Annotated in this window: 56 protein-coding genes and 1 pseudogene (2 of these 57 cut by a window edge); 28 read left to right on the top strand and 29 right to left on the bottom strand. The window is 64.8% G+C overall.

The window, feature by feature from the left end:
- Window positions 1-189, bottom strand: the start of a protein-coding gene (locus NKH95_RS18900; RefSeq protein ID WP_352793250.1) for a Gfo/Idh/MocA family protein. It extends 870 nt beyond the left edge of the window; 189 of the gene's 1,059 nt are visible here — the first part of the coding sequence; the start codon lies at window positions 187-189; the stop codon falls past the left edge of the window.
- A gap of 50 nt (window positions 190-239) precedes the next feature.
- On the bottom strand, window positions 240-944 hold the full coding sequence (locus NKH95_RS18895; RefSeq protein WP_352892460.1) for an SDR family oxidoreductase: 705 nt from the start codon (window positions 942-944) through the stop codon (window positions 240-242).
- A gap of 127 nt (window positions 945-1,071) precedes the next feature.
- Between NKH95_RS18895 and NKH95_RS18890 the strand changes: the two genes are divergently transcribed.
- Entirely contained in the window at window positions 1,072-1,971 is a 900-nt protein-coding gene (locus tag NKH95_RS18890; protein ID WP_352892459.1) for a LysR substrate-binding domain-containing protein, read from the top strand.
- Here NKH95_RS18890 and NKH95_RS18885 read toward each other — a convergent pair.
- Window positions 1,968-2,429 carry an Lrp/AsnC ligand binding domain-containing protein gene (locus NKH95_RS18885; protein ID WP_023813853.1) on the bottom strand — a complete coding sequence of 154 codons (462 nt, stop codon included), beginning with the start codon at window positions 2,427-2,429 and terminating at the stop codon, window positions 1,968-1,970. The two genes, NKH95_RS18890 and NKH95_RS18885, sit on opposite strands and share 4 nt — an antisense overlap.
- Window positions 2,430-2,556: 127 nt before the next feature.
- Between NKH95_RS18885 and NKH95_RS18880 the strand changes: the two genes are divergently transcribed.
- Window positions 2,557-3,552 (top strand): ornithine cyclodeaminase family protein, encoded by a 996-nt coding sequence (locus NKH95_RS18880; protein ID WP_023813854.1) that lies wholly within the window; start codon window positions 2,557-2,559, stop codon window positions 3,550-3,552.
- Window positions 3,553-3,906: 354 nt separating this feature from the next.
- Here NKH95_RS18880 and NKH95_RS18875 read toward each other — a convergent pair whose 3' ends face one another.
- Entirely contained in the window at window positions 3,907-4,524 is a 618-nt protein-coding gene (locus tag NKH95_RS18875; RefSeq protein ID WP_128306018.1) for a helix-turn-helix domain-containing protein, read from the bottom strand.
- A 137-nt stretch (window positions 4,525-4,661) separates the two neighbouring features.
- Between NKH95_RS18875 and NKH95_RS18870 the strand changes: the two genes are divergently transcribed.
- Genes NKH95_RS18870 through NKH95_RS18860 form a run of 3 tightly spaced genes read left to right on the top strand, consistent with a single transcriptional unit; the run spans window position 4,662 to window position 8,640 of the window.
- Entirely contained in the window at window positions 4,662-5,795 is a 1,134-nt protein-coding gene (locus tag NKH95_RS18870) for an NAD(P)/FAD-dependent oxidoreductase (RefSeq protein WP_128306019.1), read from the top strand.
- 55 nt (window positions 5,796-5,850) lie between these two features.
- A complete protein-coding gene (locus NKH95_RS18865) occupies window positions 5,851-7,452 on the top strand; it encodes an ABC transporter substrate-binding protein (protein ID WP_352774082.1) in 1,602 nt (533 codons plus the stop codon).
- A 3-nt stretch (window positions 7,453-7,455) separates the two neighbouring features.
- Window positions 7,456-8,640 (top strand): serine hydrolase domain-containing protein, encoded by a 1,185-nt coding sequence (locus NKH95_RS18860; RefSeq protein ID WP_352441260.1) that lies wholly within the window; start codon window positions 7,456-7,458, stop codon window positions 8,638-8,640.
- Here NKH95_RS18860 and NKH95_RS18855 read toward each other — a convergent pair.
- Window positions 8,637-9,350, bottom strand: a complete 714-nt coding sequence (locus NKH95_RS18855) for a 3-keto-5-aminohexanoate cleavage protein (RefSeq protein ID WP_352892456.1) — start codon at window positions 9,348-9,350, stop codon at window positions 8,637-8,639. The genes NKH95_RS18860 and NKH95_RS18855 overlap by 4 nt on opposite strands.
- 197 nt (window positions 9,351-9,547) lie before the next feature.
- On the opposite strand from NKH95_RS18855, the gene NKH95_RS18850 reads away from it, so the two are divergent.
- Complete coding sequence (locus tag NKH95_RS18850; RefSeq protein WP_023813860.1) at window positions 9,548-9,742, top strand: hypothetical protein; 195 nt, start codon at window positions 9,548-9,550, stop codon at window positions 9,740-9,742.
- 54 nt (window positions 9,743-9,796) lie between these two features.
- Here the strand turns inward: NKH95_RS18850 and NKH95_RS18845 are convergent, their stop codons facing one another.
- The gene (locus NKH95_RS18845; RefSeq protein WP_023813861.1) at window positions 9,797-11,914 is read right to left on the bottom strand and encodes an EAL domain-containing protein; all 2,118 of its coding nucleotides are present in this window, start codon (window positions 11,912-11,914) and stop codon (window positions 9,797-9,799) included.
- A 399-nt stretch (window positions 11,915-12,313) separates the two neighbouring features.
- On the opposite strand from NKH95_RS18845, the gene NKH95_RS18840 reads away from it, so the two are divergent.
- Entirely contained in the window at window positions 12,314-13,381 is a 1,068-nt protein-coding gene (locus NKH95_RS18840) for a phosphatase PAP2 family protein (protein ID WP_023813862.1), read from the top strand.
- A 143-nt stretch (window positions 13,382-13,524) separates the two neighbouring features.
- Here the strand turns inward: NKH95_RS18840 and NKH95_RS18835 are convergent, their stop codons facing one another.
- Window positions 13,525-14,025, bottom strand: coding sequence for a hypothetical protein (locus NKH95_RS18835; protein WP_023813863.1), 501 nt, complete (start codon window positions 14,023-14,025; stop codon window positions 13,525-13,527).
- A gap of 166 nt (window positions 14,026-14,191) precedes the next feature.
- Entirely contained in the window at window positions 14,192-14,518 is a 327-nt protein-coding gene (locus tag NKH95_RS18830; protein ID WP_352892455.1) for a DUF1330 domain-containing protein, read from the bottom strand.
- A gap of 177 nt (window positions 14,519-14,695) precedes the next feature.
- Between NKH95_RS18830 and NKH95_RS18825 the strand changes: the two genes are divergently transcribed.
- From NKH95_RS18825 to NKH95_RS18805, 5 genes are all read left to right on the top strand, one after another.
- The gene (locus tag NKH95_RS18825) at window positions 14,696-15,388 is read left to right on the top strand and encodes a winged helix-turn-helix transcriptional regulator (RefSeq protein ID WP_352554541.1); all 693 of its coding nucleotides are present in this window, start codon (window positions 14,696-14,698) and stop codon (window positions 15,386-15,388) included.
- 63 nt (window positions 15,389-15,451) lie between these two features.
- Window positions 15,452-16,564: a bifunctional DNA-binding transcriptional regulator/O6-methylguanine-DNA methyltransferase Ada gene (gene ada / locus NKH95_RS18820; protein WP_352892476.1), complete on the top strand. Its 1,113-nt coding sequence runs from the start codon at window positions 15,452-15,454 to the stop codon at window positions 16,562-16,564.
- Window positions 16,565-16,576: 12 nt separating this feature from the next.
- Window positions 16,577-16,804 (top strand): hypothetical protein, encoded by a 228-nt coding sequence (locus NKH95_RS18815; RefSeq protein ID WP_352892453.1) that lies wholly within the window; start codon window positions 16,577-16,579, stop codon window positions 16,802-16,804.
- A gap of 103 nt (window positions 16,805-16,907) precedes the next feature.
- Window positions 16,908-17,462 carry a methylated-DNA--[protein]-cysteine S-methyltransferase gene (locus NKH95_RS18810; RefSeq protein WP_352892316.1) on the top strand — a complete coding sequence of 185 codons (555 nt, stop codon included), beginning with the start codon at window positions 16,908-16,910 and terminating at the stop codon, window positions 17,460-17,462.
- Window positions 17,459-18,202, top strand: a complete 744-nt coding sequence (locus NKH95_RS18805) for a 2OG-Fe(II) oxygenase (protein ID WP_352892449.1) — start codon at window positions 17,459-17,461, stop codon at window positions 18,200-18,202. Before NKH95_RS18810 ends, NKH95_RS18805 begins: the two co-directional genes overlap by 4 nt.
- A 24-nt stretch (window positions 18,203-18,226) precedes the next feature.
- Here NKH95_RS18805 and NKH95_RS18800 read toward each other — a convergent pair whose 3' ends face one another.
- Window positions 18,227-18,826, bottom strand: coding sequence for a dihydrofolate reductase family protein (locus NKH95_RS18800; RefSeq protein ID WP_352892447.1), 600 nt, complete (start codon window positions 18,824-18,826; stop codon window positions 18,227-18,229).
- A gap of 103 nt (window positions 18,827-18,929) precedes the next feature.
- Between NKH95_RS18800 and NKH95_RS18795 the strand changes: the two genes are divergently transcribed.
- Window positions 18,930-19,346, top strand: a complete 417-nt coding sequence (locus NKH95_RS18795) for a winged helix-turn-helix transcriptional regulator (RefSeq protein ID WP_352892311.1) — start codon at window positions 18,930-18,932, stop codon at window positions 19,344-19,346.
- 110 nt (window positions 19,347-19,456) lie between these two features.
- On the top strand, window positions 19,457-20,704 hold the full coding sequence (gene dinB / locus NKH95_RS18790) for a DNA polymerase IV (RefSeq protein ID WP_352892443.1): 1,248 nt from the start codon (window positions 19,457-19,459) through the stop codon (window positions 20,702-20,704).
- 18 nt (window positions 20,705-20,722) lie between these two features.
- Here the strand turns inward: dinB and NKH95_RS18785 are convergent, their stop codons facing one another.
- The 11 genes and pseudogenes from NKH95_RS18785 to groES form a co-directional block, all read right to left on the bottom strand.
- Entirely contained in the window at window positions 20,723-21,751 is a 1,029-nt protein-coding gene (locus NKH95_RS18785) for a cupin domain-containing protein (protein ID WP_352892438.1), read from the bottom strand.
- A gap of 139 nt (window positions 21,752-21,890) precedes the next feature.
- On the bottom strand, window positions 21,891-23,492 hold the full coding sequence (locus tag NKH95_RS18780) for an FGGY-family carbohydrate kinase (RefSeq protein WP_352798483.1): 1,602 nt from the start codon (window positions 23,490-23,492) through the stop codon (window positions 21,891-21,893).
- 167 nt (window positions 23,493-23,659) lie between these two features.
- Window positions 23,660-24,388, bottom strand: a complete 729-nt coding sequence (locus NKH95_RS18775; RefSeq protein WP_031214035.1) for an SDR family oxidoreductase — start codon at window positions 24,386-24,388, stop codon at window positions 23,660-23,662.
- 22 nt (window positions 24,389-24,410) lie between these two features.
- Complete coding sequence (locus tag NKH95_RS18770; RefSeq protein WP_352892436.1) at window positions 24,411-25,670, bottom strand: sugar ABC transporter permease; 1,260 nt, start codon at window positions 25,668-25,670, stop codon at window positions 24,411-24,413.
- On the bottom strand, window positions 25,667-26,488 hold the full coding sequence (locus NKH95_RS18765) for an ATP-binding cassette domain-containing protein (protein ID WP_023814428.1): 822 nt from the start codon (window positions 26,486-26,488) through the stop codon (window positions 25,667-25,669). Before NKH95_RS18765 ends, NKH95_RS18770 begins: the two co-directional genes overlap by 4 nt.
- Window positions 26,489-26,578: 90 nt before the next feature.
- On the bottom strand, window positions 26,579-27,667 hold the full coding sequence (locus NKH95_RS18760) for an ABC transporter substrate-binding protein (protein ID WP_127270010.1): 1,089 nt from the start codon (window positions 27,665-27,667) through the stop codon (window positions 26,579-26,581).
- Between the two features lie 245 nt (window positions 27,668-27,912).
- Window positions 27,913-28,799: pseudogene (locus tag NKH95_RS18755) on the bottom strand (helix-turn-helix domain-containing protein).
- A 332-nt stretch (window positions 28,800-29,131) separates the two neighbouring features.
- The gene (locus tag NKH95_RS18750) at window positions 29,132-29,428 is read right to left on the bottom strand and encodes a DUF982 domain-containing protein (protein WP_031214038.1); all 297 of its coding nucleotides are present in this window, start codon (window positions 29,426-29,428) and stop codon (window positions 29,132-29,134) included.
- Between the two features lie 98 nt (window positions 29,429-29,526).
- Entirely contained in the window at window positions 29,527-29,745 is a 219-nt protein-coding gene (locus NKH95_RS18745; protein ID WP_023814433.1) for a hypothetical protein, read from the bottom strand.
- Window positions 29,746-29,822: 77 nt separating this feature from the next.
- Window positions 29,823-31,454 (bottom strand): chaperonin GroEL, encoded by a 1,632-nt coding sequence (gene groL / locus NKH95_RS18740; protein WP_023814434.1) that lies wholly within the window; start codon window positions 31,452-31,454, stop codon window positions 29,823-29,825.
- Between the two features lie 57 nt (window positions 31,455-31,511).
- Complete coding sequence (groES, locus tag NKH95_RS18735; protein ID WP_352441792.1) at window positions 31,512-31,826, bottom strand: co-chaperone GroES; 315 nt, start codon at window positions 31,824-31,826, stop codon at window positions 31,512-31,514.
- A 340-nt stretch (window positions 31,827-32,166) separates the two neighbouring features.
- Between groES and NKH95_RS18730 the strand changes: the two genes are divergently transcribed.
- Window positions 32,167-32,445 (top strand): usg protein, encoded by a 279-nt coding sequence (locus tag NKH95_RS18730; protein WP_127809820.1) that lies wholly within the window; start codon window positions 32,167-32,169, stop codon window positions 32,443-32,445.
- 174 nt (window positions 32,446-32,619) lie between these two features.
- Complete coding sequence (locus NKH95_RS18725) at window positions 32,620-33,402, top strand: SDR family oxidoreductase (protein WP_128305760.1); 783 nt, start codon at window positions 32,620-32,622, stop codon at window positions 33,400-33,402.
- Window positions 33,403-33,534: 132 nt separating this feature from the next.
- Here NKH95_RS18725 and NKH95_RS18720 read toward each other — a convergent pair whose 3' ends face one another.
- Window positions 33,535-35,037, bottom strand: coding sequence for a helicase HerA domain-containing protein (locus tag NKH95_RS18720; RefSeq protein WP_127297074.1), 1,503 nt, complete (start codon window positions 35,035-35,037; stop codon window positions 33,535-33,537).
- 206 nt (window positions 35,038-35,243) lie between these two features.
- Between NKH95_RS18720 and NKH95_RS18715 the strand changes: the two genes are divergently transcribed.
- Window positions 35,244-35,549 carry a hypothetical protein gene (locus NKH95_RS18715; protein WP_013530714.1) on the top strand — a complete coding sequence of 102 codons (306 nt, stop codon included), beginning with the start codon at window positions 35,244-35,246 and terminating at the stop codon, window positions 35,547-35,549.
- A gap of 58 nt (window positions 35,550-35,607) precedes the next feature.
- On the opposite strand, the gene NKH95_RS18710 is transcribed toward NKH95_RS18715, so the two are convergent.
- The 3 genes from NKH95_RS18710 to NKH95_RS18700 form a co-directional block, all read right to left on the bottom strand.
- Window positions 35,608-36,438 carry an aldo/keto reductase gene (locus NKH95_RS18710; protein WP_127297075.1) on the bottom strand — a complete coding sequence of 277 codons (831 nt, stop codon included), beginning with the start codon at window positions 36,436-36,438 and terminating at the stop codon, window positions 35,608-35,610.
- Window positions 36,439-36,582: 144 nt separating this feature from the next.
- Window positions 36,583-37,215 carry a Vgb family protein gene (locus tag NKH95_RS18705; protein ID WP_352441793.1) on the bottom strand — a complete coding sequence of 211 codons (633 nt, stop codon included), beginning with the start codon at window positions 37,213-37,215 and terminating at the stop codon, window positions 36,583-36,585.
- 35 nt (window positions 37,216-37,250) lie between these two features.
- Window positions 37,251-38,471 carry a helix-turn-helix domain-containing protein gene (locus tag NKH95_RS18700; RefSeq protein WP_352441794.1) on the bottom strand — a complete coding sequence of 407 codons (1,221 nt, stop codon included), beginning with the start codon at window positions 38,469-38,471 and terminating at the stop codon, window positions 37,251-37,253.
- Between the two features lie 293 nt (window positions 38,472-38,764).
- On the opposite strand from NKH95_RS18700, the gene NKH95_RS18695 reads away from it, so the two are divergent.
- The 3 genes from NKH95_RS18695 (at window position 38,765) to NKH95_RS18685 (ending at window position 40,915) form a co-directional block, all read left to right on the top strand.
- Entirely contained in the window at window positions 38,765-39,517 is a 753-nt protein-coding gene (locus tag NKH95_RS18695) for a DUF899 domain-containing protein (protein ID WP_352892430.1), read from the top strand.
- Window positions 39,518-39,600: 83 nt separating this feature from the next.
- Window positions 39,601-39,861: a hypothetical protein gene (locus tag NKH95_RS18690; protein ID WP_128305764.1), complete on the top strand. Its 261-nt coding sequence runs from the start codon at window positions 39,601-39,603 to the stop codon at window positions 39,859-39,861.
- Window positions 39,862-39,910: 49 nt separating this feature from the next.
- The gene (locus NKH95_RS18685; RefSeq protein WP_352892427.1) at window positions 39,911-40,915 is read left to right on the top strand and encodes a zinc-dependent alcohol dehydrogenase family protein; all 1,005 of its coding nucleotides are present in this window, start codon (window positions 39,911-39,913) and stop codon (window positions 40,913-40,915) included.
- A 63-nt stretch (window positions 40,916-40,978) separates the two neighbouring features.
- Here NKH95_RS18685 and NKH95_RS18680 read toward each other — a convergent pair whose 3' ends face one another.
- Both NKH95_RS18680 and NKH95_RS18675 read right to left on the bottom strand, forming a co-directional pair.
- Window positions 40,979-41,248 carry a bestrophin family protein gene (locus NKH95_RS18680; RefSeq protein WP_352441797.1) on the bottom strand — a complete coding sequence of 90 codons (270 nt, stop codon included), beginning with the start codon at window positions 41,246-41,248 and terminating at the stop codon, window positions 40,979-40,981.
- Window positions 41,249-41,266: 18 nt separating this feature from the next.
- On the bottom strand, window positions 41,267-41,887 hold the full coding sequence (locus tag NKH95_RS18675; RefSeq protein ID WP_127327753.1) for a TetR/AcrR family transcriptional regulator: 621 nt from the start codon (window positions 41,885-41,887) through the stop codon (window positions 41,267-41,269).
- A 291-nt stretch (window positions 41,888-42,178) separates the two neighbouring features.
- Here NKH95_RS18675 and NKH95_RS18670 point away from each other — a divergent pair, with 291 nt between their 5' ends.
- The 6 genes from NKH95_RS18670 to NKH95_RS18645 all read left to right on the top strand — a co-directional run bounded on the left by NKH95_RS18670 (window position 42,179) and on the right by NKH95_RS18645 (window position 49,977).
- Window positions 42,179-42,676, top strand: coding sequence for a (2Fe-2S)-binding protein (locus NKH95_RS18670; RefSeq protein WP_352441798.1), 498 nt, complete (start codon window positions 42,179-42,181; stop codon window positions 42,674-42,676).
- The gene (locus NKH95_RS18665; RefSeq protein ID WP_352441799.1) at window positions 42,673-43,731 is read left to right on the top strand and encodes an FAD binding domain-containing protein; all 1,059 of its coding nucleotides are present in this window, start codon (window positions 42,673-42,675) and stop codon (window positions 43,729-43,731) included. Before NKH95_RS18670 ends, NKH95_RS18665 begins: the two co-directional genes overlap by 4 nt.
- Window positions 43,721-45,979, top strand: a complete 2,259-nt coding sequence (locus NKH95_RS18660) for a xanthine dehydrogenase family protein molybdopterin-binding subunit (RefSeq protein WP_352441800.1) — start codon at window positions 43,721-43,723, stop codon at window positions 45,977-45,979. Before NKH95_RS18665 ends, NKH95_RS18660 begins: the two co-directional genes overlap by 11 nt.
- A gap of 226 nt (window positions 45,980-46,205) precedes the next feature.
- The gene (locus NKH95_RS18655) at window positions 46,206-46,685 is read left to right on the top strand and encodes a (2Fe-2S)-binding protein (protein ID WP_023814336.1); all 480 of its coding nucleotides are present in this window, start codon (window positions 46,206-46,208) and stop codon (window positions 46,683-46,685) included.
- Window positions 46,682-47,665, top strand: coding sequence for an FAD binding domain-containing protein (locus tag NKH95_RS18650; RefSeq protein WP_023814335.1), 984 nt, complete (start codon window positions 46,682-46,684; stop codon window positions 47,663-47,665). Before NKH95_RS18655 ends, NKH95_RS18650 begins: the two co-directional genes overlap by 4 nt.
- Entirely contained in the window at window positions 47,662-49,977 is a 2,316-nt protein-coding gene (locus NKH95_RS18645; RefSeq protein WP_023814334.1) for a xanthine dehydrogenase family protein molybdopterin-binding subunit, read from the top strand. Before NKH95_RS18650 ends, NKH95_RS18645 begins: the two co-directional genes overlap by 4 nt.
- 156 nt (window positions 49,978-50,133) lie before the next feature.
- Here NKH95_RS18645 and NKH95_RS18640 read toward each other — a convergent pair whose 3' ends face one another.
- Window positions 50,134-50,844, bottom strand: coding sequence for an outer membrane protein (locus tag NKH95_RS18640; RefSeq protein ID WP_128305772.1), 711 nt, complete (start codon window positions 50,842-50,844; stop codon window positions 50,134-50,136).
- A 302-nt stretch (window positions 50,845-51,146) separates the two neighbouring features.
- On the bottom strand, window positions 51,147-52,289 hold the full coding sequence (locus NKH95_RS18635) for a helix-turn-helix transcriptional regulator (RefSeq protein WP_023814332.1): 1,143 nt from the start codon (window positions 52,287-52,289) through the stop codon (window positions 51,147-51,149).
- Between the two features lie 234 nt (window positions 52,290-52,523).
- On the opposite strand from NKH95_RS18635, the gene NKH95_RS18630 reads away from it, so the two are divergent.
- Window positions 52,524-53,486, top strand: a complete 963-nt coding sequence (locus NKH95_RS18630) for an AraC family transcriptional regulator (protein WP_352892423.1) — start codon at window positions 52,524-52,526, stop codon at window positions 53,484-53,486.
- A 74-nt stretch (window positions 53,487-53,560) separates the two neighbouring features.
- On the opposite strand, the gene NKH95_RS18625 is transcribed toward NKH95_RS18630, so the two are convergent.
- Window positions 53,561-54,073 carry a hypothetical protein gene (locus tag NKH95_RS18625; protein ID WP_155930641.1) on the bottom strand — a complete coding sequence of 171 codons (513 nt, stop codon included), beginning with the start codon at window positions 54,071-54,073 and terminating at the stop codon, window positions 53,561-53,563.
- A gap of 398 nt (window positions 54,074-54,471) precedes the next feature.
- Between NKH95_RS18625 and NKH95_RS18620 the strand changes: the two genes are divergently transcribed.
- Window positions 54,472-55,917: the 5' portion of an autotransporter domain-containing protein gene (locus NKH95_RS18620; RefSeq protein WP_352892419.1), read on the top strand. It continues 2,121 nt past the right edge of the window; 1,446 of the gene's 3,567 nt are visible here — the first part of the coding sequence; the start codon lies at window positions 54,472-54,474; its stop codon lies beyond the right edge, outside the window.

Raw genomic sequence — 55,917 nt, 5'->3', positions numbered from 1 at the left:
GAACTCGCCCCATGCCAGCGCCTCATCCAGCGCGGTAAAGCGGTTGGGAATGTCAAAGCTGTCGGCGAACTCGCCGACCCGTGCCGGATCGACATCGACCGCGCCGACAATGTCGACGCCCTCGATGGCGCTGAACCGCCTTGCATGTTCCTGCGCCATCCAGCCGGTGCCGAGTATCAAAAGCCGCATTCTTTGCTCCTTGGGGTGAGATGCCGGAATCCCCCTCCCGGTCGACGCCCTCAAATAGCGCGGATAATGCCGCCGTCGACCCGGATGTTCTGGCCGGTGATATAGCCGGCGCCTTCCGAAGCCAGGAAGGCGATGGTCGCGGCGATCTCTTCCGAGGTGCCGTAGCGCTGCATCGGCACGCTGTCGCGGCGCTCCTCGGTGGCCGGCAGGCTGTCGATCCAGCCGGGCAGCACATTGTTCATGCGCACATTGTCGGCTGCATAAGTGTTGGCGAAGATCTTGGTGTAGGCGGCAAGCCCGGCGCGGAACACGGCGGACGTCGGGAAGATCGGGCTCGGCTCGACCACCCAGGCGGTCGAGATGTTGATGATGGCGCCGCCCTTCTGCTTGACCATCTGCGGCGCCACGATGCGCACCGGACGGATGACGTTCAGCAGATAGACATCCATGCCGGTGTGCCATTGCTCGTCGGTGATTTCGAGGATCGGCGCGCGCGGCCCGTGGCCGCCGCTGTTGACCAGCACGTCGATGCGGCCAAAGCGCTCCAGCGTCAGGTCGACGAGGCGCTGTAAATCTTCATTGGATTGGTTGGAGCCGGTGACGCCGAGCCCGCCCAATTCCCCAGCCAGCGCCTCGCCTTTTCCGGAAGACGAAAGGATGGCGACCTTGAAGCCGTCCGCCGCCAGCCGCTTGGCCGCCGCCGCACCCATGCCGCTGCCGCCGGCCACCACCACAGCTACTTTTTCTACACTCATCGGATTTTCCTCTCAGGGTTGGCGGGCACCGCAAACGGTGTTTTCGGGAGTTGAACGTCGATATAGCTGGTTTTCCACACCGGTTCGAACCAGAATGCTTGAAATCAACCTGTAGAAAAACTCCTGCATGCCCGAAGCCTTCCTCAGCCTGCCGCCATTGAATGCGCTGCGCGCCTTCGAAGCCTCGGCGCGTCATCTCAACTTCCGCATCGCGGCCGAGGAGCTGAACGTCACTCAAGGGGCGGTCGCCCAGCACATTCGCGGGTTGGAAGCCGATCTCGGCACAAAGCTGTTCGAGCGGCTGCCGCGCGGCCTGGCGCTGACCGATGAGGGCCGCGCCTATGTGCCCAACATCCGCCGCGCCTTCGACCTGATCTCCGAGGCGACGCTGCTGTTGCGTCCCGAACCGGCGCGGCTGACGGTCAGCGTGACGCCAAGCTTCGCCACCAAATGGCTGATCCCGAGGCTGCACGACTTCGTCGCGCACAACCCGCTTGTCGACCTGCGCGTTCTGGCCAGCGAGAGCCTGTCGAGCTTCCAGGCCGATGGCGTCGACATCGCGGTCAGGCAAGGCCGCCCGCCCTTCGGCGCTGGGCTGATCGTCGACCTGTTGTTTCCCCAGCAGATCATCGCCGTCTGCAGCCCTGCCTTGCTGCCGGCCGGCACGGTCCAGATCGCGGCCACCGAAATCCAGCACCACGTCCTGCTGCACGATGCGCACAATCTGTGGCCGGAATTCATGGAAAAGGCGGTCGGCCTGAAGATGACGACCGAACTGAAACGCATGCGCTTCAACCAGACCAGCCTCGCCATCGATGCAGCCATCGCCGGCCAGGGCATAGCGCTGGCCAGCCGCTTTCTCGTCGCCGCCGACCTCGCCGCCCACCGGTTGGTTCAGCCCGTCAGCGGTGAAATGCGCGGCACGCAGGATTTTTATGTCGTGATGCCGAGAAAGCAGCGGCGCCCGGAGCCGACGCAAGCGGTGCGGCAATGGCTGCTGGATGCGGGGGAACGGCCGCCGGTCTAGATCGGCAGCAGGGCGTCGGGCTTCACATTGGCGATCGAAGCGTAGGTGTGTGTCTCCCGCACCCCGGGCAGCGGCAGGATGACCCGCTGCAAAAAATCCTGGAACATCGCCATGTCGGCGATGCGCGCCTTGACCAGATAGTCGAAGCCGCCGACCACCATGTGGCATTCGATGATCTCGGGCGCCCGCAGAACCGCCTCGGCGAAGCGGTCGAAGACATGCGGCGCCGTGTGGTCGAGCCGCACCTCGATGAAGACGAGCTGCGCCTGCCCGATCCGAGCAGGATCGAGCACCGCGCGCACGGCGCGGATGAAGCCTTCGGCGAACAGCCGCTTGACGCGCTGCGTCGCCCCGGTCGGCGACAGGCCGACCCGCCGCGCCAGATCGAGCGTCGTGCGGCGGCCGTCCTCCTGCAACAAACGCAGCAGCGAGCGGTCGATACGGTCGAGATCGTCCATTTCAGGATTCACGCTTTGTGAGCCGGGCACGCGTGATAGTCACGCCAAAATAACGAAAACAGCATATTTCATCACGCTGATAGATCGCAATACCGTTGTCGTGCAACCCATAACGAAAGCGGATTCCATGACATCAGCGATATCGACCTCCCGCAGCGCCCAGGCCAAGGGTGACACGCCCGTACTCATCCTGAGCGAGGCCGAGGTGAAAACCTGCATCGACCTGCGCCAGCTTCTCGACGTGCTCGCCGGCGGCTTCAAGGCCTTGTCCGGCGGCAAGGTGGTCAATCCGGCACGGCCGCAGCTCGACATTCCGCAGGTCGGCTATTCGCTGGCGATGTCGGCATGGATGGCAGGCATGCATCTGACGGTGAAGATCGTCAACGTCTTCGAGGGCAACGTCGCCAGAGGCATCCCCAGCCACCTCGCCACCATCCATCTGTTCGATCCGCAGACCGGCATGCCGGTCTGCGTCATGGACGGCACCTACATCACCGCCGTGCGCACCTCCGGCTCCGCCGTGCTCTCGGTGCGTGAACTCGCCCGCCGCGACGCCAAGGTCGCGACGGTGGTCGGCGCCGGTGTGCAGGCCGGCCAGCATCTCAATCTTCTGCCGCTGGTGCGCGACTTCACCGAGATCCGCGTCGTCTCGAAGGAATTCGCCGATGCGCAGGCGCTTGCCGCGCAGCATCCCGGCGTCGTCGCCGTCGCCGATATCGAGGCCGCGGTGCGTTCGTCCGACGTCGTCTGCCTGGCAACGCATTCCTATGCGCCGGTGATCTCGGCCGACTGGGTGCGGCCCGGCACTCACATCTCATCGGTCGGCGTCGCCCCGCCCGGCGGCGAACTGCCGGTCGAGCTTATCGGCAGGGCCAGCCTGTTCGTCGAGACCAGGGAGGCCTTTGCCCCGACGCCGGTCGGCTCCTGCGAACTCGCTGACCTCGATCCGCAAACCGGAACCGAGCTCGGCGACATGCTGCTCGGGCGGCGGCCGGGACGGGTTAGCGCCGATCAGGTCACCGTCTACAAGGCCATGGGCGTTGCTATGGAGGACATGGTGGCGGCCGATCTCGCCTATCGCGAGGCGGTTCGGCGGGGAATGGGGCGTGTGGTTGCGATGTAGTGGGGGCTCAATTGTCGAAGCCAGCGCCGCCCGTCAATAGGATCGTCCTTCTCCCCGTTTACAGCAGGGCTATCGCATATGGATTCTTGCGAGGAAGAACCCCCACCCTAACCCTCCCACAACGGGGAGGGAACGCTGCCGCGTGCCTTCCATTCTTCTTGGCGCCGAAAGACAGGCGATTCTCCTGGGTCAGCGCCAACGGAAGTCTCCCTCCCCCTTGTGGGGAGGGGTTAGGGGTGGGGGTCCGTGCCGGGCAGACATCTCAGGAATTCCATGTGCGATAGCCCTGCCCTTGCGGGGAGAAGATGGCGGCAGCCAGATGAGGGGCGGCGCAGCCATCGAGAATGTTAGTCCCTACCCCTCCACCGTCTCCAGCACGCTCAGCAGCGTGCCTTCCATATCAGGCTCGTCGCCGGAGCAGACGCACAGCATCTCGGCGTCGCCCTCGCCGACCGAGAGGTAGGCATGACCCATGGTGGAATCGATGTAGACGCTGTCGCCCTGTTTCAGCCGCACCGGCGCGTACTGGTCGGTGTGCAGTTCGATCTCGCCCTTAAGCACGATCAAAAATTCCTCGCCGGCATGCCTGGTCAGCGGGCCGAATTCCTGCGGCGTGCGGGCGCGTGCATAGGCGTGGATCGGCACCATGCGCTTGCGCACCAGATCGGTGGCCAGATAGCGGTAGTCGTAGTTGCGGGTCAGCTGGCGCAGCGTGTTGGACTGCGAAGTCACCGAACGACGGGTGCGCGCGGCCGGCTGCTTGCGGTCGCCGCTGAGCAGCTCGGTGACATGGATGTTCAGCCCCTCGCAGATCTGCAGCAGCTTGTCGTAGCTCAGCGACATCTGGTCGTTCTCGACTTTGGACAGCGTCGACACCGCGACGCCGGTCAGCGTGCTGACCTCCTGCAAGGTCCAGCCATGCGTTTTCCTCAAGCCGCGCAGACAATCACCGAGGTTCGGTTGCTCCGACATCGTCAGCTCCGTTGCGCGGCCCATCGAGCCGCCAGTCCACCCTAGGTAGTCCAACTCTCTGCCGCCATCAACAACACCAACAATTTTCTTATACGCTAAATATTGACTGGATACGAAATTATTTCTACCCCTAGGGCATGCAATCCAAGTCTATCCAAAAAATCGTCGTCATCGGCGGCGGCATTGCCGGCCTTTCGCTGGCGGCTGCCGTGCAGCCCTGGGCCGAGGTCACAGTGCTCGAGCGCGAGCCGCATCTCGGCTATCACGCCAGCGGCCGCTCGGCCGCGCTGTTTTCAGAAACCTATGGCAATGCACTGGTGCGGGCGCTGTCGCTGGCCAGCCGACAGGCGATCATCGATGGCGGCTTCGCCGCCCACCGGCGCGGCGCGCTGCACGTCGGCGGTGTCGAAGACAGTGCAGCCGTCGACCGCATGGCGGCCGAGATGCAGGCGCTGGTGCCGAGCGTGCGCCGCCTGTCAGCAGCAGAAGTCACCGCGCTGGTGCCGGTCATCGCCACGGCAACCACCTGCGGCGGCGTGCATGAACCCGGCGCGCTCGATGTCGACACGGGAAAGATGCTTGCGGCTTCAGCCTCCGCGCTCAAGGCCGGCGGCGGCGTGATCCGCACCGGCGAGGAAGTGCTGGAGATTTCCCGCGTCGCAAACGGCTTCAGCGTCACCACCAGTGCCGGCGCCTACCAGGCCGACATCGTCGTCGACGCCGCTGGCGCCTGGGTCGATGTCGTCGCCGGGCTGGCCGGTCTCTCCGGTCTCGGCTTCCGGCCGAAGCGCCGCACCGCCTTCCTGTTCGATCCGCCCGCCGGCATGGACATCAGCGCCTGGCCGCTGGTGGTCGATTTGCATGAACAATTCTACTTCAAGCCCGATGCCGGCAGGCTGATCGGCTCGCTGGCCGACGAGACCGATTCCGAACCCTGCGACACCTATCCGGAAGACATCGACGTCGCCATCGCCGTCGACCGCATCGAACAGGCGACGTCGCTGCGCATCGGCCGTCCGTCGACGCCCTGGGCGGGCCTGCGCACCTTTTCGCCTGACCGCACGCCGGTCATCGGTTTCGACCCTCGCCTGCCCGGCTTCTTCTGGCTTGGCGGCCAGGGCGGCTACGGTTTCCAGGTGTCGCTGACGCTGGCGCGGCTGGGCTCAGTGCTGCTGCGCGGCCAGCCGCTGCCGGACGATCTCACGGCACGCGGTATCACGTCCGCCGCGCTTGCGCCCAACCGTTTCATCACCCCGGCGGCGACGCCATGAACTTCACCGGCCTGCCCTTCCCCCAACCCGTAAAGTGTCATCAGGAGCGTTTGCGATGAAATCCGTTCTGCGCGCAGTCCTTACCTCGTCCTTGCTGGCCTCGTCCGTCCTTCTTGGCGGACAGGCCTACGCCAAAACCTTGGTCTATTGCTCGGAAGCCAATCCCGAGACCTTCAACCCGGCGATCGGCACGGCGGACTCCACCATGGATGCCGCCGCCAAGACGATCTTCAACCGGCTGGTCGAGTTCAAGCCTGGCACGACCGAAGTCGGGCCGGCGCTGGCCGAAAGCTGGGAGGTCTCAGCCGAAGGCAAGATCTACACCTTCCACCTACGCCACGGCGTGAAATTCCAGTCGAACGACCACTTTACACCGTCGCGCGAGTTCAATGCCGACGACGTGCTGTACACCTTCAACCGCCAGCGCGACGCCAGCAATCCCTACCACAAGCTCGGCGGCGGCGCTTACGAGTATTTCAACGCACTGGGCATGGGCACGCTGATCGACAAGATCGACAAGGTCGACGACCACACCGTGCGCTTCACGCTGACGGCTGCCAATGTCACCTTCCTGCCCGGCATTGCGCTCGACTATCTCTCCATCCTGTCCCTGGAGCAGACCGAAAAGATGGTCGCCGCCGGCACGCCGGAACTGATCGATAGCGAGCCCGTGGGCACCGGCCCGTTCGTGCTGCAGGCCTATGTCCCCGACAGCCAGATCCGCTACGCCGCCAACAAGGATTATTGGCGCGGCGCGCCGAAGATCGACACTCTGGTCTTCGCCGTTACGCCCGAACCGACCACGCGCGTCGAGCGTCTCAAGGCCAATGAGTGCCAGGTCGCCGCCCCGCCCCCGCCAAGCGCCGTCGCCGATTTGCGCACCGATCCCGACATCACCGTGCTCGACCTCAAGGGCCAGAACATTGGCATTCTCGGCTTCAATGTCGAACATCAGCCGCTCGGCGATGTCCGCGTGCGCATGGCGCTGGCCAAGGCCGTCGACCGCAAGGCGATCGTCGACGCCGTCTATGCCGGCGCCGGCACGGTCGCCGGCAGCGTCGTGCCGCCGGCGCAGATCGGCGCCGTCACCGATGCCGGCATCGACTATGACCCGGATGGCGCGAAGGCGCTGCTGAAGGAAGCCGGCCACGAGAGCGACCTGAAAATCAGCCTGTGGGCGATGCCGGTATCGCGGCCGTACAATCCCAACGCCAAGCGCATGGCCGAGATGATCCAGGCCGACTGGGCGAAAGTCGGCGTCAAGGCCGAGATCGTCAGCTTTGAATGGGGCGAATATCTCAAGCGCACCGCGGCGGGCGAACAGGACGCCTACCTGCTCGGCGGCAGCAGCGACAATGGCGACCCCGACAACATGCTGAGCTACCTGCTGTCCTGCGACGGCGTGAAGGGCGGCTCCAACCGCTCGCGCTGGTGCGATCCGGCCTTCGAGAAGCTGCTGCAGGACGGCCGCGTCGCCGCCGATCCGAAACAGCGCGCCGAGATCTATGCCAGGGCGCAAGCGATCCTGAAGGTTGAGGTGCCGGTGGCGCCGATCGCCCATTCGGTGGTGGCGATCCCGATCCGCAAGAGCGTGCTCAACTACGTGCTCGACCCCTTCGGCCGGCAGAACTTTGCCGATGTCGATATAGCGGAGTGAAGCTTGGCGACCCTGCCCTCGGGCTCGGCCCGAGGACGCACCGACATCATCTATGAAACCAGCAATTTAGCGGCGAAAGCAGAATCCATGCGTGAAGACCTGAACGCCCTCCTCAAGACCTATCTCACCGATGGCGCGGTAGGCGCATCACTCGCATACTCCACTGGCGCCGCACCAACCACCCTGACCGCCGGCCTCGCCGACCGGGAGCATGGCATTGCCGTCTCGCCTGAACGCCTGTTCAAGATCGGCAGCTGCACCAAGACCTTCGTTGCCGCGGCCCTGGCCAAGCTCGCCCAGGACGGCAAGCTCGATCTCGGAGCGCCGATCTCCGGCTGGTTTCCTTACCTGCCGGAAGCAAAAGACATTTCGGTGCGCCAGTTGATCAACCACCGCAGCGGCCTGCCGGAGTTCGAATATTACATTCCGATGGATCCGAGCCGGCAATGGACGCCGCGGCAACTGGTCGACATCGCCTTCGCTTCCGACAAGCAGAAGGCGCCGGGCGGACCCGCCGTCTACAACAACACCGGCTATGTGCTGGCCGGCATGGTGATCGAGGCGGTGACAGGCCAGTCGCTGGGCGGCTATGTCAGAAGCGCGGTGCTGCAGCCGCTCGGCTTGGAGAATACCTGGTCGCCGGCCACCGAAGCCTTTCCGGAAAAGTCGATGGTGCGTGGCTACTACCACCGCCCCCCGCCGCCGGCGAATGCGCCCACCGACATCGCCTCCGGCGGCGAGATGTGGCGCGTGGACGGCGTGCTGCGCTACTCCGACGAATTGCAGGATTCTTCCGATTCCTTCCCGTTCGGCGCCGCTTATGGCTGCGGCGACATGGTGTCGACGCCGTCCGACATGGTGAGCTTCATGCGCGGTCTCTTTTCCGGCAGAGTGCTGTCGCCGCCGTTCTTCGCCGAGATGTTCGAACACCGCGTGCCAGCGAGTTTTCCGGGCACCCGCATGCGCGAGACCGGCGCCGGCATGTTCCAGAGCGACTACGCCAACCGCGCCTTTTACGGCCACCAGGGCAGTATCCCCGGCTACGTCGCCGTCATGCTGCATGACCCGATCTCAGAGCTGACCATCGCCATGACCAGCAATGTCGGCTCCGGCAACCGCCTGTCCTTCCAGGCCAGCGGCTTGCATCCGGTGGTGGATAAGGCGATCCAGATCATTCTGGAAAACTAGCCGCGAAAGATCGCCACGGCGGCAGCGATGATCGCCGCGTTATCCTTCGCCACAGTTCCATCGGCGAGCGTCTTGCCGTCTTCCAGGCCGACCCGTGTCGACCAGCGCTTGCGATACGCAAGCTCGACGAGGGGCCAGACAGTTGTGTCGACGCCATGCAGCAGGATCGACCGCCGCACCCCTGCGCGATCGAGCACCGTGGCGATGCCGTGTGCCTCGTCGAGTGCCACGGACAGATCCGGGATGTCGATCTCGATCAAGATGCGCAGCACCCGGTCGTGGTCGGGAAGCGCCACGAAGCGCTCAGCGTCGGCGACGGTGGCAAGCCCGGCCTCGATGCCGACGCCACGCTGGCGCAACAGCTCCATCACGCGAGGCGCATCCACCTCCGACAGATTGACCGATGCATAGTCGGGCAGTTCCCGCCAGCCGGAGATCGCCGCACAGGTCCGCTCGACATCGTTCTCGATCCAGGCGCCCGTCGACACGCCTATAAGCGTGCCCGGACAGGCCTGACGCACCGCCAGCACGGTGGCATCGACGGCCGCGAGGCTTTCGCGCCCGTCAAGGCCGCGCGGGTGGATGTGCAGTTCGGAGGCACCCGCGGCGACGCAGGCGGCGGCATCGCCGGCCATCGCCTCGGCAGTCAGCGGTAGCGCGGGATGGAAATCGCGCGGACGCGCGCCGTTGATGCAGGCCTGGACGATCATCGGTCTCACCTCGGACAAGGGAGCCGACAGTCTAGTCGCGCGGCAAGGCACCGCAAAGAGTTGGGTGGCGTCACTCCTGACAGCGCATCTGCCGCGCCCTGTTTCTGCGGCATTTGAATAAAAGCCGCTTGTGGATATTTACCCGGCGTTCCCTCGTCTCCGGCAAGGTCTTCTAGGGCGGGATCATGGAGGGACCATTGACCAGCGATTTTTCAGCCGCCCGCATCCACCTCGAACGCGCCTATCATTATCTGCAAGGCAACGACGAGACGAGTCGCACGGCCTGTGAAGCGCTCGATCTGTTGATCGAAGCGGTGACGGAGGCGCAGCACAGGCGACCCGAGGCTGGAGTGCTGGAGTTTCCGCAATCAACGGCGCGGCGAACCGGATAGACTGTGGCGAGTTTCAGGTCAGTCCGGCCTGGCCTGAAACTCGCCGCACCCGGATCACGATGCCTTGCGGGCCGCCGCTCCCTTGGTCGCACGCACGACAATCCGCTCCAGCGGCTCCGGCCGGTGCAGCAAAAATCCCTGGCCGAAGGCGACGCCCATGTCGCTCAACATGGCCAGCGTGTCCTGCCGTTCGATCTTCTCGCCGACCACGTCACAGCCGAGGCTGCGGGCGATGCTGGTGATGGCCAGCACGATCTCGCGGTCGAAACGGCTTTGCGTGATGTGCTCGATGAAGGAACCGTCGATCTTGATCGCGTCGACGGGGAACCGCCGGAGATATTCGAACGAGCTCATACCAGCGCCGAAATCATCGAGGCTGACCCGGCAGCGCCGCTCGCGCGCCTTGCGCACAAACTGTTCGGCGGCGTCGAAATTGGTGACGGCGGCGGTTTCGGTGATCTCGAAGCCGATGCCCGAATGCGGCGCCCCGGTTTCTTCTATGACGTTGTCCACGAAGTCCCAAAGCTGCGGGTCGCTCAGCGTCTGCGCCGACAGATTGAAGCCAAGCGTCAACGCCCCCGAACGCAAGGCGGCACCATGCCGCGACAGCGCGGTGCGGATGATCCAGCGGTCGAGCCGCGACGCGATGCCGAACCGCTCGGCCACCGGAATGAACTCGCCGGGTGGCACCAGCCGGCCGTTGCGGGCGGCGAGCCTGGCCAACACTTCGACATGGCGGCTTTCCAGCCAGGGACGGCCCAGCCGATGGATTTCCTGGCCAAACAGCTTCAGCCTCCCGTCTTCCATGGCATCGACCGTATCGGCGACGACGCGCGCCGCGTTTAGGCCACCCGAACCCGATGCCGTATCGGTGGAGAAGACGGCAAATCGGTTTCGCCCGGCGGCCTTGGCCGCGTAGCAGGCGTCGTCGGCGCAGGCCAGCGCGTCGGCCACCGTCGTGTTGGCGTCATCGACGAAAGCGATGCCGATCGAGGCCGCCAGCTTGCGCGACTTGGCCGTCGATCCTAGTTCGGCATCGCGAACGGCTGCAAGTACCGCGTCGGCCAGCCGCCCGGCCTGCGCCGTATCGCAATTGGGCATCAGCAGCGCGAACTCGTCACCGCCCAGGCGCGCGGCATGCGCCGTCGAGGGAAGGCAGCCCAGAATGCCTTGGGCAACGCTTTTCAGTGCCAGGTCGCCGGCCGCATGGCCGGCAAAATCATTGAGCGCCTTGAAGTAGTCGAGATCGACATAGAACACGGAGAGCGGCAGCCGCTGCGCGGCCGCGATATGATCGGCCAGCAGCCGGTCGAACGCGGCACGGTTCCAGAGACCGGTGAGCGCATCGTGGCGGGCCGCATAGGCAAGTTCCTGCTCACGCTGCTTGTCTTCGGTGATGTCGCGCACCGTGCCCAGGATCTGCCCCGCCAGCCGGCGGTCCGGGATTTGCGGGTCGGCGATGAAACGCAGCAGGGATTCTATGTGCCGGACCTCTCCGTCGCGTCGGACGATGCGGTATTGCACCGCGGTGACCTTGTCCGTTTCGAGCGGCACCAGATGTGCGCGCGACGCGGCCTCCTTGTCGTCCGGATGCAGATAGCCGAACCAGTGGTCGCGCTCGACTTCGGCGGTGTCGGAGACAAGTCCGAAAATCTCCCTGGTGCGTTCGTCCCAATAGCTTTTGCCGGTGGCGAGGTCGTGGTGCCAGATGCCGGTACCGCTGGCGGCGAGCGCCAGGCGGAAGCGCACATTGACCTGCTCGAGTTCGGCTTCTGCGGCTTTCTGCTTGGAGATGTCGGTCTGCACACCCATCAGCCTGAGCGGCTTTCCCATCGCGTCGCGCTCGACGACGCCGCCGCGATCGAGCACCCACACCCAGTGTCCCTGCTTGTGCTTCAGCCGCAATTCGGTCTCGATGGTGTCGGTCAGGCCGGCAATGTGGCGGTCGCCGCTGGCCAGCGCCCGCTCGCGGTCGTCAGGATGGGTCAGTTGCAGCCACAGGTCGCTGGTGTCGGCAAGTTCGCTCTCATCGTAGCCCAGCATCCGCGCCCAGGTCGCGGAATAGAAGCAGTCGCCGGTCACAAGATCCCAGTCCCAGACGCCAAGATGGGCGCGCTCCAGGGCCTTGGCCCAGAACGTTCCATTGCGACTTTTCTTGCCCTGACGCGCCATCGTCTGCTTCGCCTGCTCCACCGCGGGGCAATCTGCGGCAAAACCAGAGAAGAAACAGTTACCGCGGCGATGGCGGGCTGCTTTGTTGGCTCCCCGCCTGCCGCCTCTGCTCTTCGATTGGCCGGCAAGAACCGGAGTTTCGCATCGGCCGGATCTTCCTAGTCATGGCTCCAGGTCATCGGCCAATCCGATGATCCCGGGATCATCGGCGGCGCCGATGATCGCGTTGCAGAGACAAAGAGGACGGCGCAACGCTTTCGTAAACAGACTCTTTGCCAACAAGCATTCCATCGCTCTAATATTTAGAGATCTATTTGCCCACAAGTGTAACCTGATGGTAATATATCGCCTGCGAAATAATCCAATTATTTTTTTGGACAACTGGCGGGACGTCCTTCGATGAGTGAGCACACAGGTCAGCGCGGCAACAATCGCCGCCCAGCTGCCATCCTTGACCTCGACATCGCGACAACCAGGAGCGGCTGGCTGCTGGTTGCCTTGTGTCTGATCTATGCCATGACCGCTGTTTGCCTGCAGCCGGACCGCTACCTGCATCTGGCGCAATCCTATGCCAAGCCGTTCGCCTTTTTCCTGCCCGCGCTTCTGGCGGCGGGCCTTGGTGTGGCGGGGCTGGCATTTGCCCGGCATACGCCGACGAGGTTCATCCTCGGCGTACTCAGGCACCGCTGGCTTGCAGCCGCACCCGTCATCTTCTTGTTCTTTCTCGGCGTCACCGCATTCACCACCTTGAAGGCCGCCATCCCGGACATGGTGCCGTTCTACGCCGACCGCGCCCTGGCGGACCTCGATCTTCGGCTGCATGGCGCGGATCCCTGGACATGGGCGCACAGCATCGTTTCCGAACCGGTGTCGGTCGCCATTTTCGCCGGCTATGGATATGGCTGGCTTCTGCAATGGTTCGGCGCCGTGCTCTTCGTCGCCTTCTGGAACAATCCGGTCGGGCGTTTGCGCTACCTATGGGCATTCGCGCTGACCACGATGCTGTGCGGCACCGTTCTTGCGACCCTGCTGTCGTCCGCCGGCCCGATATTCCACGACCAAATCTACGGCGGCGACCGGTTTGTCGCGCTGCAGGCCGCCCTGGCGCAGAGGGGCTACGGCGCGTCGGTCCATCTGTACGCCGATTATCTGTTTACAGCCTACCAGAGTGGCCGCCCGGAACTCGGCGGCGGCATCTCGGCCATGCCCAGCATGCATGTTGCGATCGCCACGCTCAACGCATTCTTCCTGGCCCAATTCGGCCGCCGGTGGGCAATCGCCGGCTGGTCCTTCGCGGCCTTCATCCTGTTCGGTTCGGTTTACACCGGCTGGCACTATGCCGTGGATGGCTATCTCTCGATTCTCGTGGTGTCCCTGCTCTGGTACGTGACGGGACGCTTCGTCTTGCCGCAAGCGAGCCGGGATACCGCCGAGGTGGGATTGGCGATCCCGGATCAAGCGGCATAAAGACCGTACCTGCCTGACGCCGCGAGGAGCGCCAGCGGCACGCACCTCCCCGGCTTTTCCTCGCCGAAAGCGGCCGCTGGGCCGGAGCTGCCAACTGTCACGGAGGGCGACCAGGCGGCATTGACGCCGCCTGGCTTCATTGCTTACTGGCTCGGCGCCATCGTGTGTTCGCATGACACTTTCGGGTTCATGTCGGCGAAAATGCCGGTCGGGTTGCCCTTCCAGGCCCAGACATGCAGTTCGTAGAATTCGCCCAGGCCATAGCGGTTGGGCGCGCTGTTGAAATTGAACAGCTGTCCGTCCAGCGACGCCGGCCCCTTCGAGGTGATGTATTCGACCGCCACCAGTTGCAGCGTGCCGTCGGCCATCGGCTCGTACATCACGGCCTCAGGCCGGGCGATATCGATCTTGTCGTCCTTCAGATATCCGCCGTTGACATAGTGGATGCCCATGGCGCCGCCGGTGATGCCGCTGGCGCAGGGAATGGGCGCATAGCCCTCTGATGTAGCGGCCTTGACGTCGAGAAACCGGCTGTTGGCAGCCCGCACCTTGTCAGCCAGCGGATTGGGGACGGACGCAAGCGCGGCCGCTTCCTGATGCGCCTGTGCGAAGCTGGTGCAGACGGCCAGCATGGCCCCGGCCATGACAAGTCTGCAGCGAAAATTTGGCCTGTTGAGAAAGTTCGATATCATCTTCATTCCATTCTTCTTGAAAAAGCACAGCTGGCCGGCCGCCGAAAATACGGAGGCCCGGCAGGCAAGCGCTGTGACTGTTGTTGCTTGGAGATCCCGAAAACGATGCCAGGAATGGTCATCCCTTCGGCAGGTACGGGATCGTTCCGGCCAGATCGGTGTTGTCGATCATCTGGAAACGGCTGTCGCTGCCGCCCTGACGGGCCGAAACGAAGGGCGCATAGGCCGGATCGTTGGTGAAGGCGCGGGCCGCCGCTTCCGAGGGGAACGCCATCAGGGCGATCAGCGTGGTGTCGAGCGGCTTGCCTTCGAGCGTTTTCACATTGCCGCTGCGCGACAGATATCTGCCGCCATGCTTGTGGACGAGGTCATGCACCGATGCTGCGTAGGTCGGCACCCATTGCGGGTCGTTTATCTTGATGTCTGCGATAACGTATGCGGTCATGGATAGTCTCCTGGTTGCGGCGCAAGGGGTGTCCCGTGCACCGGCCAAAGGGCTCGCATGACAGGGCCCTCGCCAACCAGTCCGCGATCTGTACTGGGGTAGTACAGTTTCCGTACTGGCCGGCTCATTCATGAAGGCCTAATATTCGGCCCTGGTTTCGAGGGAGAGGCGCCAATCATGACCCAGCACGGATACAAGCAATTCTGCCCGCTATCGATGGCAGCCGAGGTGCTCTGCACCCGCTGGACGATGGTGCTGTTGCGCGAGCTGGTGGCGGGCTCGACCCGCTTCAACGACCTGCGCCGCGGCGTGCCGAAAATGTCGCCGACCCTTCTGTCGCAACGGCTGAAGGAGCTCGAACTGGCGGGGATCATCGAGCGCAAGGAAGTGCCGGGCGAGAGAGGCATCTTCGAATATCGGCTGACGGAAGCCGGCCGGGATTTGCGTCCCGTCGTCGAGGCGATGGGCTTCTGGGGACAGAAATGGGTCGAGTCCCGGCTGTCGCTGAAAAACCTCGATCCGTCGTTGCTGATGTGGGACATGCGGCGCAATTTGAATCCCTCGCCGCTGCCCGAGGGCCGCACGGTGATACAATTTCTGTATCAGGACCTACCGGCGTCCAAACGGTCGTGGTGGCTGATCGTCGAGAAGCACGGCGAGGTCGATCTGTGCTGGTACGATCCGGGCTTCGACGTCGACCTTTACGTCTCGACCGATCTGCACACCATGACGGCGATCTGGATGGGACTGCTGACCGTCGAGAAGGCCGGCGCCAAGGTTGCCCTGACCGGCGACCAGGCCATTGGCAGGAAGATGCAGACCTGGCTCGGGCTCAGCCCGTTCGCGGTGGAGCCCAAACGCGCGGCTTAGGAGAGTGGGGCTCTTGGCAGGAAACGGGTGGCGAGGCCGGCTTTTGGCGGCTTCAATGCGGCCATGTTCGTCACCCTGGCCAAGAATCTCAAATCCGCGCCGCCGCAAATCGCCGACGATCCGCGCTGGGCGCGTATCGTTGCGCGCGACAAGTCGGCCGACGGCGCATTCTGGTATTCGGTGGCGACGACCGGCGTCTATTGCCGGCCTTCCTGCCCGTCGCGGCGCGCCAATCCGAAAAATGTGCAACTGCACGGCACGCTCGATCAGGCCAGGACAACCGGCTTTCGCCCGTGCCGGCGCTGCAACCCGGATGGCCCATCGCTCGAGGCCGGTAATGCCGCGATGGTCGCCGATGCCTGCCGCAGGATCGAGCAGAGCGAGGAAGAACCGTCGCTCGCTGAGCTGGCTGATGCCGCCGGCCGTAGCGCCGGTTATTTCCATCGTATCTTCAAGGCGGCCACCGGGCTGACACCGAAGGACTATGCCGCCGCGCACCGCGCCGCCCGGGTCCGCCAGGGCCTGGAAGACGGCGCCAGCGTGACGACGGCGATCTACGATGCCGGTTTCAATTCAAGCGGACGTTTTTACGAGAAATCCACCGGCATGCTCGGCATGACGCCAACGCGCTATCGCGCCGGCGGCGCTGATGAAGAGATCCGCTTCGCCGTCGGCGAGACTTCGCTCGGCGCCATCCTGGTCGCGTCCAGTCAAAAGGGCGTCGCCTCGATCCTGCTCGGCGACGATCCTGACGCGCTGGTGCGCAACCTGCAGGACCGTTTCCCCAGGGCACGGCTGATCGGCGGCGACAGCGACTACGAAGCACTGGTCGTCCGCGTCGTCGGCTTCGTCGAGGCTCCGGCGCTCGGTCTCGATTTGCCGCTCGACGTGCGCGGCACCGCCTTCCAGCAGCGTGTCTGGCAGGCTTTACAAGACATCCCCGTCGGCCGCACGGTTTCCTATGCCGAGATCGCGCAGCGCATCGGCGCGCCGAAGGCAACCCGCGCCATCGCCGCCGCCTGCGCCGCCAACAGCCTTGCCGTCGCCATTCCCTGCCACCGCGTGATCCGCAGGGATGGCGCCCTGTCCGGCTACGCCTGGGGCGCTGAGCGCAAACGCGCACTGCTGGAGCGTGAGGCGGCGTCCGACAATGCCAACCGGTCAATGCGGGCCTGACGAGGACCGGCAATGCGCGCGATGGCAAGGTCTCCCACCACCGATGCGACCAGCCGGACCCAAGCTGCCGGCGGCCGGCGCGCCGAAGGCTCGAAGTTACTGGTGATGGCGGCCATTGGCGAGATGGTCGATCACGGCAGAGCCGAATGGAGCCGCACCGCGGCCGGCGAGATCGAGCTGCGGTTGTTGACGGGTGAGGTGTTTTTGCTCGGCGAGGTCGCTGTTACTCGTGTCGCGTAGAACGGTTCACCTACCTTCGAAATTCGAATTTGAAAGCAAGCACCGGAGTGAGCGCGAGAAGCCGTCCCTATAGGGTTCACGCACAGACAAAGGAGTAAACGCAATGAACCTCATGCAAACCCAAATGGCGCCGCCGGCGAGCGTCCCCAATGCCTTCGACACCATAAGCTACGCCATCGGTGAATCCGCAATCGGCGACGTCCTGGCAGCGCGCAGCCAGATCGGCGTCTGCGCCATCCTGATCGGCTCGGACGCCGACGCGCTGGAGCGGGACCTTGGCCATTGCTTCCCCGACAAGATACTGGCCGAGGACGAGGCCGCACTGCGCGACGATCTCGCGACAATCGCGCGCTTCATCCAAATGCCCGGCGTCGGCCTCGACCTGCCGCTCGACATGCGCCACGGCACGCCATTCCAGCAACAGGTTTGGGATGTGCTGCGCAGCATCCCGTGCGGCGCCACCATCACCTACACCGCGGTCGCCCGGCGTCTCGGCCAGCCGAACGGCGCCCGCGCCGTGGCGACGGCCTGTGCGGCCAACGCAATCGCGCTGGGCATTCCCTGCCACCGTGTCGTCCGCGCCGACGGCTCACTGGCCGGTTACCGCTGGGGTGTCGAACGCAAACGCGCCCTGCTCGACAAGGAGGCTACGATATGAATGCCCATGCCAAAATTGCCAGATCGGTGATCGAAGCCGCCGAGACGCGCATCGCCGATTACGACTGGCCCGCCCTTGCTGCCGAACTCGACGGCTTCGGCTGCGCGGTGATCGAGAAATTGCTCTCGCCCGAAGAATGCCGGCAGATCGCCGGCCTCTATCCCAACGAAGAGCATTTCCGCAGCCACATTCATATGGCCAGGCATGGCTTCGGCAAGGGCGAGTACCGCTATTTCCGCTATCCCTTGCCCGACCTCCTGGGTGGCCTGCGCAGCGCGCTCTATCCCAGGCTGGCCGAGGTCGCCAATCGGTGGAACGAGCGCATGGGGCAGGCCATGCGTTATCCCGCGACGCATGCCGCGTTTCTCGATCAGTGCCATGCCGCCGGCCAGACACGGCCGACGCCGCTGCTGCTGCAATATGTGCCTGGCGACTTCAACTGCCTGCACCAGGATCTCTATGGCGACCTCGCCTTTCCGCTGCAGGTGGCGATCCTGCTCTCCGAACCGGGCCAGGATTTCAGCGGCGGCGAGTTCGCGCTGACCGAGCAGCGCCCGCGCATGCAGAGCCGGGTCGAAGTGGTGCCGCTGCGCCAGGGCGACGCCGTTGTCTTCGCCGTCCACAACCGGCCGGTGCAGGGCACCAAAGGCAACTACCGGGTCAACCTGCGCCATGGCGTCAGCCGGCTGCGCTCAGGCATGCGCCACACGGTCGGGATCATTTTTCACGATGCGAAGTGAGCAGGGAGAAGATGGAGGTCCCCCTCACCGCGCCGGCGCATAGCGGCTGACCACCATGCCACAGGCATAGGCCTTCGAGCCGAGCAGCCGCAGGTTCCTAAAACCGCCCTGATCAAAAATCCGGCGGCCCGCTCCCAGCACCGCCGGGTTGATGAAAAGCTGGAACTCGTCGACCAGCCCGGCCGCAATCAGCGCCGACGCGAAACCGGCGCCGCCGAACACCGCCACGTCGCCGCCCTCGCCCGCTTTCAGCGCATTGACTTCGCGCGGCAGGTCGCCGCTGGCCACACTGGTGCGCTCCCAAGCCGGCTCCGAGGCCGATTGCTTGAGCTTTTTGCTGAGCACCACCTTGCGGGAGTCGACGATGCGCTGCGCAAAGGCGTAGAACGGATCGCGCGGAAACTTCTTCGCCGCATTGCCCCAATGGGTGAGATAGCCCTCCTGTGCCATCTTGCGGCTGAGCAGGATGGTATCGACGCCTGCGAAGACGGCGTTGAAGTCCTGCTTCAGCGCACCGTCCCAGGCGCTCTCGTCACCCCACTCCCAGAGCTGCCAGGAATGGTCCTCATTGGCGCCGACAAAGCCGTCGACCGACATCTGCATCTGCAGGACCAGCTTTTTCACCGTCATTCTCCTCATGGCCATCGCAATACAGTTTACATTTGGAACCGTTGACGCAAGGCCAAAACGATGTCAATAGTAAAGTGATTTAAAAATGGAACCATAGATGTCGACGCGCGAAAAATCCGGCTGCCCGATCAACTTGTCGCTCGAACTGATCGGCGACCGCTGGACGCTGCTCATCATCCGCGACATGGCCTTCGCCGGCAAAAGGCACTTTCGCGAATTCCTGCAATCCGACGAAGGCATCTCCTCGCGCACGCTGGCCGAGCGACTGCAAACGCTCCAGAAGGAAGGCATCCTCACCAGAAGCGACGACCCGACGCATGGCTTGAGAACGGTCTACCGGCTGACCGAGGCAGGCATCGACCTCTTGCCGGTGCTGGCGACGCTCGGCGCCTGGGGCAGCAAGCACCGCAAGGCCGACGATAAGCTGGCCAGGATTGCCGACGAACTGGCGGCAGGCGGCGAAGCGGCGCTGGAAAGGATGAAAGCGGCGCTGCGAGCGGAGCATATTGTCTAGGCGGTTGCGTTCAGGCCGAACCGGCATGGCTGTTGCGCCCTTCGCTTGACAACGATCCACCTTTGTTCTTTATTTGTTCCAACCTATCAGCAACTGCGGATGTGCGGTCGATGGAAACGACAGCCACCATCCTGCATGCCGATCTCGACGCTTTCTACGCCTCGGTCGAGCAGTTGCTCGATCCGTCGCTGCGCGGCAAGCCGATCGCGGTGGGCGGCGGCGTCGTGCTCGCCGCTTCCTATGAGGCGCGCGCCTTCGGCGTGCGTGGCGGCATGCCAGGACGCAAGGCGCGCGAACTCTGCCCGCATTTGATCTTCGTCGGCGGCAATTTCAGCCATTACCAGCGGCTGGGCGACGCGGCGATCAAGGTGCTCGACGATTTTACCCCGGTGGTCGAGCGCATCTCCATCGACGAGGCCTTTGCCGATGTCGCCGGCTGCACGCATCTGTTCGGCTCCCCACAGGAGATCGCCACGACGATCCGCAGCCGGGTACGCGCCGAACTCGGCCTGCCGATCTCGATCGGCGTGGCGCGCACCAAGCATCTGGCCAAGATCGCCTCGCAGGTCGCCAAGCCCGACGGGCTGGTGGTGGTCGACCCCGGTAGCGAACTCGCCTTCCTGCACGATCTGCCGGTGGGGCTGATGTGGGGCGTCGGCCCGGCGACCAAAGCGCGGCTGGCGGAAATCGGCATCGAGACCATCGGAGAGCTGGCGAGGACACATCGCGGCGCGCTGACGCGGCTGCTCGGTCCGGCCGCCGGCGAAAAGCTGGCCGCATTGTCCTGGAACCGTGACCCGCGCAAACTGGAGACGAAGCGCCGCGCGCATTCCGCCGGCGCACAATCGGCACTCGGAGAGAAGCCTGCCGTAGCACGGGTCATCGTGCCCACTCTGCTGCATCTGGCCGACCGCGTCGCGAGCCGCCTGCGCGCCAAGGCACGGCCCGGCCGCACGGTGACCGTGCGTGTGCGCTTTGCCGATCTCAGCGCAGTCACACGATCGATCACGCTTGACCAGCCGATCTCGGCGACAACCATCCTGGCCGAGATCGCCGGCGACCTGGTGCGCGGCGTGCTCGCCGACCACCCGCATGACAAAACGATCTCGCTGCTGGCGATCTCGGTCTCGCACCTCGAGGAAAGCTTCGAGCTGCAACTCGAACTGCCGCTCGGCCTCGCCGACGAGAAACGCCGGCCCGGCACCAGGAAAGGCCTGGCACGCTTCGACGCCGACCGCGCCATCGACAAGATCCGCGAACGCTTCGGCAAACAGGCGGTCGGCTACGGCACGGTGGCACTGGAAGCGGCGCGCTCGGTGCCCGACGAATTCAGGAAGCTGGCGGAGAAGGAACTGTGAACCCGGGACCGCCGGGCGCTATTTCGTCTCCTCGCCATCCCAATACCGCCTAACCCCGGCCATATCGAAAATGCCGTCGCGCCGGCGCAAGGCGTCGACCGCCATCTTGTTGGAATCGGGATAGACGCAGACCTCGTTGGGGTTTTTCTCGCCGATCATCAGATAGCGGCACGGTCCCGTACCGCTGTTGAGGAAGGAATGTCCAACCGCCAGGCCGGCCGGAAAGCAGACATAGTCGCCGGCTTTCATCTCATAGCGCTCCTCGCCAAGCAGCAGCGTCACTTGCCCTTCCAGGATCAGCGCATGCTCTTCTTCCAGCATATGGTAGTGCCTGGGCGCCAGGCGCATGCCGGGGGCCGGTGCCTCGATCAGCACGCCGACATGGTAGTCGGGCCGTCCCAAGGCGGCATAGGTGAGGTGTTTGGACTGACCACCGAACCGCGCCCCCTCGCCTTCCTGTTTCCACTCGACAGCGTCGCTGGCGACCGGCGGGATCGGAATGGCTGCTGCCTTGGTGACACCGGCCGTCACATCCGACGGCAACGGATCGCCGGCGGCGAGGCCGGTGCTCTCACCGTCCCAGTAGGTTCGAGTTGCCGCGAGATCGAAGATCGCACGGCTGCCCAAGGCGCGCACCAGCACCTTGTTGGAGGCGGTGTAGACGACAACGTCGTTCGGGTTGCGCTCGCCGACGATGACGTAGCGGCAGGGTGCGTCGCTGGTGTTGATGAGGCAATGCCCTGCCGCCGCCCCGGCCGGAAAGCAGATGTAGTCGCCGGCCTTCATGACATAGGCGGCATTGCCGACATGCGCGGTGAGCGTCCCCTCGAGGATGAAGACATGCTCCTCCTCGAAAATGTGGTAGTGCGCCGGCGAGGTCTGCTTGCCCGCCGGCAACTCCTCGATCGCCACGCCGACATGATAGGTTTCGCCAAGCGCGGCCAGCGACAAATGCCGGTAGCGCACGCCGAAGCGCGGCACATCGGACCATTCCGTCCACGGCACACTGTCCGATGCGAATGGCGCTGGCGATTTGTCGTCTGCCATCGGGCCTCCTGCTCCTGTCGCCCTGCCCTCTTCGCAAGCCGCAGGAGGGTCCACGACAGAACAAAGCTGCCAGCTTCCGGCATCATCGCCAAGCGGTGTTCGCCACGCTCCTGACAGAGCCCGACAGGAGCCGCTCGCTTCAGCCTCGGATGGCCTTGCCCGCCTGCTGCAGCAGCTCGAACGCAGCAAAGCGCTTGGCGTGCCAGCCGGCCAAGGTAGCGTCGGGATGATAGACTTCGCCGAGTTCCGACATGCCGGCCATCGCCGCCGTCAGATCCTTGTAAGCACCGGCGGCGACCGCGCCCAGCATCGCCGAGCCGAGCAGCACCGGCTCCGGCGAGGTCGACGCCACCACCACCATGCCGGTCGTGTCGGCAAGCAGCTGGCGCACCAACGGACTTTGCCCGGCGCCGCCACTGACGACGATGGTGTCGACGGCAATGCCTTTGTCATGCTCGGCCCGCACGATCTGGCGCGCGCCGTAGCCCAGCCCGCAGACCCCGGCGACATAGAGCCCGACCAGGCTGTCGAGGCTGGTGTCAAGATCGAGCCCGGCAATCAGCGCGCGTGCGTCCGGGTCGGCGAAAGGCGCGCGGTTGCCAAGGAATTCCGGCACGACATGGATGCCGCCGACCAAGGCCGGCGTCGCCGCTGCCCCGTTGCGGCTCTGCGCCTGCAGCGACAGCCAGGCGCTGAGGCTGAGCCCCTCGGCCTGCGCCTTGGCGGTCGCTTCGCCGGCCGCCGGATGCATGCGCACCAGATGGTCGATGGCCGCACCCGCCGCAGATTGGCCGCCCTCGTTCAGCCACAGGCCCGGCACCATGGCCGAGAAATACGGACCCCAGACGCCGTCGACGAAGGCCGGCTCGGCGGTCGACGACATGGTGCAGGCCGAGGTGCCGAAGACATAGGCCATGCGCGACAGAACGCTGCCGAACGCGCCGCGCGCGCCGACCGTGCCGACACCGCCGGCATGCGCGTCGATCAGCCCCGCCGCCACGGCCGTGCCGGGGCGCAGGCCAAGGTCCGCAGCCGCCTGCGCGGTCAGCCCGCCGCCAAGTGCGGCACCCGCCGGCACGATCTGCGTGCCGATGCGCGCGAACCCCTCGTCGGCCAGGCTCCCTAGTCCGATGGTGCGGAAATAGGCCTCGTCCCAGCGGCTTTCATGCGCGAGGTATGTCCATTTGCAAGTCACCGTGCAGACCGAGCGGGCAAGGCTGCCGGTCGCGCGCCAGGTGAGGAAATCGGCGAGGTCCATGAACTGCCAGGCGGCGTTGAACGTGTCGGGCAGGTTTTCCGCTAGCCAAAAGAGTTTCGGCGTTTCCATTTCCGGCGAGATGACGCCGCCGACATAGTTCAGCACCGCCTCGCCACTGCGGTTGATGCGGCGCGTCTGCTCGACCGCGCGGTGATCCATCCAGACGATGATGTTGCGTTCCGAATTGCCGGACTTGCTTACCGGCAGCGGCACGCCGCCCTCGCCCAGCACCACCAGCGAACAAGTGGCGTCGAACCCGATGCCGGCGATGGCCTCAGCTGCCACGCCCGATTGAGCGACCGCTTCCCGCGTGGCCGCGCACACCGCCCGCCAGATGTCGTTGCTCGACTGCTCGACAATGTCGCCGGCCTCGCGCCAGACCTCGATGTCCCGCTTGGCCGAGGCGAGCAAGGTGCCGGTGTGGTCGAACACCCCGGCCCGCGCGCTGCCGGTGCCGACATCGATGCCGAGATAATGGGGCATGAGGAACCTCCGGTTCAGGGAATAGGGGATAGGCAGTAGGCAGTAGGCAGTAAGCGATTAGTTAGTAGGATAGGACGCGCGAAGCACTTTTGAGCGGGGCCTGTAAGACTGTGTCTACATCTTCCTATTGCCTATTGCCTATTGCCTATTCCCCATTCCCTACTGCCTCACAAATCATTGCTCTGCGGCAAAATCACCAAATCCCGGATCGTCACGTTGCGCGGGCGGGTCAGCATGAACATCACCGCTTCGGCCACTTCGCGCGGCTGCATCAGGCCGCCGGCGGCGAGTTCCTCTTCGAGCTTGGCCTTCGGCCAGTCGTCGACCAGCGCCGTCACCACCGGACCCGGCGCCACCGCACCGACGCGCAGGCCGTGCTTGGCGACCTGGCGGCGCACCGTGTGGACGAAGGCCTGCACCGCGTGCTTGGAAGCCGTGTAGATCGGCTCCCAGACCACCGGGACCAGACCGGCGATCGAACTGGTGACGATGATGTCGCCGGTCTTGCGTTCGATCATGTGCGGCAGCACCGCCTGGATCGAGCGGAAGCAGGCATTGATGTTGAGGTTGAGCATCCGGTCCCAGGCGTCGGGATCGCCGGTCGCTACCTCGCCGCCGACATAGGCGCCGGCATTGGCATGGAAGATGTCGAGCTGGCCGGCTTTCTCCAGAATCTGCGGCATCATGGTGGCGACGCTTGCCGGCTGCATCAGGTCGATCACCAACGGGATCGCCTTCGAACCGAGCTCGGCGCACAGTTTGTTCAGCGTCGCCTCGGCACGGTCGACCAGCACCACTGTGGCGCCGGCCGCCAGCATGTGCCTGGCGCATTCGAGGCCGATGCCTGATGCCGCGCCGGTGACGGCGGCAACTTTTCCGGACAGTTCTTCGCTCATGTCTTGCTTCCTGTTGATGGGTTCAGGCCCGGCCATGCGAGACACGCGAGCGGCGTGCCAGCGAGTCGACGATGACCGCGATGGCAAGCACGGCGCCGGTGATCATGTACCGAAGCGACGAGGACAGATCGAGCAGCGTCAGGCCGCTGGCGATCGACTGGATGACGATGATGCCGAGCAGTGCCGAATAGGCGCTGCCGCGGCCGCCGAACAGGCTGGTGCCGCCGATGACGGCCGCCGCGATGGCGTTGAGATTGACGTCGCCGGTGCCGGCCTGCTGACTGGCCGATGCAAGGCGGGCCGCCGACAGCACACCGCCGAAAGCCGCCAGCATCGAGCACAGCACGAAGGCACTGGAATAGATCAGCCGCACATTGATGCCGGCGCGCCGCGCCGCCTCGCGGTTGCCGCCAACCGCCGACATCGAGCGGCCCCATTTCGTCCGCGTCAGCGCGTAGTGCATTGATATGACCAGGCCGACGAACAGACCGAACATCCACGGAATGCCGCGCGCCTGGTTGAGATAGAAGACGATGAGTTCGAGAATGACCGTGATCACCACCGCGCGCGTGACAAGCCCGCCCGTCGACGGCGCCGACAAATTGGCGGCATGGCGGCGCGCAACGGTGCGCAGGCCGGTGACCAGCATGACGATGCCGGGCACGGCCGCCAGAGCGAACGAGACGAACTTCGGCATCATCAGCAACTGGCCGAAATTCACCAGGTTCGAGCCGTAGGGAAGATTGATCGAGCCGGTCGAGCCGAGGATGTAGAGCTGCAGGCCAAGCACTGCCAGCAGGCCAGCCAGCGTCGAGACGAAGCTCGGCATGCCGAGCCGGTTGAACAGCAGCGCATAGAGTGCGCCGATGAAGCCGCCAACGGCGACAGCGGCAATAATGGCGAGCGCCACCGGCCAGCCCTGGTTGACCCACAGCGTGCCGACCATCGCCGAGGCAAAGCCGCTGATCGAGCCTACCGACAGGTCGATCTCGCCGACCATCAAAACGCAGACGATGCCGAGCGCGATGACGCCGACGGTGGAGCAATCGAACAGCAGATTGACCAAATTGCTGCTCGACAGGAAGATCGGGTTGATGCTGGCGAACACCGTCCAGATGATGACCAGCCCGACGATCACCGGCAGCGAGCCGAGATCGCCGGAGCGGACCCGATCGAAGAACCTGCGGATGGCGCCGCCGATTCCCGCCTCATGCTTGACGCGCACATCGGCGCGGTCGAGCTGCGGCGGCACGGAGGCGGCCTGTTCGGCTTCACGGCTCATGGGCGTGGCTCCTGGGTTTGCTCGTGCCTGGCCTGTCTGCGCTCGGCGCGCCGCGACACCGAATTGTTCGACGCGCCGGTGATGGCGCTGACCAGTTCCTGGTTCGAGGCGTCGGGCGAGAAGATGCCGTTGTTTCGGCCAAGCCGCAGCACGACGATGCGGTCGGCGACGGCGCGCACGTCTTCCATATTGTGGCTGATGATGACGACGCCGAGGCCGCGGTCGCGCACGCGCTCGATCAGGTTGAGCACTTCCGCCGTCTGTGCCACGCCAAGTGCGGCCGTCGGCTCGTCGAGCAGGATGAGCTTGGGTTCGAGCAGCAGCGAGCGGGCGATCGCCACCGTCTGGCGCTGGCCGCCCGACAGCGAAGCGACCACTTCGCGAACGCTTGGGATGCGCGCCGATAGCTCGTTGAGCAGCGTCCAGGCGCGCACCTCCATCGCCACCTCGTCCAGGCGCAGCGGGCTGAGCTCACGGCCGAGGAAGATGTTGGCGACGATGTCGAGGTTTTCGCACAGCGCCAAATCCTGGAACACGGTGGCGATGCCGAGCGTCAAAGCCGCGCTTGGATCTGCAAGCGTCACCTGCTTGCCGCGATAATTAATGGTGCCCGAACTCGGCTGATGCACGCCGGCCAGGATCTTGACCAGCGTCGACTTGCCGGCGCCATTGTCGCCGACCAGCGCCACCACCTCGCCGGCATGGACATCGAGATCGATGTCGGTGAGCGCCGACACGGCGCCGAAATTCTTCGAAACGCCACGCAGGCTGAGCACCAGCTCGCCTGCCGGAACCGGTTCGTCCGCGGTATCGATCATGCCTGGAAGCCTTTCAAAACCGGTTCATGGATTGAGCGCTGTCTGGCCACCGCGTGGGCGGCCAGACAGCGGAGCGGGCAAGGGTCGCGGTCAGTTCCCGATGCCCAGCTTCTTGCAGCCCTCCGCGTAACGATCGACGCAGAGCTCGGCCGCGGTGTTGATCTTCTTGTCGATGATCTCGGCCTTCAGGTTTTCCTGCGTCACCACGGCCGGCGTGAACAGCTGCGAGGGCGTGTCGTACAGCGTCATCTCGGCCTTCGGCGTTTCGCCCGAAAGCAGCTTGATGGCGATGTTGGCGGCGGCCGCCGCCACGATCTCGCTCGGCTTGGAGATGGTGTTGTACTGGTCGCCGGCGATGATCAGCTGCAGTGCCGCGATCGTCGCGTCATTGCCGGTCACCGGCGGCACCGGATCGACGCCGGCCGCCTTGAAGGCGGCGATGGCGCCGCCACCGGTGCCGTCATTGGCGGCGACGACGCCGAGGATTTTTGGTCCGAAGCGGGTGATCTGGCCTCCGGCCCATTGCTGCGCCTTCGGCGGCGCCCATTCCGGCGTGTCGTATTCGGCCAGGATCTTGTAGCCGCTGTTGTCGAGGCCGGCATGGATGCCCTTCTTGATCAGGCCGGCCGCCGCGTCGGTCGGCGAGCCGTTGATCTGCAGCACGCCGCCGCTGGCCGGATCGACCTTCAGCGCCTTCAGGTGCTCGACCAGCGAATCGGCGATGGCCTTGCCGATGCCTTCATTGTTGAACGACACATAGAAATCGGCCGGCGCGGTCGGGATCGGCCGGTCATAGGCGATGACCTTGATGCCCTGGCTCTGCGCCAGCTTGACCAGCGAGGCGGCGGCGGTCGAGTCGACCGGGTCGAGCACGATCGCCTTGGCGCCCTGCGAGATCACCGAGTTGAACTGCTGCTGCTGGCGCGAGGCGTCGGCATCGGCATTCTGGTAGAGCACCTTGCAGCCCGGGCACAGCTTCTTCATCTCGGCAGCGAAGCCGGGATAATCATGCTGCTCGTAGCGGGTCGAGGCCTGGTCGGGCATCAGGAAGGCGACGGTGGCGTCGGTAACTTCGGCGGCCCTGGCGATCGCGGCGGTGCCGGCCAGCAGCGACAGCGCAAGGGCTGCCACGCCGGCGGACTTGCCAGCAGACTTCAATGAAGATGAAAGTTTGGTCATTCGGTCTTCTCCGTTTCTGATATGGTTGTAAGAAGGTCGTTGACTGCTTTGGTCTGAAGACACCCATCCGCCCTCGCCCAAACTGCATTGGGAACCGGGACCCGGCGCCGGCCTTTCGAGCCGCGCCGACAACCTCCGCCTACGGAGGAATTCGAGACAAGCGTTCTCTATCGCGAACCGCTCCACGCGGCTCACGTCGTCATGCAAAAGAAAAATCCTCCCTTGGTTCCTCCCTGGCTCCTCCGTTAAGCGGCTTTGCCCGCGTTGATGTTGTCGGCCAGCAGGCGCCTGAAGCGCGCGAGGGCGGCATGCCCTTCTCCGCCAGGAACTGCCGGTTGAAATTGGACAGATTGTTGAAGCCGACCTCGTAGCAGATGTCGGTGATCGAGGCCTGCTCGTCGCTCATCAGGATCTGGCAGGCGAGATTGATGCGCAGCCGTTTGACATACTGCACCAGCGACATGCCGGTGTGACGGCGAAACGAGCGCGAGAAGGCGCCGGTCGACTGGCCGGCGATGGCGGCGAGATCCGCCTCGTCGAACAGCTGCGTCAGGTTTTCCCTGATATAGGCGAGCGCCTTGTTCATGCCGGCGGTCATGTAGCCGGAGGGATCGGGCCGGTAGCTGGCGCTGGCCAAAAGCTGGAATTCCTGGGCGCGGCTGAGCAGGCCGGCGATCATCATGAACAGCTCGATGCGGCGCACGCCTTGCGCCTGCATCATCTCTTCCATCAGCGGCGCCAGCGCCTTGCTGGTGCGGCTGGAAAACAGCACGCCGCGCCGCGACGCTTCGAGCAGGTGCCCCAGCCCCGCCAGCTCCGGCAGCACATGCATGGCATCGCCGATGAAACTTTCGGAAAATTGGATGATGCGGCCGCGCAGCGGGATCGAGCTGTCCCTGGGGATGTCGCTGACCCAGTTGTGCGGCAGGTTCGGCCCGGTCAGCACCAGATTGCCCGGCTCGAACTCGCCGATGAAATCGCCGACGAAATAGCGTCCGTTGGTGAAGATCACCTGATGCAGTTCATATTCGGGATGGAAGTGCCAACGCACCGTGTGGAAGGGGTAGCCATGCGACCACGCCTTGAAGGACTCACCGCGTCGTATCTGGACTACTTCCAGGTCCGGTTCCATGTCCGTTTCCTCCCAGGCCAGCACGGATATTTGCCGCGTTCGGCCCAATTCCCTAAACCGGCCGAATTGGTTTCGGCTCTGCATTTCAAGAGCCAAGGTACCGGCTCATGACAACAGGCGCCACCACGATTCAAGACAACGGATGATACTTTTTTAACCGGGAGGCGGCGCTCAGAGGCGTTATTCGGGCAGAACAGGTCAGTCTTGCTGACACGTTCGCTCAATTGACCGACGACGATGCCGCCCGCCCGGGAAGGAATTCCGGCGTCTCCGTGTTCGCCTGGCTTATCTCAAGAACATGGTCTGCAAGCGCTGTTGAAGCGCCGCATCCGTCAGTTCACCTCGTGCACAGCACCACCGGCCGCCGTCGCGAGCGGCGTAACCATATCAGGCACCAGTATGTCGTGGCGGCGCGCGAAGCTGATCAGCGTGGCCCGCACCGTCTCCGGATCGATCTCGCCGACGATGCCCGCCTTGCAAGCGTTGAGCGCGACGGCATGGGCGCCGTTGCGGCCGGCGCTCGGCCAGTCCTGCAGCAGTGCATAGGCTTCCATCACGCTGTCGATCTTCCTCGGAAAGCCCATTCCGACCAGAAGTGTGACCGGTTCCTCAAATTGCCCGCGATTCATGGCTTGTGCCTCCTCTCGATTGTTCAGGGCCTGCAGCGGACCGAACACCGGGCAGCACGGCCCGCCGCGGATAGGTGAATGGACTGGCCGATTTCCGTTCAGCCGCTGCCGGCGGATACCTCGGATGTTGCCGACACTTGCTGTGCTGCGAGGAACATCAGTGCCGACGCCGCGGTTCGCCGATTCCAGCCGGCGGCTTCAGCCATGTCGAGCAGCCCTGCCAGCAGCGGCTTCAGCACGTTCCTGCATTCTGTTTCATAGGCCAGGAATTCCTTCGCTTGGTGCGTAGGAGCCGGTACGGATTCGATGCCAGCCATTGCGTCCATCTTTACCTCCACTCTCTCTCGACTGACGCCCGCTCCCCGCCAGGGAAGCGGGCGGATTGGCCGCGACCTCAAAAGTCCATGCCGGCGCCGGCGGGCATTGCCGGGGCGGCGGCTTCCTTCTTCGGCTTCTCGGCCACCATCGCCTCCGTGGTCACCAGCAGGCCTGCGACCGATGCCGCGTCCTGGAGAGCGGTGCGCACCACCTTGGCCGGGTCGATGACGCCCTGGCCGTAGAGATCGCCGAATTCGTTGGTCTGGGCGTTCCAGCCCCAGCCGAATTCGGTTTTCTCGCGCAGTTTGCCGACGATGATCGAGCCTTCGGCGCCGGCATTCTCGGCGATCTGCCGGACCGGCGTTTCGATGGCACGGCGCACGATGTCGACGCCAGTCTTCTGGTCCGCATTGTCGGTCTGCACGGCATCGAGCGCCTTTGCTGCCCGCAGCAACGCGACGCCGCCGCCGGGCAGCACGCCCTCCTCGACGGCCGCGCGGGTCGCATGCAGCGCATCGTCGACGCGGTCCTTACGCTCCTTGACCTCGACCTCGGTCGAGCCGCCGACCCGGATCACCGCAACGCCGCCAGCGAGCTTGGCCAGCCGCTCCTGCAGCTTCTCGCGGTCGTAGTCGGAGGTGGTCTCCTCGATCTGCGCCTTGATCTGTGCGACACGGCCCTGGATCTCTTCCTTGCGGCCGACACCGTCGACGATGGTGGTGTTTTCCTTCTCGATCACCACCTTCTTGGCGCGGCCCAGCATCTGCAGCGTCACATTATCCAGCTTGATGCCGAGATCTTCCGAGATCGCGGTGCCGCCGGTGAGAATGGCGATGTCTTCCAGCATGGCCTTGCGGCGGTCGCCGAAGCCTGGCGCCTTGACAGCCGCGACCTTGAGGCCGCCCCGCAGCTTGTTGACGACCAGCGTGGCAAGCGCCTCGCCTTCCACATCCTCGGCGATAATTAGGAGCGGCTTGCCCGACTGCACCACGGCTTCGAGCACGGGCAGCATCGCTTGCAGATTGGAGAGCTTCTTCTCGTGGATCAGCACAAAAGGCTCGTCGAGTTCGACGCGCATCTTGTCCTGGTTGGTGACGAAATAGGGCGAGAGATAGCCGCGGTCGAACTGCATACCTTCCACGACTTCCAGTTCGGTCTCGGCGGTCTTGGCCTCTTCCACCGTAATGACGCCTTCATTGCCGACCTTCTCCATCGCCTCGGCGAGGAAACGGCCGATCTCGGCATCGCCATTGGCGGAGATTGTGCCGACCTGCGCGATCTCGTCGTTTCGGGTGACCTTGCGGGCATTGGTCTTCAGCTCGGCGACCACCGCGTCGACCGCCTTGTCGATGCCGCGCTTCAGATCCATCGGGTTCATGCCCGAGGCAACCGCCTTGGCCCCTTCCCTGACGATCGCCTGTGCAAGCACGGTTGCGGTCGTCGTGCCGTCGCCGGCAAGGTCGTTTGTCTTGGAGGCCACCTCGCGCACCATCTGGGCGCCCATATTCTCGAACTTGTCCTCCAGTTCGATCTCCTTGGCGACGGTAACGCCATCCTTGGTGATGCGCGGCGCGCCGAACGACTTGTCGATGACGACATTGCGCCCCTTGGGACCGAGCGTCACCTTCACCGCATTGGCAAGGATGTCGACGCCGCGCAGCATCTTCTCGCGCGCTTCGGTATGGAATTTCACTTCTTTGGCAGCCATTGGATCACTCCTCTATCTAGGCAGCATTCGTTGACTGGTTGGATACGAAAGAAGCCGTCAGGCGGCCTTCTTCACTTCGGCGATCTTATCGATGACACCCATCACGTCGCTTTCCTTCATGATGAGCAGGTCCTCGCCGTCGAGTTTGATTTCGGTGCCGGACCATTTGCCGAACAGGATGCGGTCGCCGACCTTGACATCGAGTTCGACAAGCTTGCCGCTGTCGTCGCGCGCGCCGGGACCGACGGCGAGCACTTCGCCTTCCTGCGGTTTTTCTTTTGCGGTATCGGGGATGATGATGCCGCCGGAGGTCTTCTCCTCGGCTTCAAGGCGGCGGACCAGAATACGGTCATGCAATGGACGGAACGCCATGTCGTTCTCCTCGTGGACAAACAGGTTTTTGAGGTTCCTCCGCACCGAACCGGCAATATCGGACCGGTGCGGAACGCCGGGACCCTTCGTCAGGCATCGCGGCGCATATCGAGCTAGTTTTGCCGTTTTCCGATTTCAAGAGACCGGCGAAAAAATTTTTACATTCGACCAGAAAGGGCGCCAACGCACTGTTATGGCGCGGCTATTTTCGGAACCCCCGAGCTTCTCGTGGCGTTGTTCGAAGACGGACCGACAGACCGATCGTCCCGGCCCGGCATCGGGCGGGTTCAATACAAATGTCGCAGGCTGGATGCCTGAACGGAGAGAGAAGGAGAAAGATATGGCCGATACGGTCAGCAGCGAATTCCGCCTGCAAATGGAAGGTTATGGCCTGACGACGGCCGAAATCCACTATCACCTGCCCGATCATCCGAGCCTGCTTCAGCTCTATGTCTGGCAGGACTATGATCTCGCTCCGGCCTTCCCCGAACTCAAGGGCTTTCTCCAATATTGGGAGCGCGAACTCGACGGTCCGCTGCACTCGGTCCGCGTTGCTCATCACCGGCTCATCCAGCCTTCGGAATGGCGGGCCGTCGAGGGCATCATCACGGTCCACTAGGGTCTTTGCGACGGCCTCCGCTCCTGCTTCGCCTGGAGCGGCGGCGTTAGGGCAGGCTCTCGCCGGCCTCACGCAGCGACAGCCAACAGCCTCCCCTCCAAAATTTCCAATTTCCATGTTGTAAAACGATCGTGCCGCGCTAGCCTGAAACCAGATGCGATGCGGGGAAGAGGAATGGAGCTTCAACTCAATGGCAAGGTGGCGCTGGTCACCGGCTCGACGCAAGGCATTGGCCGCGCCATCGCCGAGACCTTGGCGCGTTCCGGCGCCGGCGGCCTGCTCGTCACCGGGCGTGATAAGGCCCGCGGCGATGCGGTGGCGGCGGAGCTTTCGCAGCTTGGCACACCAACGCTCTTCGTCGCCACCGACCTCGCCGACCCGGCCGCCCCTGCCCTTTTGGCGCAAGCGTGCATCGAGCGCTTCGGCCGCATCGATGCGCTGGTCAACGCCGCAGGGCTGACCGACCGGGCCTCGTTCCTCGATGCCGATCTCGACGGCTGGGCCTCGCTGTTCGCCGTTAACGCGCGGGCGCCGTTCTTCCTCATGCAGGCGGCCATCGCCGACATGAAGAAGCGCGGTCAGGGCGGCGCCATCGTCAACATCCTGTCGATCAACGCCCATTGCGGCTCGCCGGAGCTCGCCGTCTATTCCGCCAGCAAGGGCGCGCTGGCCACGCTGACCAAGAACGCCGCCAACGCCCATCGCTTCGATCGCATCCGCGTCAACGGCATCAATGTCGGCTGGACCGACACGCCGGCCGAACGTGCCATGCAGGCCGACACGCTGGGCAACGGGCCGGGCTGGCTCGATGCCGCGAACGCCTCGCAACCCTTCGGCCGCCTGTTCTCGACGAGCGATATCGCCAACCTCGCCGTCTTCCTGCTCTCGGATGCTGCCGGGCCGATGACCGGCACGCTCGTCGACCAGGAACAGTGGGTGATCGGGGCGAACCGGTGAGCGCCATCGAAACGCATGCGCCCTGCATGACGCATTTCGGCGTCGGCGCTTTCACCGTTGCCCTCAGAAGTTGGTCGATGACGGTGACTGAAAACGCCTATCGCCCCATTCGCTCAAAGCACCCGCGCCGCCTCACAGCGCCAGGCTCCCCTGCTCCACCTCCTCGGCATTCGGATCTCCCGGTGCGGTGGCCCAGGCCAATTCGACCAGCGTCACGGTGCGCCGGCCTGTCCCGTCGAGTTGGCAGACGATGAGCCCCTGCTCCTCGATATAGGTCAAGAGGCGCCGGGCGCGGCGCAGCGAGTGCGAGCCGTAGGCGCGGGCGATCGCGGCGTCGCTCGGGCACGGCCAGCCCTCTTTCGCCGCACGGGCGATCATCATGAACACGCCCTGCATGTCGTCGGGCAGCAGCGACGCGCGGACAGAAACGTCCCGCCACGCGTCATCCTGCGTCGTCTCGGAACCAAGGCCGGCACGGGCGCGCGTCAGCATGCGGCGGAACTCCGGCAGGTCCGGCACAACCGACGCGAGGCCTTCTATGCGGCAGCGGACCACGAATTCCTGATAGAGCACCCCGATCACGCGAAAACCCGCATCGGGCTGCGCCAGGATGGCGCGCAGCACACGGTCGACGCGCTCACGACGCTCGGCCAGATCCTCGGCGCTGATTTGTGGCTCCGCCGGCTCGGGGCGCATTTCCAGTGCCGCCGATTTGGCCGCCATCAGCTGGTCGAGCAGGTCCGGCGACGCCGGGCGGCGCGGCGTGCGCACCGTCTCGGGGGGCGGCGCCGCCAGGATGATCGCGCGTGCATCTTCCAGCGCGGATTCCGGCATTGCCATGAGCCGCGGCGTGCCGTTGCGCGGGCTGGTGTCGGTCGGGCCGATGCGCAGCCCCAGCGGACGGCGCGACAGCGCCGGACCGAGCGCCATGAACTGCCCGCGTTCCAGATCACGGAACGCTTCCGCCTGGCGTCTCTCCATGCCCAAAAGATCGGCGGCACGCGCCATGTCGATATCGAGGAAGGTGCGGCCCATGAGAAAATTGGACGCCTCGGCTGCGACGTTCTTGGCGAGCTTGGCCAGGCGCTGGGTGGCAATGATGCCGGCCAGCCCGCGCTTGCGGCCACGACACATCAAATTGGTCATGGCGCCGAGCGAGAGCTTTCGCGCTTCGTCCGACACCTCTCCGGCCACCGCTGGCGCGAACAGCTGCGCCTCATCCACCACCACCAGCATCGGGTACCAGTGGTCACGGGCGACCTCGAACAGCCCGCCGAGGAAGGCGGCGGCACGCCGCATCTGGTTCTCGGCGTCGAGCCCTTCGAGATTGAGCACGGTGGAGACGCGATGCATGCGCGCCCGCTCGCCGGCCGCCTGCAGGCCGCGCTCGGTATGCTGCTCGGCATCGATCACCAGATGGCCGTAACGGTCGCCCAGCGAAACGAAGTCGCCCTCGGGATCGATGATGGTCTGCTGCACCCAGGGCGCGCTCTGCTCCAGCAGGCGCCGCAACAGATGCGACTTGCCGGAGCCTGAATTGCCCTGCACCAAAAGGCGCGTCGCGAGCAACTCCTCAAGATCCAGCTTCGCCGGGGCGCCTGCGGTCGTCTGTCCCATCTCGATCGCAACGGTCATCTCGACTCAGGCGCTCCTTCGCAGACGGGCTTATCAACTGGGTCACAGCCCGTCGAGCGTGCATGACCGCCTGCGGCGTGTTGCGCACAACTGTGCAGGCACCGCCTGGAGGGTCATCAGCCGATGCCTGGCGCAAACTTTGGGTTGACCCCTTCGGACCACGAGGCGACACTCCACCCAACGCTAGGAGTACGAGGAGAAAAGCGATGGACGAGCCCGAACGGTGGCGCCACATGTCGACGGCGCCGAAGGATGGCAGCCGCATCCTGGTCACTGTGCGTCCGTCCGAACAGGGGCCGGCGGAAGTCGACCTTGCCTATTGGTCGCGTGCCGACCAGTTCGCCTCGGAAGGCTGGCGCGCGTCGGACTCCTCGCCGGGGCGCGTTATCGAATACGCTGACCCGGAACTGAAGTGCTGGATGCCGCTGCCGACGGCCAACCTCAGCCGCGCGTCGATGCCGGCGCCGTGGGAAGGCGAAGACGCCCAGCAGCTGGATGGGTCCGGGATTTAAGAGCGCGGAGAGGCCGGAGATTGGCAACTCCACGGTCGGCGTCTCTAACCTGCTCCTCTCAGAACAGGAACGCGGCCGTGGCGGGGTTGGGCCCGTTGCGGCCTTCGGGCGAATCCATGCCGCGGATCGTCTGCAGGTCCTGCGCATCCAGTTCGAAATCGAAGACATCGAAATTGGCGGCGATGCGATCCCTGCGGATCGACTTTGGAATGACGATCAGCCCCTCCTGGAGATGCCAGCGGATGATCGTCTGGGCGACGGACTTGCCATGTTTTTTGGCGATGTCTGCAATGGTCGGATCGCCGAGCAGCCGGCCGCTGCCCAACGGGCTCCAGCTTTCGATACGGATGTCGTGCTTGGTGTGAAAGTCCCTGACACCGCGTTGCTGGAACTGGGGATGCAGCTCGATCTGGTTGACGACGGGCGTCACGCCGGTTTCCGCGATGATCCGCTCCAGATGGTCCGGGTTGAAATTCGAAACGCCGATCGACTTGATGCGGCCGGCCTGCCGGAGTTCGACCAGCGTCTTCCAGGCCTCGACATACTTGTCTTGGCTGGGCACAGGCCAGTGGATCAGGAACAGGTCGATCTGCTCAATGCCGAGCTTGGCCATGGTGTCATCGAAGGCGCGTAGCGCCGCATCGCGCTGGTGTGCGCCGTTGCGCAGTTTCGAGGTGATGAACAGCTCAGCCCGCGACACGCCGGCGCTGCGGATCGCCTTTCCGACCCCTTCCTCGTTCTGGTAGCCTTCGGCGGTGTCGATCAGGCGATAGCCGGCCTCGATGCCCCAACCCACCACCTCGGCGGTAATATCCTGGTCGACCTGCCACACGCCAAGGCCGAGTTGGGGAATGGCGGAGCCGTCGTTCAATGCGATCTGTTCGGGCATGGGGGATCCTTTGCAAAGCGGGTCCGGGCGTTCTGCCCGGTCCACAGGCTATCTAGGTCCGACAGGGTGCGACGACCACCCGACAGCGGACAAATTGCCGTGTGAAGTGCGCCTGCAGCCGTTATCTCGGCGTCAGCCGCAATCTCATCGCGGCCGGCGCACCGCCCGCACCACACCGGCCGAAGTGCTGCCGCAATAGAGGCGGTCGCCGCCATCGGATTCCAGCCCCGACACGCCCATGCCCGCCGGCATGTCGAGCTTCTCGAGAACCTTGCCTGATCGCGGGTCGACGCGGCGCAGGTCGCTCTGCTCGCCTTCCCAGGTGGCGTGCCATAGCTCGCCCTCGACCCATGTCACCCCGGTGACGAAACGGTTGGATTCGATGGTGCGCAGGATCGCCCCCGTCTCCGGGTCGATCTGATGGATCTTGCGCTCGCGGTATTGCCCCACCCACAGCGTCCCTTCGGCCCAGGTCAGCCCGGAGTCGGCGCCACCGCCGGGCGCCGGGATGGTGGCCAGCACCTGGCCGGTATCGGGGTCGATCTTCTGTATCAGGTCGTTGGCAAGCTGGAAGAAATGCTGGCCGTCATAAGCGGTCCCGGCATGTGCCGCGACATCGATCGAGCGCAGCGCCTGCCCGCTTTCCGGATCGAAGGCGTTCAGCCTCTCGCCCGAGGCAAACCAGACGTTGTTACCGTCAAAGCTCACCCCATGCACCCTCTCCACATCGGCAAAGGGTCCGTATTCGCGCAGGATTTCGGCTTCTGAATGTTTCATGTCTTTATCCTCACGAGATGATCTGATGTGCCTTACTAACCACTCGGCAGCGGGGCCGGGAGTAACAAGGTGGCCGTGAATCCCGCCACCGGCGGCGTCATCCAGCGGCGCGCCCGGCCGTGACCGAAAAACTGCACCTTGCCGGCCTCGCCGAGCTGCTCCAGCGCCCGCTGCACGCTGCGCTGGCCGGTACCGAGCGCCAGTGCCAGCGCCGAACTCGCCCAGGATTCACCATCGGCAAGGAAGGCCAGCACTGCCGCGTGCCGCTCCTCGATCGGCCGGGCCAGCACCAGCACCTCGCGTGCGTGGCGCGGCGCCAGCGCGAAGCCCTGCCTGGTCGCGCCGATGTCGGCCAGCCCGCGCAATTCGGCGCGCAGCCGGCCGATCTCGACCCGCAGCCGCGCCCGGTGCGATTCATCGGCGTGCCTGCCGCCGAAGGCTTCAGCGATCAGCCTCGCCCTCGACACATCGCCTGGCCACGCTTCGGCGAGCGTACGGGCCAGCGCAAACAGCACCGGGCGCGTTGCCAGCGAGACCGTTTTCTCCTGTTGGCGCACGACGTAGCGAAAGCTATCGACCAGCAGCGCCGGCGACGCCTGCAACGCCTCGACGTCCTCAAGCAGCAACGGGCGCTGATTGCCAGCCGCGATCAGCCGCGCCGCCGGCGTGTCCAGCGCCAGGAATGCGCGATCGACTTCAGCGATGAGCCCCGCAATGCCGGCCTGGCGGGCGGCGTGGCGTGCCCACTCCAACGCCCTGCGCGCCGGCTTCGTCTTGAGGCGCCGCATCGCGATGCCGGCGACGGCAAGCTCGTGGGCGGCGCGCGAGGCCGGTGGAAGCGGCATCGGATCGAGCCCGGCCAGCACGTCTTCGGCCTCGTCGAGACGGCCGATCAATAGCAGGCGGCGCACCTTGAGGTGGCCGGCATGCGCTGCGTTCAGCCGGTCGCCATGCTTTTCCAGCGTCGTCCACGCCGCATCCAAAGCCTTGGCCGGCCAGCCGAGGTCACGCGAAACCAGCGCGATCTCGGCCTCGGCGACGACGCATCTGGCGCGCGCCACCGCCTCTTTGGGGCCGAAGCCACGCGCGGCACGCCGCAGCAGCGCCTTGGCGCGGTCAAGATCGCCGAGCTGCGCCATCGCAATGCCGCGCAGCGCCAGCGCCGGCGCATCCTCACGCAAGGCAACGCGGTCCAGCGCGCCAAGCGGATCACCTGCCGCCAACGCCAGTCCAGCCGCGGTGATCAGCGAGTCCATTCAAATCCCGTCACACTTGTAACTCCCACCCCCAGTGCTCAGCGCCCTAACTTAAGTCATGGCCGCCAACCAGCAAGCCGTATCGGCAGCGGCACAACAAGGGAGAACCACGCGATGAACGACACTGTCGGGGGCACCGAGCGGATGCGCCACCCCTGCTGCGGCGGGCCGGCTCTTTCAAATCCCGTCACACTTGTAACTCCCACCCCCGCGATTGACCGCCCTATTCTAGCTCACGGCAAGCAACCACACGTCGCAACAGCGCGACAACAGACTGGCAAAGGAGACGACCAATGACCAAGCACATCGCAATGAAGACCCCGCCGATCGTTTCGCAGCAGGACTGGGAAGCCGCCCGCGAACAGATGCTGGTGAAGGAAAAGGCAACGCTGCGCGCCAAGGACGCATTGGCCGCCGAGCGCCGGCGCATGCCCTGGATGGAAGTGGACAAGGCCTATGTGTTCGAGGGGCCGAACGGCAAAGTGAGCCTGCTCGATCTGTTCGAAGGCCGCCGCCAGTTGATCGTCTATCGCGCCTTCTTCGAGCCCGGCGTGCATGGCTGGCCCGATCACGCGTGCCGCGGCTGTTCCCTTGGCGCCGACCAGGTCGGCCACCTCGCCCATCTCAATGCCCGCGACACCACGCTTGCCTACGCTTCACGTGCCCCGCAGGCCGACATTGCGCGGCTGAAGCAGCGGATGGGCTGGGAGATGCCGTGGTACACAATCACCGACAGTTTCGACAAGGACTTCGGCGTCGACGAATGGCACGGCCACAACGTCTTCATCCGTGACGGCGACCGCATCTTCCGCACCTACTTGATCAACAGCCGCGGCGACGAGGCGATGGGCACCGTCTGGAGCTATCTCGACGCGACGCCGCTCGGCCGCCAGGAAATTTGGGAGGATTCGCCCGAAGGCTATCCGCAGACCCCGCTCTACTCCTGGTGGAACTGGCACGACAATTACAACGCCGGTGCCGACAAGAAATGGGAAGAAGTGTCTGCTGCCGGCGAGGCGGCGTTCCGCGACAAGGGCGAGTACTAACGGTTGTCCAGCCTGGGTTCCTCTCCCCGCTCCGTGAGGAGAGGAACCTGTCGTGGCTGGCATAATCATCAGGGATCAAGACCATGAGCGATATCCACACAGGTGCCGGCAGCGCGATCCCGGAAGCCACCACCCTCGGGCTGGCCGACTGGCTTTGCCTTGCCGCGGCACCGACCTTCGCCGTGATGGCGCTGCTCACCTGCATCTTCAGCGGCGATGCGGCCATGCAGTGCATGGGCACCAACGCCTCGCCCCTCACGGGCATGGCCGCGATGTATCTGCTGATGAGCGCCTTCCATCTGGCGCCCTGGCTGCGGGTGATTTCCGGCAGGCAGGTCCGCTAGGCGCAGCGCGCCGTTCCAATTCCAAACACCCCACACATCGGAGAAGACAATGAGACTGGTCAGGCTGAGAGCGCCGGGCGGCTTGGGCAATCTCGACCTGATCGAGGAAGATCCGCCCCAGCCAGGGCCGGGCGAGGTGCTGGTCAGGATCCGGGCCTGCGCGTTGAACATGCGCGACGACTTCGCGGTGCAGGGCAAGACACCGTTCGTTGACGGCCGTGTTCCGCTCTCCGACGGCGCCGGCGAGGTGATTGCCCTCGGCGACGGTGTCGATGCACTCAAGCCCGGAGACAGCGTCGTCAGCGTCTTCTATCCCTGGTGGCTGGGCGGTGACATGACGCCCTGCACAAGGCGCGACATTCCGGGAGACAGTTTCGACGGCTTCGCCAGCGAGTATGTCTGCATGCCGGCGCACGCTTTCACCAGGGCACCGGCAGGCTATACGCATGTCGAGGCAGCCTCGCTCACCTGCACGGGCGTTACTGCCTGGCGCAGCCTGGTTGTGTGCGGCAAGGTGAAGCCGGGCGACGCGGTGCTGGTCCTCGGTTCGGGCAGTGTATCGCTGTTCGCGCTGCAATTCGCCAAAGCCGCCGGCGCCCGGGTCATCGCCACCTCATCCGACGAGCAGAAGCTGGAGCGGCTCAAGCGCCTCGGAGCCGACGCCGTCATCAACTACAAATCCGTCCCCGACTGGGGCCGCAAGGCCAGGGATTTGACCGACGGACGCGGCGTCGATCACGTGATCGAGGTCGGCGGACCCGCCACGCTGGCGCAGTCCATTGCGGCCTCCAGAACGGGCGGGCATATCGCGCTGGTTGGCGTCCTGACCGGCTTTGCGGCGGAAGTGTCTATCCCCGCCCTGTTTTCCAACCAGATCCGCATCAGCGGCATTTCCATCGGCAGCCGGGTCGACCAGGAGGATATGATCCGCGCGATAGAGTCCAACAGGCTGAAACCCGTCATAGACCGCCACTTTCCGCTGCAGGACATCGCCACCGCCTTCGCGCACTACGAAACCCAAAAGCATTTCGGCAAGGTCTGCCTCGACGTTTGAGCGGCTTCAGCCAGCAGCACGATGAAGGGGACCGTCGGGTCCGCGCCTTCGTCGTGATCCTGCCTAGGTCGCGATGTCGTCGTTGACCGGCAGCAGGGGCTTGGGAAGATCGGCCTCGCCGAGCCCGCTGCGCAACTCGATCTCGATGTCGCGGCAGATCTGCGAGATCGGGACGTCGTTGGCGTTGCCCTCGAACGGGTTGGCGCTGCTTTCGCCGACCTGGTCGAGGGACATGTAAGCCCAGCCCAGCAGCGTGCTAAACGAGATCGTCAGCCAGATTGCGATCGACCCGAGTACATCGGTCCCCTCAAATCGACAGGTCTGGTTTTGCACGGCCGGAATCTGGTGTCCTCATTGTGCCTTTGCAGCCCCGAACCGCAACCCGTCCATCAACAGCTTGACCAGCCGGCGCGAGCGGTCACGCCATTCGGGGGTGTCGGGCGCTGAATAGATGCCGCCCAGCGCGTGCAGCACGTCGGAAGCGTCGACGTCGCCGCGGATGGTGCCGTCGGCCACCGCCGCCTCGACCAGCTGTCGCAAGGCTTGCGACACCCGGCCGAACGTGTCGGAAAACAGCGTCGAATTGGTGGTGAGCACAATGCGCAGGCTGGTCGCCAGGCCGCGCTTGGTGGCGATGTAGTCGACGAAGCGCTGCATCCACTGTTCCAGCGCGACATCGGACGGATGTTTTTGGGCAAGCTCGCCGGCGGCCGCGCACAGCGCCTCCACCTCGCGGCGATAGACCACCTCGACCAGATGCTCGCGCGTCGGGAAATGCCGGTAGAGCGTGCCGATGCCGACGCCGGCGCGGCGCGCGATCTCCTCCAGCGAGCCATCGATGCCGCGCTCGGCAAAGACTGACACCGCCACCTCGACCAGCCGGTCGCGGTTGCGCCGCGCATCGGCGCGCAGCGGCTTTGCGTCTACGGCCTCGGCCTTCTGTTCAGCAATGGCGGACGGCTCGCTGGCCAATTTTTTCTCCACATCGTGTCAGGGGGGCTTGAACCCGGCCGGGTCAGCCACCACGTAATAAACGGAGGCGCCTCCGTTTTAGTGGAGCACCTTTATCATATAATCAGGGGAACCGGTATGTCACGTCTTTCGAACACGCAAGCCGACATCTCCCCTGCCCGCCTGCCTCGCGGGAGACCCGCTGCCATCTCCGCTTTCGCCGTCAAGACCTGACCGAACGGTTACCTTGCCCTTCTGCGGCAAGGCACCAGTTCAATCCCATCCGCGTCAAGCAACTGGAGCCAGACGCCCATGACCAGCCTTCCCATCACCCTCACGATCAACGGACACAAACACGAACTGGAGGTCGATCCACGCGTAACCCTGCTCGACCTGCTTCGCGAGCGGCTCGATCTCACGGGCACCAAGAAGGGCTGCGATCGCGGCCAGTGCGGCGCCTGCACGGTGCTGGTCGACGGCAAGCGCATCAACTCGTGCCTGGCGCTGGCGGTCAGCCATGACGGCGCCCAAGTCTTGACCATCGAAGGCGTCGCCCACGGCGAGGAGCTGCATCCGGTGCAGGCCGCCTTCATCGCCCATGACGGCTTCCAGTGCGGGTTCTGCACACCCGGCCAGATCATGAGCACGCTCGGCCTGATCGCCGAGGCACAGGCCGGCGACGATCCCGAACGCATCCGTGAGGGGCTGAGCGGCAACATATGCCGCTGCGCGGCCTATGGCGGCATCGTCGAGGCCGTCCTGGAAGCCCAGCAACAGCTTGCCAAAGCCGACCGGAGGACCGCGGCATGAGAGATTTCGATTACATCAGGCCCGCCACCATCCCCGACGCCATCGCCGCGGCAGCCGAGCCGGGTTCGGCCTATCTCGCCGGCGGCACCAATCTGCTCGACCTGATGAAAGGCGGCATCACCAGTCCCGAGCGTATCGTCGACATTTCCCGGTTGCCGGAGCTCAACCGCATCGAACGGCTGGACGATGGTGGCCTGCGCATCGGTGCGCTGGTCCGTAATGCCGACCTTGCCTACGATCCGGCGTTCGCCAAATCCTATCCGGCGGTGGCCGAGGCGCTGCTGTCGGGCGCTTCGGCTCAGCTTCGCAACGCCGCGACCGTCGGCGGCAATCTGCTGCAGCGCACGCGCTGCAGCTATTTCTACGACACCGCCAGCGCTTGCAACAGGCGCGAGCCAGGCGCCGGCTGCGATGCGCTGGGCGGCGAGAACCGCCTGCACGCCGTGCTGGGCTGGAGCGATGCCTGCATCGCCACCCACCCGTCGGACTTCTGCGTGCCGCTGGTGGCGCTCGACGCCGTGGTCGAGATCGAAGGCAAGAAGGGCCGGCGCCATGTGACGCTGGAGGAATTCCACCGGCTTCCCGGCGAAACGCCGCAGCGGGAGAATGCGCTGGAGCCCGGCGACCTGATCGTGGCGGTGCGCCTACCGGCGGAGGCGGCCTCCTTCTCCGCCAATGCCCGTTACCTGAAAGTTCGCGAACGCACCTCTTATGCTTTTGCCGTCGTATCGGCCGCGGCAGCGCTCGTCGTGGATGGCGGCAAGATCCGCGCCGCAAGGCTGGCGCTGGGCGGCGTCGCGGCCAAGCCGTGGCGGGCACGAACGGCGGAAGCCGTCCTGCTTGGCGCGGACGCCAACGAGGTGACCTTCGCCAGCGCCGCGGAGGCCGCCCTGGCCGATGCCAGCCCATCCGGCGACAATGCGTTCAAGATCGAGCTTGCCCGACGCATCGTGGTCAGGGCGCTGATGTCTGCCCAGGCGGGAACGCCCGAGCGGCTGCCAGCCCTTCCTGCCTCCCCGTTCTCAAACATTCCCGGAGCGCGCCATGACGCTTGAACTCAGCCTCAACCAGCAACCCGCCCATGCCCGGCAGGGCTCCAGCATCGGCCAGCCGCTGACCCGTCGCGACGGCTTTCTGAAAGTCACCGGAGCCGCGCGCTATGCCGCCGACAACCATCCGCCCGGCATGCTTTACGCCGTGCTCGCTGTCTCTAGCATCGCGCGCGGCCGCGTTGCCGCGCTGGATATCGAGGCGGCCAAGGCGCACCAGGGCGTGGTCGAGGTGATGACGCCCAAGAACCGGCCGGCGCTCGCCGCCGATCCGGATGCCAAGGACCATCCCTTCATGTTCCGGCTCGACCTGCTGCAAAACGATCAGGTCCGCTACCCCAACCAGAGCATCGCCGTGGTGATCGCCGAGACGCTGGAGGCGGCGACCGAGGGGGCGGCGCTGCTGTCGCCGCGCTATGAAGTGCTGCCGGCGCGCGTTGGCCTCGACGGCGCTGAAAGCTTCGTGCCGCGCGGTGTCGGTGTCGGCGGTCCGGCGGTGCAGCACAAGGGCGATGTCGAGGCCGGCCTCAAATCCGCAAAGACGCGGATAGAGGCCACCTACGAGACGCCGGCCCAGTACCACAACGCCATGGAGCCGCATGCGATCGTCGTCGCCTGGGATGGCGACACACTGTCGATCGACACGCCGAGTCAGGGCCTTGCCATGGCGCAGGGCCGCATCGCCGGCCTGTTCGGCATCGCGCCGGAAAACGTCCACATCCGGAGCCCGTTCCTGGGTGGCGGCTTTGGCTCGAAAGGCATGATCTCCGGGCCGCAGGTGCTCGGCATTCTGGCGGCGCGCCTCGTCGGCCGTCCGGTCAAGCTGGTGCTGCGGCGTGAGCAGATGTACGGCCCGGTCGGCCACCGTGCGCCGACGCGCCAGACGCTGCGCATGGGCATGGATGGCGAAGGGCGGCTGACGGCACTCGACCATCACGCCAAGACTGCGTCGAGCACGTTCGACGATTTCTTCGAACCGGCGGCGGATGCCTCGCACACGCTCTATGCCAGCCCGGCCATCGCCACCTCGCACGATGCGGTGCGGTTGGACACCGGTACGCCGCTGTTCATGCGGGCGCCCGGCGAAGCCACCGGCTCGATCGCACTCGAAAGCGCCATCGATGAGGCGGCACACGCTTGCGGCATGGACCCGCTGGAGTTCCGGCTGCGGAACTATGCCGAGGTCGAGCCGATGACCGGCAAGCCGTTTTCCTCCAAGGCGCTGCGCGAGTGCTACAGGCAAGCGGCCGAGACGTTCGGCTGGGCGAGCCGCCCGCTTCAGCCTCGGCTGATGCGCGACGCCGACGGTTTCCTCACCGGCTGGGGCATGGGCACGGCGACCTTTCCAGCGCTCATGTTCCAGGCCGAAGCGCGTGCGGTGCTGAGGGCCGATGGCAGCGGCCTGATGGAGACCGGCGCGCAGGACATGGGGCAAGGCGCCTGGACCGCCTTCGCCCAGATCGCGGCCGACGGACTGGGACTGGATATCGACCAGGTCGATTTCAGGGCCGGCAGTTCCGACCTGCCCAATGCAGGCATTGCCGGCGGCTCCGGCCACACGGCGACGGCCGGCATGGCGATCCACAATGCGGGTGCCGCCGTCATCGCCAGGCTTGCCGATCTCGCCACCGGCAACGAGGCCTCGCCGCTGTTCGGCGCCGGCAATGAAGGCGTGCTGGCGCGCGGCGGCCACCTCTATCGGCGCGACGATGAAAGCCGCGGTGAAAGCTATGCCGAGATCCTCAAGCGCGCGGGCCTCACCGAGATCGAGGGCCATGGCAAAGGCGCTCCCGACCCGGCATCCCAGGAGACCTATGCCAAGCACGCGCACGGCGCCGTGTTTGCCGAGGTGAAGGTCGATCCGGATTTCGGCCAGATCCGCGTCACAAGGCTGGTCGGCGCGTTCGCCGCCGGGCGGATCATCAATCCCAGGCTGGTGCGCAGCCAGTATTATGGCGGCATGATCTGGGGCGTCTCGTTCGCGCTGAATGAGGAAGCCATCACCGACCGGCGCTCGGGCCGGATCCAGAATGCCAACCTCGCCGAATATCATGTCCCGGTGAATGCCGACGTTCCGTCGGTCGAGGCGCTGCTGGTCCACGAGGACGACCCTCATGTCAACGCGCTCGGCATCAAGGGCGTTGGCGAAATCGGCATCACCGGCACGGCCGGCGCCGTCGCCAATGCAGTCTGGCATGCGACCGGCGTGCGGCCGCGGCGCTTTCCGATCCGCATCGAGGACCTGCTGGGGTGAGGAGTGGTCCGCCTAGCGGACGGGAAGCCAATTGCTTGGCTCCCGTCCGACGAACGGTGAAAGCCCGGTCTGCCTTCGGGCGGATCAAAAGGTCCAGTGGACCTTTTTAAGGGGCTGAACGCCCGAAGGACAGGGAGCGGCAGCGAAGGGCCGCACAGCCGGCGCGAGGTCCCGCCGGCCAACATGAGTCAACCGACTTCGCGTCAAGCACTGGAGCCAGACGCCCATGACCAAAACAACGATCCCAGTTCATCTCGATATCAACGGTCATCATCACGATCTGCAACTCGAGCCGCGCGTCACGCTGCTCGACGCCTTGCGCGACCGGCTCGGCCTGACCGGCACCAAGAAGGGCTGCGACCACGGCCAGTGCGGCGCCTGCACGGTGCATATCGACGGCGAGCGTGTACTGGCTTGCCTGACGCTGGCCGCTCAGGTCGAGGGCCGCACCGTCACCACCATAGAGGGGCTTGCACGGGAGGGCGAAATGCATCCCGTGCAGGCTGCCTTCCTTGAGCACGACGCTTTCCAGTGCGGCTATTGCACGCCGGGCCAGATCATGTCGGCGGTCGCTTGCATCCGGGAAGGCCATGCCGGCTCCGACGACGAGATCCGCGAATACATGGCCGGCAATCTCTGCCGCTGCGGCGCCTATCCGCACATCGTCGCCGCCATTCGCCAAGCCGCCTTGGAGGTCGCATCATGAGGGACCTTTCCTATTTTCGCGCCAGCTCGGTCGATGCGGCACGCCAGGCGGCCGCCCTGCCCGGCGCCATGCTCTTGGCCGGCGGCACCACGCTGATCGATCTCGCCAAATGCGGCGTCGCCGAGCCCGAGACACTGGTCGACATCGCTCATCTCAAGGGATTGGACAGCATCGAGGTGGACGAACGCGGCGCCACCATCGGCGCGCTGGCCAGGATGAGCCATGTCGCCGACCATGCCGACATCAAGAGCCGCTTTCCTGCGGTGTCGGAAGCCCTGTGGCAGGCGGCTTCCGCGCAGATCCGCAACATGGCGACCATCGGCGGCAATCTGATGCAGCGCACGCGCTGCCCCTATTTCCGCGATCCCGCGAATTTCCCTGCCTGCAACAAGCGTGAGCCCGGCTCTGGCTGTTCGGCGATCGGCGGCGTTACCCGTGGCCATGCCGTACTCGGCACCAGCGAGGCCTGCATCGCCATGTATCCGGGTGACCTGGCCGTGGCGCTGGTCGCCTTCGATGCGATCGTGCATCTGGGCGAGCGCCAGATCCCGGTCGACGACTTTTTCCTGCTGCCCGGCACCACGCCGGATAGGGAACATGCGATTGAACCGGGCGAGATGATCACCGCCATTGAAATCCCCGGCTCGGCCGCTGCCCGGCGGTCGACCTACCTGAAAATCCGCGACCGGCAATCCTATGAGTTTGCCGCCGCGAGCGCGGCGGTCGGTATCGAGTTCGAACCTGACGGCCGAACGATCCGCGATTTGTGCGTCGCACTCGGCGGTGTCGCGACGAAACCATGGCGGGCGCGGACCGTGGAAGACGCGCTGAAGGGCAAGGCGCTGGAGCCGGAAACCGTGCGGTCCGCCAGCCTGCTCGCTGTCGAAGGCGCCGTCGACCATGGCGCCAACCACTACAAGATCGAGCTCGCGCCGCGCGTCGTCGCGCGCGCCATCCTCAAATTGGGAGAAACGGCATGACCGTTCACATCGCAAGCACCGTTCACGTCGGAAGACACGGCGATGCGTCCGACGGCGCTTTTGCCGAAGCCGTCGGCGGCCGGCTGTCGCGCGTCGACGGCCCGGCCAAGATCACGGGTGCGGCCAAATACGCCGTCGAGCAGCAGCTCGAAGGCCTCGCCTACGCCGTACTGGTCGAGAGCACGATTGCATCCGGCAAGGTGCGCGCGATCGACACCAAGGCCGCCGAGGCGGCGCCCGGCGTGCTGCAGGTGCTGACGCCGGACACCATCATCAGCCTGAGGACCGCGGCGGACTGGTTCGGCACACCGCCGCCCGACAAGCCCTATTGCCCGCTTGCGCGCGACATCACTTTTTCGGGCCAGCATGTCGCCGCTGTCGTCGCCGAGACCTTCGAACAGGCGGTGGCGGCGGCAGCACTGGTCAAGGTCAGCTATGACGAGACGCCCGCCATCGTCGACCTCAGCGATGTCAAGGCCGGCGACGGCATCCCGATCGACGCCATGACCAAGGAATGGGGCGATGCGCAAGGTGCGTTCGCGTCGGCACCGGTCCGCATCTGCGCCGCCTACAACACGCCGCGCGAATACCAGGCGCCGATAGAGCCGCATGGGCTGATCGCGCGCTGGGAAGGCGATAAGCTCACCGTATGGGAGCCGAGCCAGTGGCTGGACGGGATGGCGCGCACCTATGCCGAATGGTTCGGCGTGCCGTTCGAGAATGTGCGGCTGGTCTCGCCCTATATTGGCGGTGGCTTCGGCTCCAAGGCGCTGGCGCTCAGCCATGGCGCGGTGGCCGCATGTGCCGCCAGAATGCTCGGCCGGCCGGTGCGCCTGGTGATGACGCGGCCGCAGACCTTTACCGGCTATGGTGGCCGCGCGGCGACGCGCCAGACGGTGACGATTGGCGCCGACGCGCAAGGAAAAATCCAGTCGATCGTGCATCGTGGCATCAACGAGACGTCGATGGACGGCATGTGGGTCGAGCCGCTCGGATCGGTCATCTCGATCATGTACGCGACGCCGAATTTCTCCTCCAGGCAGAATGTCGTGCGGGTGAATTCGGTGGTGCCGGGCGCCATGCGCGCGCCGGGCGAAAACCCTTCGGCCTTCGGCATCGAAAGCGCCATCGACGAACTCGCCTACGAGGTCGGCATCGACCCCCTGGAGATTCGGCTGAGAAATTATGCCGAACAGGACCCGCATGCCAAGAAAGCCTGGTCGACCAGACAGTTGCGCGAGGCTTTTGCCGCAGGCGCGGAGCGCTTCGGCTGGGCCAGGCGCTCGCCCGAACCGCGCTCGATCCGCGACGGCAACCAGCTGATCGGCTGGGGAGTCGCAGCCGGCACCTATCCGGTTCGGCGCGCCTATGGCGAGGCGATCGTGCGTATCCTGGCCGACGGCTCGGTCGAGGTCGAAAGCTCGTCGATCGACATGGGTCAAGGAACCTACACCATCCTGGCGCAGACCGCCGCCGAAACGGTCGGCGTGCGAGCCGACGACGTGGTGGTGAAGCTCGGCGACTCCCGTTTCCCCCGCGCCGGCGTCACCGGCGGTTCGCGGCTTGCCGGCGTCATGACGGGTGCGGTCTACAAGGCGGCGACCTCGGCGCTCGACCAGCTGATCGGCCTCGCCATCAGCGATCCGCGCTCGCCCTTTTATGCGCTGCAGGCCAACACCTTGGTCGTCGCCAACGGCCGCATCGCCTCGCCGCGCGGCGACGGTCCCGATGTCTCGATCGCCGAACTGCTCAAAAGCGTCGGCCGCGACCACATCGAAGCCACCGGCGACACCATGCCGGCCAATTCGACGCCAGAGGATCGCTACAAGAACTACACCACCATCGCCATGTCGGTGCCGCACACCGAGGGCGACTATTCCCGCCACTCCTGGTGCGCGCATTTCATCGAGGTGCGGGTCGACGAGGATTTCGGCACGGTGCGCGTGTCACGCGTGGTGTCGGCACTGGATTCGGGCCGGCTCTACAATCCCAAGCTGGCCGAAAGCCAGTGGAAGGGTGGCATCATCATGGGCATCGGCCAGGCACTGCTGGAAGAGGGCATCGTCGACCGCCGCCACGGCCGCGTCGTCAACAACAACCTCGCCGACTATCTCGTGCCAACCAACGCCGACATTCCCGACATCGAGGTGATCTCGGTCGGCATCCCCGACCCGCATTCCTCCGTGCTCGGCGGCAAAGGCGTCGGCGAACTGGCCATTGTCGGCGTGGCGCCGGCGATTGCCAACGCGGTGTTCCATGCGACGGGAAAGAGGATCAGGGATCTGCCGATCACACTGGAGAAGCTAATCTGAGGGCGGTGGCTGATCTCCCACTCGAGGGAGATGTCGCCAGAGGCAACAGAGGGGGTCGCCGCGTGTAGAGCGCCGACCCCGTCTGCGGCAGCAGGCCGAGCCCCGCCGCCCCTGGCCTGCCGGCCATCTCCCGAGGGAGATTTGTAGCACCAGCAATCAGAACTTGTAGCTGAGCCCGACCCGGATATCCTGCGTCTGGAGGTCGACATGGGTTTCCGTGGGCAGGCCGGCGGCCACCGAGAGGTCCTGGCTGCCGAAATCCGAGTAGCGATATTCGGCTCGAGCGATCCACTTGTCGGTGAAGGCGTGCTCGATGCCGGCGCCAACGGTCCAGCCGACATGGCTGTCGCTGTGGAGCGTTACTTCGGCGGCAGGGCCACCGGCGCTGACCGCAATAAGCTCATACTTGGCCGCGGCGACGCCGGCAGTGATGTAGGGCAAGGTCCGATCGAAAGCATAGCCGGCCCGCAGCCGCGCCGACCCCGACCATTTGAGTTCGCTCTTGAGCAAGGTGGTGACACCGCCGCCGCCGGCGTCGAGGGCCGTCAGCCCATCTATATTGCTGTACACAATGTCGGCCTCGGCGCCGATCACGAAGCTGTTCTCCATCTGGTAATTGGCGCCGATATGGACACCGCCGATAAATCCGTTCGGATCGGTGGAGACATTGAGATCGGTGGCCCCGCCCAGTCCGCCGCCGGCGATGAACAGATTGGATTTCCCGGCCGCGTAGCCGATGTCGACGCCGGCATAGAGTCCGGACCAGTCGTAGGTGGAGGCAACAGGCGAAACCTCATTGATATCAGCCGCACACGCCATACCGAGCGGCGCGAGAATCAAGGCCGTTGCGAGAAGAAGAGTTTTCATTGTTGTCTACCGCCCCAAGAATGTTGTGGTCCCCGCCGCGAATGCCTCGCGGAGATCCGGTGTTGTCGCCGCCCCGATGTCGCATTGTCCGTCGGACGTGTCTTGGGCTGGGCCGCACGCGAATTGTCCTGAAATGCAATGCCACGCTTTTTCGGCCGGTGTGGCCATTCAGCCTCAGTCGAATGACACCAGCTGGCACTGCCCAGCGCGGAGCCTGACGGCAACCATTCCCGCTACGGCTGGCGCGCGTTCATCGAGGTGCGCGTCGACGAGGATGTTGGGTCCCCGGCGATCGGCGCCCTTCACTGAGCTGCCAGCGGCGTGCCTATGTCCGAAACGAGTTTGACGAGATCGGCTTGGCGTCTCGTGCCGGTTTTGGCGAAGATGCGGTTGAGGTGGGTCTTCAAAGTGTTTTCGCCGACACCGAGCGCCAGCGCGCTCTTGGACGCGGACAATCCGCTGCCGATGCGCAGCAGGACCCGCGCCTCCGCGGGCGTAAGGTCGAACAGAGTGGCGAGAACGGCTTCCGGGAGTGGAGAAGAAGACGTCGTGGTCGAAACGAAGACGGCGGCACATGCGGGCCGGAAAGCAGCGCGAGCGGTTCCTTCGGTCAACGGCAATATATAGGCGACGGCGGGCGGCTGACCTGGGGCCGAAATGGGCAGGCCTATACCGCGGGAGCCAAGCGAGGCATCCGCGCTCGCGGCACTGGCGATTGCATCCAGCAGGGCGCGGGCCACCGCCGAATTCTGCACCTGGAGCAGACCGTTCCTGGAAAAAATGGGCCCTTGCAGCGAAAACATCCGTTCGGCAGCCCCATTCGCATGGAGGATTGCTCCGTTGGCGCCGGTAAGCACGACAGGCACGGCGAGATGATCGAGCGCCTGGCGGTAAAGGTCGGCGGTAACGCGGGCCTGATCGAGCAGATCTCCAATCAGCGACGCACGGCGCAGGTGCGGCGAGAGCAATGCCAGGAAGCGCTGTTCTTCAGCTGATATGATTCCCCTGTCGGCCCGCGTAGTGCAGCCCATGAGCCCGATCCGGTCCGGCGTATGGACGAATTTGGTGATGCAGGCTTCGCGCAATCCCTGCGGTTTGGCCCAATTCTGGAAAAATGGCGTCTGCTGGAGTTCGGCTTCGCTCATATGCGACAGCGTCGCAACGGGTGTGTCGATGTCGCCGACAACCGCGGCCTTCAGTCCGGGAATTGCGTCAAAGTCATAGTCCTCCTGGAGCACGCGCATTTGCACGGGATCCCAGGGCGATTGGGCCGCGAAGCGGCCATGATTGCCGGCAGTACTGGCAAGCGCGACGGTGGTATAGGCTGCGTCTACAGCCTCCGTGATCCGGATCATTACCCCGGCCCAGCCTTCCGGATTCAAAACGCAATCGTAGATATCGCCGATGATCGACGAAAGGACCTCGCTGCTCAGTCTCTCCACCACGCCCCCAGTTTCCTGACGTGCCCACCTCCCCGGATGGGCGGGCCGCCGTTCGTTGTAAAAGAGGCAATCTCACCTCGGAGGATTTGCCGCGTCATACTTTCGGGTGACGCCATGCGTGATCATGCTGGATTATATATCTAATTCGATCAGTTGAACGCCAAACGATCAATGTTCCAGGATCAGGAAACATTTCGTTTCGATATTCTCTGAAGCTGTGGGTATCGGGGTGTTCCATTGTCACGAAAGACGGTGTTTTCATCGGCTCAACTGCCGTCGCATCTCAATGATCGCGATCGATTTTCCCTCTGGCAAGACATCCATGTCGCGCAGATATGGTCGGTCGAATACGGCATGTCGGACAACCTGCCTTTCGAAGCTGCGATCGAAGCCACAGCTGTCGGATCACTGGTTCTTGGCCAGATGTCCGGAACGATCAAGCATGCGACGAGGAACGCGAGCAATATCGCCGATGACGGCAACGGCGGTTATCTCCTGCTGATCAACAAATCCGACACACTGTTGACCGGCGTCCAGGCCGGCCGCGACTATGATGTCGGGCAGGGAGAAGCGGTGCTGGTCACAGCATCGGAAGCGCTGAAAATGGCCGGCGCCGACAGCAATGTGTGGACAAACGTGGTGGTCCCGCGCAGCGTCCTCGCACGGGCCTTCCCGCAGATCGACGACAGGCTGGCGTTGAAGATCGGCGCCGAGAACGAAGCTCTCGATCTTCTCAAGCGTTATTGCCAACTTCTTGAAACCGGCCGCCCTCTCATCTCGCCCGATCTTATTGCGCACGCGACGGAAACGATCGTCGATCTGATCGGTCTGGTGACAGGTGCCAAGGGTGAGGTTGCCGAACTGGCCGGCTTGCGCGATCTGCGGGCAGCCAGGTTGCAAGCGGTCCTGGTGAAGATCGCGGACAATTTCGCCAAGCCCGGCATCTCGGCGCAAGGCGTCGCACAGGAACTCGGCCTGTCGGCGCGCTATGTTCACAATCTTTTGCAGAAGTCGGGTATCAGCTTCTCCGAGCGCGTTCTCGAACTGCGCCTGCAGACGGCCCACAAAATGCTTTCGCAGAGACAGAATGGCGAGATGCGCGTCAGCGAAATTGCCATGACCAGTGGCTTCAGCGATGTGTCGTACTTCAATCGCTGCTTTCGCCGCCGCTTCGGCTACACGCCGACGAGCGCCAGATAGAACCGGAGACCCGGAAACCTACACACGACTCGATTCCGATTACCTCTCCGTCAAAAGCCGAGATCCGGCGGCGATCAATGGCGCCTCCGAATGCGATGGCCGATCGACGGCTTCAGCGAAACGGGCGGATCTGCGGCGCTGACCAGCGCGAATTCAACCACCGACGCCACCTTCATCACGCTCAGCCTGCGTGCTTCCACCGATTTGGGCCTCGGCGAATCAAGGCGACGGCGCGCGGCATGCTCGGCTGACGCCATGCCTTCGGTGATGTCACGCCGACCTCGACGTTCGCTTTTGCCGGCGGCGATCTCTTCACCATCGCCGGCGAATGTCCTGCCAAGCGCGAAGCGCGCGCGATAATCCAGATGCGACGGCAAATCCGCCGATGAGAAGACGTTCTTTTGCAAGGGACGACCGGCCTTTTCCAGAATCGCAGTCTTCATTTCGACACGCACCGTATTGGACCAGATCACGATCTGTCCAGAGCCGGAAATACTTGTGCGCCAGGTGACAACTTCAGTGCCGCCCTGGACAAGGGTTGACTTAAGTTTTTTAGATTTGGCCGGTTGATTCCAGAAATAAAACACCGCCCTCGCAACTGAACCACTCCCGTACGACGTTCAGCGATTCGAAATCGAAATTTGAGAAGCTCACAGTGACGTCTGCACGATAGCGTTGCTAGTTGTTCCTCGAAGAAGAGTTTGGAATGGAACGTTTTGTATTTGGTATTTTCTCAGGTACTCAGTTAACATAACTCCAAGCATCACATTAGAGATTTCTATCAGGCAAGTCAGCCCCGGACTGATCCGGGGTCGCATGAATTGGCTGCGAGGGGCAAATCATGGGGCGCGTTCAAGATTCCGCCGGTCTTAGGCCTTCGGACCTAAGCCAGACCCCCTCGAATTCAGCCCGACAGAGCAACCTGCGTTCACAGGCGAGCCAGCTTGCGCTGCGATCCGCCATCGGGATTGCTGCGGCCGCGGGCGTGAGTCTGCTGGCGTCCGGCCAAGCCTGGGCGGATTGTCTCGTCGGTGCCGTCACTGTCCAATGCGACACGACCTCCACCACCGACACGACATTTCCCGCTGACGCACCCAACGACCGCAACTATCAGAACTTGTTGCCCACACCAGTCATCGTCACCGTCGATCCGGGAACGACGGTGAGCGGTTATGGCCTTGCGGTTTCCAACGCCGACACCGGCGGCGTCACCGTCACCAACAATGGCACGATCAGCGTCGATGCCGGCAACACGCCGACCGCGGGCGGCACGGCGGCCCTGTCGGTCTCGGCGGCTGGCGGCGCCATCACCTACACGGGTGGAAACATCATCAACCATGGCGCCGGCAACGCGTTCGATGCGACGCAGACCGGCGGTGTCGGCTCGATAGACATTAACGTCTCCGGCAATATCTTTTCGGCGGCAGGCGAAGGTATTACTGTCCGCGACGTCGCGACCAGCACCGGCATTTCGGTGACCACGGGCGCTGTCACCGCACTGACCGCGGGTAAGGATGCCATCGACGTCCAGACCCAGTCGTTGACAGGCAATATCACGGAGGTCGCCAACGGCGACATCAAGGCGGGCAATGCCGGCATGGTGGCCGCGATCCTCAACGCTTCGGGGACCGGCAACATCGACGTGACCGCCAACGGCTCCATCGACGCCCGGTTCGGCATCGACGCCGAGAACTTCGGATCGGGCTCGACCACGGTGACCACGGTCGGTCCGGTCACCGCGACCAGCGGCAACGGCATCTATGCGCAGTCGGCCGGCGCCGCCGTCACGGTGACGGCGGGCGACGTGACGTCCACCGGCAACACGGCCATCATCGCCCGGCAGACCAAGGCAGCAGGCTCGGGCGCGGTCAATGTAACCGCGGGCGATGTCTCGGGGACGACCGGCATCGAGGCAACCAACAACGGCACCGGTGCGATCGGTATCACCGCCAATGGCACGGTGACCGGCACACTTGCCGAGGGCATCAAGGCGACCGGTAACGGCGCGGTGAGCGTGAGCGTCGCCGACACGGTGACCGGCGCCACGATCGGCCTGTCGCTGACCGGCGGCACCGGCGGTGCGGGCGACATCAGCGTCACCGGCACCGGCGGGTTCGTCGGCGGGACCGGCAACGCTGCGACCATCCAGAACAACGGCTCGGGCACGGTCACGGTCGACATCTCCGGCGCGAGCAGTTCGACCGGCGGCGAAGGCTTCGTCGTGCGCGACACGGCGGCCGGCGGCGACATCAGCGTCACCACGGGCGCTGTCACCGCACTCACCGCGGGCAAGGATGCCATCGACGTCCAGACCCAGTCGACGACCGCCGATATCACGGAGGTCGCCAACGGCAACCTCCAGGCGGGCAATGCCGGCATGGTGGCCGCGATCCTCAACGCTTCGGGGACCGGCAACATCGACGTGACCGCC

This window comes from Mesorhizobium sp. M0848 (genome assembly GCF_040319805.1).
Classification (GTDB): Bacteria; Pseudomonadota; Alphaproteobacteria; order Rhizobiales; family Rhizobiaceae; genus Mesorhizobium.
Note: the sequence above shows the minus strand (reverse complement) of the source record. Positions and strands in the feature narration are given on the sequence as shown.

Bases quoted from the DNA above. Each gene is read 5' to 3' on its own strand.
- NKH95_RS18895 (WP_352892460.1), bottom strand. From the start codon at position 944: ATGAGTGTAGAAAAAGTAGCTGTGGTGGTGGCCGGCGGCAGCGGCATG.
- NKH95_RS18890 (WP_352892459.1), top strand. From the start codon at position 1,072: ATGCCCGAAGCCTTCCTCAGCCTGCCGCCATTGAATGCGCTGCGCGCC.
- NKH95_RS18885 (WP_023813853.1), bottom strand. From the start codon at position 2,429: ATGGACGATCTCGACCGTATCGACCGCTCGCTGCTGCGTTTGTTGCAG.
- NKH95_RS18880 (WP_023813854.1), top strand. From the start codon at position 2,557: ATGACATCAGCGATATCGACCTCCCGCAGCGCCCAGGCCAAGGGTGAC.
- NKH95_RS18875 (WP_128306018.1), bottom strand. From the start codon at position 4,524: ATGTCGGAGCAACCGAACCTCGGTGATTGTCTGCGCGGCTTGAGGAAA.
- NKH95_RS18870 (WP_128306019.1), top strand. From the start codon at position 4,662: ATGCAATCCAAGTCTATCCAAAAAATCGTCGTCATCGGCGGCGGCATT.
- NKH95_RS18865 (WP_352774082.1), top strand. From the start codon at position 5,851: ATGAAATCCGTTCTGCGCGCAGTCCTTACCTCGTCCTTGCTGGCCTCG.
- NKH95_RS18855 (WP_352892456.1), bottom strand. From the start codon at position 9,350: ATGATCGTCCAGGCCTGCATCAACGGCGCGCGTCCGCGCGATTTCCAT.
- NKH95_RS18845 (WP_023813861.1), bottom strand. From the start codon at position 11,914: ATGGCGCGTCAGGGCAAGAAAAGTCGCAATGGAACGTTCTGGGCCAAG.
- NKH95_RS18840 (WP_023813862.1), top strand. From the start codon at position 12,314: ATGAGTGAGCACACAGGTCAGCGCGGCAACAATCGCCGCCCAGCTGCC.
- NKH95_RS18835 (WP_023813863.1), bottom strand. From the start codon at position 14,025: ATGGCCGGGGCCATGCTGGCCGTCTGCACCAGCTTCGCACAGGCGCAT.
- NKH95_RS18830 (WP_352892455.1), bottom strand. From the start codon at position 14,518: ATGACCGCATACGTTATCGCAGACATCAAGATAAACGACCCGCAATGG.
- NKH95_RS18825 (WP_352554541.1), top strand. From the start codon at position 14,696: ATGACCCAGCACGGATACAAGCAATTCTGCCCGCTATCGATGGCAGCC.
- ada (WP_352892476.1), top strand. From the start codon at position 15,452: ATGTTCGTCACCCTGGCCAAGAATCTCAAATCCGCGCCGCCGCAAATC.
- NKH95_RS18815 (WP_352892453.1), top strand. From the start codon at position 16,577: ATGCGCGCGATGGCAAGGTCTCCCACCACCGATGCGACCAGCCGGACC.
- NKH95_RS18810 (WP_352892316.1), top strand. From the start codon at position 16,908: ATGAACCTCATGCAAACCCAAATGGCGCCGCCGGCGAGCGTCCCCAAT.
- NKH95_RS18805 (WP_352892449.1), top strand. From the start codon at position 17,459: ATGAATGCCCATGCCAAAATTGCCAGATCGGTGATCGAAGCCGCCGAG.
- NKH95_RS18795 (WP_352892311.1), top strand. From the start codon at position 18,930: ATGTCGACGCGCGAAAAATCCGGCTGCCCGATCAACTTGTCGCTCGAA.
- dinB (WP_352892443.1), top strand. From the start codon at position 19,457: ATGGAAACGACAGCCACCATCCTGCATGCCGATCTCGACGCTTTCTAC.
- NKH95_RS18785 (WP_352892438.1), bottom strand. From the start codon at position 21,751: ATGGCAGACGACAAATCGCCAGCGCCATTCGCATCGGACAGTGTGCCG.
- NKH95_RS18780 (WP_352798483.1), bottom strand. From the start codon at position 23,492: ATGCCCCATTATCTCGGCATCGATGTCGGCACCGGCAGCGCGCGGGCC.
- NKH95_RS18775 (WP_031214035.1), bottom strand. From the start codon at position 24,388: ATGAGCGAAGAACTGTCCGGAAAAGTTGCCGCCGTCACCGGCGCGGCA.
- NKH95_RS18770 (WP_352892436.1), bottom strand. From the start codon at position 25,670: ATGAGCCGTGAAGCCGAACAGGCCGCCTCCGTGCCGCCGCAGCTCGAC.
- NKH95_RS18765 (WP_023814428.1), bottom strand. From the start codon at position 26,488: ATGATCGATACCGCGGACGAACCGGTTCCGGCAGGCGAGCTGGTGCTC.
- NKH95_RS18760 (WP_127270010.1), bottom strand. From the start codon at position 27,667: ATGACCAAACTTTCATCTTCATTGAAGTCTGCTGGCAAGTCCGCCGGC.
- NKH95_RS18750 (WP_031214038.1), bottom strand. From the start codon at position 29,428: ATGAATCGCGGGCAATTTGAGGAACCGGTCACACTTCTGGTCGGAATG.
- NKH95_RS18745 (WP_023814433.1), bottom strand. From the start codon at position 29,745: ATGGCTGGCATCGAATCCGTACCGGCTCCTACGCACCAAGCGAAGGAA.
- groL (WP_023814434.1), bottom strand. From the start codon at position 31,454: ATGGCTGCCAAAGAAGTGAAATTCCATACCGAAGCGCGCGAGAAGATG.
- groES (WP_352441792.1), bottom strand. From the start codon at position 31,826: ATGGCGTTCCGTCCATTGCATGACCGTATTCTGGTCCGCCGCCTTGAA.
- NKH95_RS18730 (WP_127809820.1), top strand. From the start codon at position 32,167: ATGGCCGATACGGTCAGCAGCGAATTCCGCCTGCAAATGGAAGGTTAT.
- NKH95_RS18725 (WP_128305760.1), top strand. From the start codon at position 32,620: ATGGAGCTTCAACTCAATGGCAAGGTGGCGCTGGTCACCGGCTCGACG.
- NKH95_RS18720 (WP_127297074.1), bottom strand. From the start codon at position 35,037: ATGACCGTTGCGATCGAGATGGGACAGACGACCGCAGGCGCCCCGGCG.
- NKH95_RS18715 (WP_013530714.1), top strand. From the start codon at position 35,244: ATGGACGAGCCCGAACGGTGGCGCCACATGTCGACGGCGCCGAAGGAT.
- NKH95_RS18710 (WP_127297075.1), bottom strand. From the start codon at position 36,438: ATGCCCGAACAGATCGCATTGAACGACGGCTCCGCCATTCCCCAACTC.
- NKH95_RS18705 (WP_352441793.1), bottom strand. From the start codon at position 37,215: ATGAAACATTCAGAAGCCGAAATCCTGCGCGAATACGGACCCTTTGCC.
- NKH95_RS18700 (WP_352441794.1), bottom strand. From the start codon at position 38,471: ATGGACTCGCTGATCACCGCGGCTGGACTGGCGTTGGCGGCAGGTGAT.
- NKH95_RS18695 (WP_352892430.1), top strand. From the start codon at position 38,765: ATGACCAAGCACATCGCAATGAAGACCCCGCCGATCGTTTCGCAGCAG.
- NKH95_RS18690 (WP_128305764.1), top strand. From the start codon at position 39,601: ATGAGCGATATCCACACAGGTGCCGGCAGCGCGATCCCGGAAGCCACC.
- NKH95_RS18685 (WP_352892427.1), top strand. From the start codon at position 39,911: ATGAGACTGGTCAGGCTGAGAGCGCCGGGCGGCTTGGGCAATCTCGAC.
- NKH95_RS18670 (WP_352441798.1), top strand. From the start codon at position 42,179: ATGACCAGCCTTCCCATCACCCTCACGATCAACGGACACAAACACGAA.
- NKH95_RS18665 (WP_352441799.1), top strand. From the start codon at position 42,673: ATGAGAGATTTCGATTACATCAGGCCCGCCACCATCCCCGACGCCATC.
- NKH95_RS18660 (WP_352441800.1), top strand. From the start codon at position 43,721: ATGACGCTTGAACTCAGCCTCAACCAGCAACCCGCCCATGCCCGGCAG.
- NKH95_RS18655 (WP_023814336.1), top strand. From the start codon at position 46,206: ATGACCAAAACAACGATCCCAGTTCATCTCGATATCAACGGTCATCAT.
- NKH95_RS18650 (WP_023814335.1), top strand. From the start codon at position 46,682: ATGAGGGACCTTTCCTATTTTCGCGCCAGCTCGGTCGATGCGGCACGC.
- NKH95_RS18645 (WP_023814334.1), top strand. From the start codon at position 47,662: ATGACCGTTCACATCGCAAGCACCGTTCACGTCGGAAGACACGGCGAT.
- NKH95_RS18640 (WP_128305772.1), bottom strand. From the start codon at position 50,844: ATGAAAACTCTTCTTCTCGCAACGGCCTTGATTCTCGCGCCGCTCGGT.